48 protein-coding genes (1 of these 48 cut by a window edge) are annotated in these 57671 nt (G+C 75.0%); 32 read left to right on the top strand and 16 right to left on the bottom strand.

The features are described 5' to 3' along the window. Positions 1–14 precede the first annotated feature (14 nt). The 3 genes from ACH436_RS15895 to ACH436_RS15885 all read left to right on the top strand — a co-directional run bounded on the left by ACH436_RS15895 (position 15) and on the right by ACH436_RS15885 (position 3360). Positions 15–959: a GNAT family N-acetyltransferase gene (locus tag ACH436_RS15895; protein WP_430561171.1), complete on the top strand. Its 945-nt coding sequence runs from the start codon at positions 15–17 to the stop codon at positions 957–959. Positions 960–1078: 119 nt separating this feature from the next. Further along, positions 1079–2167, top strand: a complete 1089-nt coding sequence (tdh, locus tag ACH436_RS15890) for an L-threonine 3-dehydrogenase (RefSeq protein ID WP_430561170.1) — start codon at positions 1079–1081, stop codon at positions 2165–2167. A 2-nt stretch (positions 2168–2169) separates the two neighbouring features. Continuing rightward, the gene (locus ACH436_RS15885) at positions 2170–3360 is read left to right on the top strand and encodes a glycine C-acetyltransferase (RefSeq protein ID WP_430561339.1); all 1191 of its coding nucleotides are present in this window, start codon (positions 2170–2172) and stop codon (positions 3358–3360) included. Between the two features lie 8 nt (positions 3361–3368). Here the strand turns inward: ACH436_RS15885 and ACH436_RS15880 are convergent, their stop codons facing one another. Beyond that, positions 3369–4259, bottom strand: coding sequence for an Fpg/Nei family DNA glycosylase (locus ACH436_RS15880; protein WP_430561169.1), 891 nt, complete (start codon positions 4257–4259; stop codon positions 3369–3371). 127 nt (positions 4260–4386) lie between these two features. Between ACH436_RS15880 and ACH436_RS15875 the strand changes: the two genes are divergently transcribed. Then, positions 4387–6219 (top strand): proline--tRNA ligase, encoded by a 1833-nt coding sequence (locus ACH436_RS15875; RefSeq protein ID WP_430561168.1) that lies wholly within the window; start codon positions 4387–4389, stop codon positions 6217–6219. Between the two features lie 11 nt (positions 6220–6230). On the opposite strand, the gene ACH436_RS15870 is transcribed toward ACH436_RS15875, so the two are convergent. After that, positions 6231–7406: a DUF4439 domain-containing protein gene (locus ACH436_RS15870; protein WP_430561167.1), complete on the bottom strand. Its 1176-nt coding sequence runs from the start codon at positions 7404–7406 to the stop codon at positions 6231–6233. Positions 7407–7595: 189 nt separating this feature from the next. Here ACH436_RS15870 and rimP point away from each other — a divergent pair, with 189 nt between their 5' ends. The 13 genes from rimP to ACH436_RS15805 all read left to right on the top strand — a co-directional run bounded on the left by rimP (position 7596) and on the right by ACH436_RS15805 (position 23100). Then, on the top strand, positions 7596–8198 hold the full coding sequence (gene rimP / locus ACH436_RS15865) for a ribosome maturation factor RimP (protein ID WP_430561166.1): 603 nt from the start codon (positions 7596–7598) through the stop codon (positions 8196–8198). A gap of 2 nt (positions 8199–8200) precedes the next feature. After that, positions 8201–9268, top strand: a complete 1068-nt coding sequence (gene nusA / locus ACH436_RS15860; RefSeq protein ID WP_430561165.1) for a transcription termination factor NusA — start codon at positions 8201–8203, stop codon at positions 9266–9268. A gap of 15 nt (positions 9269–9283) precedes the next feature. Further along, complete coding sequence (locus ACH436_RS15855; protein WP_430561164.1) at positions 9284–9628, top strand: YlxR family protein; 345 nt, start codon at positions 9284–9286, stop codon at positions 9626–9628. A 186-nt stretch (positions 9629–9814) separates the two neighbouring features. Continuing rightward, complete coding sequence (infB, locus tag ACH436_RS15850) at positions 9815–12703, top strand: translation initiation factor IF-2 (protein ID WP_430561163.1); 2889 nt, start codon at positions 9815–9817, stop codon at positions 12701–12703. A gap of 93 nt (positions 12704–12796) precedes the next feature. Beyond that, positions 12797–13258, top strand: coding sequence for a 30S ribosome-binding factor RbfA (gene rbfA, locus ACH436_RS15845; RefSeq protein ID WP_430561162.1), 462 nt, complete (start codon positions 12797–12799; stop codon positions 13256–13258). Further along, the gene (gene truB, locus ACH436_RS15840) at positions 13255–14232 is read left to right on the top strand and encodes a tRNA pseudouridine(55) synthase TruB (RefSeq protein ID WP_430561161.1); all 978 of its coding nucleotides are present in this window, start codon (positions 13255–13257) and stop codon (positions 14230–14232) included. The genes rbfA and truB overlap by 4 nt, the downstream gene beginning before the upstream one ends. 115 nt (positions 14233–14347) lie before the next feature. After that, entirely contained in the window at positions 14348–15322 is a 975-nt protein-coding gene (locus ACH436_RS15835; protein WP_430561160.1) for a bifunctional riboflavin kinase/FAD synthetase, read from the top strand. Between the two features lie 288 nt (positions 15323–15610). Continuing rightward, entirely contained in the window at positions 15611–17599 is a 1989-nt protein-coding gene (locus ACH436_RS15830; RefSeq protein WP_430561159.1) for a heme peroxidase family protein, read from the top strand. Positions 17600–17756: 157 nt separating this feature from the next. Then, a complete protein-coding gene (gene rpsO, locus ACH436_RS15825) occupies positions 17757–18026 on the top strand; it encodes a 30S ribosomal protein S15 (protein WP_429728443.1) in 270 nt (89 codons plus the stop codon). A gap of 203 nt (positions 18027–18229) precedes the next feature. Continuing rightward, positions 18230–20464 (top strand): polyribonucleotide nucleotidyltransferase, encoded by a 2235-nt coding sequence (locus ACH436_RS15820; protein ID WP_430561158.1) that lies wholly within the window; start codon positions 18230–18232, stop codon positions 20462–20464. Between the two features lie 7 nt (positions 20465–20471). After that, positions 20472–21800, top strand: coding sequence for a M16 family metallopeptidase (locus ACH436_RS15815; RefSeq protein WP_430561157.1), 1329 nt, complete (start codon positions 20472–20474; stop codon positions 21798–21800). A 47-nt stretch (positions 21801–21847) separates the two neighbouring features. Next, a complete protein-coding gene (gene dapB / locus ACH436_RS15810) occupies positions 21848–22627 on the top strand; it encodes a 4-hydroxy-tetrahydrodipicolinate reductase (protein ID WP_430561156.1) in 780 nt (259 codons plus the stop codon). Continuing rightward, positions 22624–23100: a tetratricopeptide repeat protein gene (locus ACH436_RS15805; RefSeq protein ID WP_430561155.1), complete on the top strand. Its 477-nt coding sequence runs from the start codon at positions 22624–22626 to the stop codon at positions 23098–23100. Before dapB ends, ACH436_RS15805 begins: the two co-directional genes overlap by 4 nt. Here the strand turns inward: ACH436_RS15805 and ACH436_RS15800 are convergent. Next, positions 23078–23599 carry a hypothetical protein gene (locus ACH436_RS15800; protein WP_430561154.1) on the bottom strand — a complete coding sequence of 174 codons (522 nt, stop codon included), beginning with the start codon at positions 23597–23599 and terminating at the stop codon, positions 23078–23080. The genes ACH436_RS15805 and ACH436_RS15800 overlap by 23 nt on opposite strands. Before the next feature lie 167 nt (positions 23600–23766). Next, on the bottom strand, positions 23767–24957 hold the full coding sequence (locus ACH436_RS15795; RefSeq protein WP_430561153.1) for an MFS transporter: 1191 nt from the start codon (positions 24955–24957) through the stop codon (positions 23767–23769). Positions 24958–25016: 59 nt separating this feature from the next. On the opposite strand from ACH436_RS15795, the gene ACH436_RS15790 reads away from it, so the two are divergent. Then, complete coding sequence (locus ACH436_RS15790; RefSeq protein ID WP_430561152.1) at positions 25017–25655, top strand: TetR/AcrR family transcriptional regulator; 639 nt, start codon at positions 25017–25019, stop codon at positions 25653–25655. An 87-nt stretch (positions 25656–25742) separates the two neighbouring features. Here ACH436_RS15790 and ACH436_RS15785 read toward each other — a convergent pair whose 3' ends face one another. From ACH436_RS15785 to ACH436_RS15765, 5 genes are all read right to left on the bottom strand, one after another. Further along, on the bottom strand, positions 25743–28064 hold the full coding sequence (locus ACH436_RS15785) for a glycoside hydrolase family 3 C-terminal domain-containing protein (protein WP_430561151.1): 2322 nt from the start codon (positions 28062–28064) through the stop codon (positions 25743–25745). Positions 28065–28142: 78 nt separating this feature from the next. After that, positions 28143–28652, bottom strand: a complete 510-nt coding sequence (locus ACH436_RS15780) for a GNAT family N-acetyltransferase (protein WP_430561150.1) — start codon at positions 28650–28652, stop codon at positions 28143–28145. A gap of 38 nt (positions 28653–28690) precedes the next feature. Next, complete coding sequence (locus ACH436_RS15775) at positions 28691–29011, bottom strand: AzlD domain-containing protein (RefSeq protein WP_430561149.1); 321 nt, start codon at positions 29009–29011, stop codon at positions 28691–28693. Next, on the bottom strand, positions 29008–29718 hold the full coding sequence (locus ACH436_RS15770) for an AzlC family ABC transporter permease (protein WP_430561148.1): 711 nt from the start codon (positions 29716–29718) through the stop codon (positions 29008–29010). The genes ACH436_RS15775 and ACH436_RS15770 overlap by 4 nt, the downstream gene beginning before the upstream one ends. A gap of 58 nt (positions 29719–29776) precedes the next feature. After that, positions 29777–31243, bottom strand: coding sequence for an NAD-dependent succinate-semialdehyde dehydrogenase (locus ACH436_RS15765; protein WP_430561147.1), 1467 nt, complete (start codon positions 31241–31243; stop codon positions 29777–29779). 95 nt (positions 31244–31338) lie between these two features. On the opposite strand from ACH436_RS15765, the gene ACH436_RS15760 reads away from it, so the two are divergent. From ACH436_RS15760 to ACH436_RS15740, 5 genes are all read left to right on the top strand, one after another. Beyond that, positions 31339–31878 (top strand): AAA family ATPase, encoded by a 540-nt coding sequence (locus ACH436_RS15760; RefSeq protein WP_430561146.1) that lies wholly within the window; start codon positions 31339–31341, stop codon positions 31876–31878. A 43-nt stretch (positions 31879–31921) separates the two neighbouring features. Further along, entirely contained in the window at positions 31922–32860 is a 939-nt protein-coding gene (gene dapA / locus ACH436_RS15755) for a 4-hydroxy-tetrahydrodipicolinate synthase (RefSeq protein ID WP_430561145.1), read from the top strand. 22 nt (positions 32861–32882) lie between these two features. Next, a complete protein-coding gene (locus tag ACH436_RS15750; protein WP_430561144.1) occupies positions 32883–34568 on the top strand; it encodes a ribonuclease J in 1686 nt (561 codons plus the stop codon). Positions 34569–34780: 212 nt separating this feature from the next. Next, entirely contained in the window at positions 34781–35803 is a 1023-nt protein-coding gene (gene add, locus ACH436_RS15745) for an adenosine deaminase (protein WP_430561143.1), read from the top strand. A gap of 149 nt (positions 35804–35952) precedes the next feature. Continuing rightward, a complete protein-coding gene (locus ACH436_RS15740; protein ID WP_430561142.1) occupies positions 35953–38784 on the top strand; it encodes a DNA translocase FtsK 4TM domain-containing protein in 2832 nt (943 codons plus the stop codon). Between the two features lie 10 nt (positions 38785–38794). Here the strand turns inward: ACH436_RS15740 and ACH436_RS15735 are convergent, their stop codons facing one another. Then, positions 38795–40099, bottom strand: a complete 1305-nt coding sequence (locus ACH436_RS15735; RefSeq protein ID WP_430561141.1) for a CapA family protein — start codon at positions 40097–40099, stop codon at positions 38795–38797. Between the two features lie 77 nt (positions 40100–40176). Between ACH436_RS15735 and pgsA the strand changes: the two genes are divergently transcribed. The 3 genes from pgsA to ACH436_RS15720 all read left to right on the top strand — a co-directional run bounded on the left by pgsA (position 40177) and on the right by ACH436_RS15720 (position 41924). Continuing rightward, entirely contained in the window at positions 40177–40779 is a 603-nt protein-coding gene (pgsA, locus tag ACH436_RS15730; protein WP_430561140.1) for a CDP-diacylglycerol--glycerol-3-phosphate 3-phosphatidyltransferase, read from the top strand. After that, the gene (locus tag ACH436_RS15725; protein WP_430561139.1) at positions 40776–41330 is read left to right on the top strand and encodes a CinA family protein; all 555 of its coding nucleotides are present in this window, start codon (positions 40776–40778) and stop codon (positions 41328–41330) included. The genes pgsA and ACH436_RS15725 overlap by 4 nt, the downstream gene beginning before the upstream one ends. A 246-nt stretch (positions 41331–41576) precedes the next feature. Beyond that, positions 41577–41924: a helix-turn-helix domain-containing protein gene (locus ACH436_RS15720; protein ID WP_430552602.1), complete on the top strand. Its 348-nt coding sequence runs from the start codon at positions 41577–41579 to the stop codon at positions 41922–41924. Positions 41925–42035: 111 nt separating this feature from the next. On the opposite strand, the gene ACH436_RS15715 is transcribed toward ACH436_RS15720, so the two are convergent. Together ACH436_RS15715 and ACH436_RS15710 are read right to left on the bottom strand one after the other, a co-directional pair. Next, positions 42036–42839: a DNA-formamidopyrimidine glycosylase family protein gene (locus tag ACH436_RS15715; RefSeq protein WP_430561138.1), complete on the bottom strand. Its 804-nt coding sequence runs from the start codon at positions 42837–42839 to the stop codon at positions 42036–42038. An 8-nt stretch (positions 42840–42847) separates the two neighbouring features. After that, complete coding sequence (locus ACH436_RS15710) at positions 42848–47926, bottom strand: DEAD/DEAH box helicase (protein WP_430561137.1); 5079 nt, start codon at positions 47924–47926, stop codon at positions 42848–42850. A gap of 101 nt (positions 47927–48027) precedes the next feature. Between ACH436_RS15710 and ACH436_RS15705 the strand changes: the two genes are divergently transcribed. The 5 genes from ACH436_RS15705 (at position 48028) to ACH436_RS15685 (ending at position 53492) form a co-directional block, all read left to right on the top strand. Continuing rightward, positions 48028–48261 (top strand): DUF3046 domain-containing protein, encoded by a 234-nt coding sequence (locus ACH436_RS15705; RefSeq protein ID WP_430561136.1) that lies wholly within the window; start codon positions 48028–48030, stop codon positions 48259–48261. Between the two features lie 102 nt (positions 48262–48363). Beyond that, a complete protein-coding gene (locus tag ACH436_RS15700) occupies positions 48364–50445 on the top strand; it encodes an alkaline phosphatase family protein (RefSeq protein ID WP_430561135.1) in 2082 nt (693 codons plus the stop codon). Next, on the top strand, positions 50442–51398 hold the full coding sequence (locus ACH436_RS15695) for an MBL fold metallo-hydrolase (protein WP_430561134.1): 957 nt from the start codon (positions 50442–50444) through the stop codon (positions 51396–51398). Before ACH436_RS15700 ends, ACH436_RS15695 begins: the two co-directional genes overlap by 4 nt. 158 nt (positions 51399–51556) lie before the next feature. Beyond that, entirely contained in the window at positions 51557–52678 is a 1122-nt protein-coding gene (gene recA / locus ACH436_RS15690; RefSeq protein WP_430561133.1) for a recombinase RecA, read from the top strand. Positions 52679–52814: 136 nt separating this feature from the next. After that, on the top strand, positions 52815–53492 hold the full coding sequence (locus ACH436_RS15685) for a regulatory protein RecX (protein ID WP_430561132.1): 678 nt from the start codon (positions 52815–52817) through the stop codon (positions 53490–53492). A gap of 209 nt (positions 53493–53701) precedes the next feature. Here ACH436_RS15685 and ACH436_RS15680 read toward each other — a convergent pair whose 3' ends face one another. The 4 genes from ACH436_RS15680 to ACH436_RS15665 form a co-directional block, all read right to left on the bottom strand. Next, positions 53702–54631: an amino acid ABC transporter permease gene (locus ACH436_RS15680; RefSeq protein WP_430561131.1), complete on the bottom strand. Its 930-nt coding sequence runs from the start codon at positions 54629–54631 to the stop codon at positions 53702–53704. Beyond that, positions 54628–55317: an amino acid ABC transporter permease gene (locus tag ACH436_RS15675; protein ID WP_430561130.1), complete on the bottom strand. Its 690-nt coding sequence runs from the start codon at positions 55315–55317 to the stop codon at positions 54628–54630. The genes ACH436_RS15680 and ACH436_RS15675 overlap by 4 nt, the downstream gene beginning before the upstream one ends. A 117-nt stretch (positions 55318–55434) precedes the next feature. After that, complete coding sequence (locus ACH436_RS15670) at positions 55435–56298, bottom strand: glutamate ABC transporter substrate-binding protein (protein ID WP_430561129.1); 864 nt, start codon at positions 56296–56298, stop codon at positions 55435–55437. Between the two features lie 130 nt (positions 56299–56428). Beyond that, on the bottom strand, positions 56429–57223 hold the full coding sequence (locus tag ACH436_RS15665; protein WP_430561128.1) for an amino acid ABC transporter ATP-binding protein: 795 nt from the start codon (positions 57221–57223) through the stop codon (positions 56429–56431). A gap of 235 nt (positions 57224–57458) precedes the next feature. Between ACH436_RS15665 and miaB the strand changes: the two genes are divergently transcribed. Beyond that, on the top strand, positions 57459–57671 hold the start of the coding sequence (miaB, locus tag ACH436_RS15660) for a tRNA (N6-isopentenyl adenosine(37)-C2)-methylthiotransferase MiaB (RefSeq protein ID WP_430561127.1). The gene runs 1440 nt beyond the window's last position; the window shows 213 of its 1653 coding nt (coding positions 1–213); it begins with the start codon at positions 57459–57461; the stop codon falls past the right edge of the window.

The raw sequence follows: 57671 nt of genomic DNA, 5'->3' as shown, positions 1-57671 counted from the left end.
GCGAAGGGGGCGTGATGGGCGGCTGGCGACCGGCGGTGCGGGCACGCGGCGACGCGCGCGGCCTCGACGCGCGCCGACCCCGGGCGCGCGTGCTCGGTCAGGAGGACCTCGCCGAGGCGCGCGCCCTGTGCGCCCGGGACCCGGTGACCTCGGTGCTCGCGGCGGCGCGGCTCGAGGTCGCGGCCGCGGTGGGCTTCGCCGCCGCCGGCGGGCAGGCCTGGGGGTTCCCCGCGACGGGCCCGCTCGTCGCGGTCTGCTGGTCCGGTGCGAACCTGGTGCCCGTGCTCGCGCCGGACCTCGTGGGCCGGGACGCGGACGACGCGGTCGCCGCGTTCGCCGCGACCGCCCGCGCCCAGGGGCGGCGCTCGTCGTCCATCGTCGGGGAGCGGACGGCGGCGCTCGCGCTGTGGGACCTGCTCGCGCCGCGCTGGCCCCCGGCGCGCGAGGTGCGGGCCGACCAGCCGTCGCTCGCGATCGCGAGAGACCCTGACGTGGAACCGGACCCGCAGGTGCGCCGCTCGAGGCTCGACGAGGTGGACGCCGTGCTTCCCGCGTGCGTGCGCATGTTCGCGGAGGAGGTCGGCTACGCGCCCGCCGCGTCCCCGGGCAGCGCCTACGCGTTGCGCGTGCGCTCGCTCGTGGCCGAGGGGCGGTCCTTCGTCCGCATGGAGCCGCCCGTCCCGGGCCCCGGGACCGGGACAGGGCCGTTGGTCGCCTTCAAGGCCGAGCTCGGGGCGGTGGCCGGCGGCGTCGCCCAGGTGCAGGGCGTCTGGGTCGACCCGTCGCGCCGCGGCCGCGGCCTGGCCGCGCCCGGCATGGCCGCCGTCGTCGACGCGACCCGCCGCGAGGTGGCGCCCGTGGTGTCCCTGTACGTCAACGCGTTCAACGCACCGGCCCTCGCCACGTACCGTCGCGTGGGCTTCGAGCAGGTCGGCACCTTCACGACGGTGCTGTTCTGACGATGCCGGGCCGACGGCGCCGACGGTTACCGGATCTGTCCGGATCGTGAGATGGTACGCGGCGTGACGACGCAAGGGACGCGGGACGCGGGGCTGTCCGGGGCACTGGTGGGTGCCGGATGAGGGCGCTGTACAAGCCGGGGCCCGGCCCCGGCCTGGAGCTGGTGGAGCGGCCCGAGCCGGAGGCCGGCATCGGCGACGTGAAGATCCGCGTGCTGCGCACGGGCATCTGCGGCACCGACCTGCACATCGACCGCTGGGACGACTGGGCCGCCTCCACGGTCGCGGCGCCGTTGGTGCCGGGCCACGAGTTCGTCGGCGAGGTCGTGGAGGTCGGGGGCATGGTGCACGACGTCGCCGTGGGCGACCTCGTGTCCGGCGAGGGGCACATCGTGTGCGGCACGTGCCGCAACTGCCGCGCCGGGCGCCGCCAGATGTGCATCCGGACCCAGGGGCTCGGACTGCACCGCGACGGGGCGTTCGCCGAGTACGTCGTGCTGCCCGCCACCAACGTGTGGGTGCACCACGCCGAGGTCGACCTGGACGTCGCGGCCATCTTCGACCCGCTCGGCAACGCGGTGCACACGGCGCTCGCGTTCCCGGTGATCGGCGAGGACGTGCTCGTGTCGGGCTGCGGGCCCATCGGGCTGATGGCCATCGCGGTGGCCCGGCACGCGGGGGCCCACCTGGTCGTGGGCACGGACGTCAGCCCGGCGCGGCTCGAGATGGCGAGGGCCATGGGTGCGGACGCCGCCGTCGACGTGCGCACGTCGCGGGTCGCCGACGCGCAGCGCGAGCTCGGGCTGCGCGAGGGGTTCGACGTCGGCTTCGAGATGAGCGGCGCCCCGAGCGCGCTGCCCGAGATGATCGCGAACATGAACCACGGCGGGCGGATCGCGATGCTCGGCCTGCCGTCGGGGCCGATCGCCGTCGACTGGGGCACGGTCGTGACCCACATGCTCACGCTCAAGGGCATCTACGGGCGGGAGATGTTCGAGACGTGGCAGGCGATGGACGCGATGCTGCGCACCAGCGCGACGCTGCGCGGGGCGATCGCGTCCGTCGTCACCGACCGGCTCCCCGCGAGCCGGTGGCGCGAGGGGTTCGAGGCCGCGGCCTCGGCGCACGGGGGCAAGGTCGTGCTCGACTGGACGGACTGGTCCGACGACGGGGCCGACGGCAGGGCCGACGAGGACAGGAAGGCGTGACGATGTACGGGACGTTCCGGGACCACCTGGCGGGAGAGCTCGAGGCCATCGAGGCCGCCGGCCTGACCAAGCACGAGCGCGGCATCACCGGGCCGCAGGGGGCGCGCATCCGCGCCGACGGCGCCGAGCTGCTGAACTTCTGCGCCAACAACTACCTCGGGCTGGCCGACGACCCGCGCCTCGTCGCGGCGGCGCGCGACGCCCTCGACACGTGGGGCTACGGGCTGGCCAGCGTGCGGTTCATCTGCGGCACGCAGGACCAGCACCGCACCCTCGAGCAGCGGCTGGCGGGGTTCCTCGGCACGGACGACTCGATCCTGTTCTCGTCGTGCTTCGACGCCAACGGCGGGGTCTTCGAGACGCTGTTCGGCGCGGACGACGCGATCGTCTCGGACGCGCTCAACCACGCCTCGCTCATCGACGGCATCCGGCTGTCGAAGGCCGCACGGTTCCGCTACCGCAACCGCGACATGGCCGACCTGGAGGACCAGCTGCGCGCCGCCCGCGACGGTGGGGCGCGGCACGTCGTGATCGTCACCGACGGCGTGTTCTCGATGGACGGCTACCTCGCGCCGCTGCGCGAGATCTGCGACCTCGCCGACCGGTACTCCGCGCTCGTCCTGGTGGACGACTCGCACGCCGTCGGCTTCATGGGCGACCACGGCCGGGGCACCCCCGAGCTACTGGGGGTCGCGGACCGCGTGGACATCCTCACGGGCACCTTCGGCAAGGCGCTCGGCGGGGCGTCGGGCGGCTACGTCGCGGCGCACCAGGAGATCGTCGACCTGCTGCGGCAGCGGGCCCGCCCGTACCTGTTCTCGAACACGCTGGCTCCGACCATCGTGGCCGGCACCCTCACCGCGCTCGACCTCGTGGAGGGGTCCGGGGACCTGCGCGCCCGGCTGACCGAGAACGCCGCACTGTTCCGCCGTCTCATGACCGAGGCCGGCTTCGACCTGCTGCCGGGCGAGCACCCGATCGTGCCGGTGATGTTCGGCGACGCCGTGCTCGCCGCGAGGGTGGCGGCGGCGATGGGGGAGCGGGGCGTGTACGTCACGGCGTTCAGCTTCCCCGTGGTGCCCCGGGGCGAGGCCCGCATCCGCGTGCAGCTCTCCGCCGCGCACACGCCCGAGCAGGTGCGCGCGTGCGTCGACGCGTTCGTGGCGTCACGGGAGGCGGTCGCCGCGGGCTGACCCCGGGGCTACTTCAGCAGCCTCGACATGCGCCGGTCGGCGAGCACCTGCCCGCCGGTCTGGCAGGTGGCGCAGTACTGCAGCGACCGGTCGGCGAAGCTCACCTCCCGCACGACGTCGCCGCACACGGGGCACGCCTCTCCCGTGCGGCCGTGCACGCGCATGCCGGCGCGCTTGGCGTCCTTGAGCTCCTTGGCGGGCTTGCCCGACGACGCCGCGACGGCGTCGTGCAGGGTCGTGACGACCGCGTCGTGCAGCGCCGCGACCTCGTCCGGCGTGAACGAGCGGGTGAGCTTGAACGGCGAGACCCGCGCGACGTGCAGGATCTCGTCGGAGTAGGCGTTGCCGATCCCGGCGATCGCGCGCTGGTCGCGCAGCAGCCCCTTGACCTGCTGGTTCTTCTCCTGCATCAGCGCGGCGAGCGCCCCGGCCGTGAAGTCGTCCGAGAGCGGGTCCACCCCGAGCGTCGCGACCTGCTCCACCTCCTGCGGGTCGCGCACCACGTGCACCGCGAGACGCTTGCGGGTGCCCGCCTCGGTGAGGTCGAACCCCGCGCCGTCGTCGAGCCGCACGCGCAGCGCCAGCGCCGCCCCGCGCGAGGAGCCGCCCATCCGCGGGCGGACCGGCGTCGTGGGCGCCTGGTCGGACCAGCGCACCCAGCCGCCGCGCGACAGGTGGAACAGCAGGTGGAGCTCCTCGCCGTCCGCGCCGGCCGCGAGATCGAGCCACTTGCCGTGCCGGGTGACGCCGCGGACCTCCTGCCCGACGAGCGCGGTCACGGGCGGGTCGAACGTCTTGAGCGCGGCGATGGCCGCGACGTCGGCGGCGACGACGCGATGGCCGGTCGTACGAGCGTCGAGGAACTCCGCCAGCGCCTGCACCTCGGGAAGCTCGGGCATGGCGCCATGCTGCCAGCCGGGACCGACGCCGACCAGGGGAGTGGCACGTGGCGGCAGGCGGACGGCAGGACCGGGCGCCCGGGGAGGGCGGCGGGGACAGGGGCTCGGCGCCGCTAGGCTTGCCCCCATGTCGATCGTGTCCGCCCGCCAGCCCCAGGGCGACCTGCTCCGCCTGTCCCAGCTCTTCGTCCGCACCCTGCGCGAGGACCCGGCCGACGCCGAGGTCGCGAGCCACCGGCTGCTGGTCCGCGCCGGCTACATCCGGCGCGCGGCCCCCGGCATCTACTCCTGGCTGCCGCTCGGCCTGCGCGTGCTGGCGAAGATCGAGGCCGTGGTGCGCGAGGAGATGGACGCGATCGGCGCGCAGGAGGTGCACTTCCCGGCGCTGCTGCCGCGGGAGCCCTACGAGGCCACCGGCCGCTGGACCGAGTACGGCCCCAACCTCTTCCGGCTGCAGGACCGCAAGGAGGCCGACTACCTCCTCGCGCCCACGCACGAGGAGATGTTCACGCTGCTGGTGAAGGACCTGTACTCGTCGTACAAGGACCTGCCCCTCGCGCTGTACCAGATCCAGACGAAGTACCGCGACGAGGCCCGTCCCCGCGCCGGCCTCATCCGCGGTCGCGAGTTCATCATGAAGGACGCCTACTCCTTCGACGTCGACGACGAGGGCCTCGCCGCGGCCTACGAGCGCCAGCGCGGCGCGTACCAGCGCATCTTCGACCGGCTCGGGCTCGACTACGTCATCGTCTCCGCGACGTCCGGCGCGATGGGCGGCTCGCGGTCCGAGGAGTTCCTGTCCCCGTCGGCCATCGGCGAGGACACCTTCGTGCGCTCGCCGGGCGGCTACGCGGCCAACGTCGAGGCCGTCGTCACGACCGTGCCCGACGCGCTGCCGTACGACGACGCGCCCGCCGCGCACGTCGAGGACACCCCCGACACCCCGACCATCGACACGCTGGTGGCGTGCGCGAACGAGAAGCACCCGCGCCCCGACCGCGCGTGGACCGCCGCCGACACGCTGAAGAACGTCGTGCTGGCCGTCACCCACCCGGACGGCCGGCGCGAGCTGCTCGTCGTCGGGCTGCCCGGAGACCGGGAGGTCGACGTCAAGCGACTCGAGGCGTCGCTCACCCCCGCAGAGGCCGAGCCGGCCACCGAGGCGGACTTCGCCGCGCACCCCGAGCTCGTCAAGGGCTACATCGGCCCCGGCGTGCTGGGCCCGCAGGGCGCCCAGGTCGAGGCCGAGGACGGCTCGACGACGTCGGCGATCCGGTACCTCCTCGACCCGCGCGTGGTGCCCGGCACCCGGTGGATCACGGGGGCCGACGCCCCCGGACGGCACGTCTTCGACCTCGTGGCGGGCCGCGACTTCGTCGCCGACGGCACGATCGAGGCGGCCGAGGTCCGCGCCGGCGACCCGGCGCCCGACGGCTCCGGCCCGCTCGAGCTCGCTCGCGGCATCGAGATCGGCCACATCTTCCAGCTCGGGCGCAAGTACGCCGAGGCGCTCGACCTCAAGGTCCTGGACGTGAACGGCAAGGCCGTCACGGTGACGATGGGCTCCTACGGCATCGGCGTGACCCGCGCCCTCGCCGCGCTGGCCGAGGTCAACCACGACGACAAGGGCCTGGCGTGGCCGGCGCACGTCGCTCCCGCGCACGTGCACGTCGTCGCGACGGGCAAGGGCACGGAGGTGTTCGACGCCGCGGAGAAGCTCGCCACCGAGCTCGTCGACGCGGGCGTCGAGGTGGTCTACGACGACCGCCCCAAGGTGTCGCCCGGCGTCAAGTTCGCCGACGCGGAGCTGTTCGGGGTGCCGCTGATCGTGGTCGTCGGCCGCGGCCTCGCGGACGGCCTGGTGGAGGTGCGCCCGCGGGCCGGCGCGTCGGAGCAGGTCCCGGTGGCGGACGCCGCCCGGGTCGTGAGCGAGCGCGTCGCGGGCCTGCTCGCGCGCTGAGCCCCGCGGGGCTACGCGGCGGGCGCCTCGTCCCCGGCCTGCTCCGGCAGGCCGGGGAACGGCTCGGGCTCGGCGCCCCAGTCGTCCAGGGTGACGGCGGCGTCGACGAGCAGGTCGACGAGCACCGTGCGGGTCCCGGCCGCCGTCGTGCCCACGAGCGTCGCGTAGTCGGTGGCGAGGTCGTCCTCCAGGTCCAGCACCAGCGCCTTGTCGCCCTGGTCCGCGGCCCGCGGCACGGCGTAGGCGGCGCGCCGGGGGTCGTCCGCGGTGGCCTGCACGCCCGCGACGGCGGCCCACGCGTCCGCCCGCTGGCCGTGCACCGCGACCCGCTCGAGCAGCCGCTCGCGGGTCTCGCCCGCACCGATCGCCGCGCGCAGCTGCAGCGCGTACCTCGTCGCGTCCTCCGAGACGACGAGGGTGCTCAGGTCCTGGGGCGTCAGCCCCTCGGGCACCGTCCCGTCGTCCCCGCCCTCCGGTCCCGTGCCGTCGGGGTCGGTGGTCGGCTCCTCGGTCGCCGCGTCCGGCGTGGACGTGTCCGCCTCGGGCCGGCCGTCGCCCGTCGGCGTGGGCACGCGCGGGGTGGCCACGTCCGGCCCGGGGACGTCGGCCAGCGCGGCGAGGCGTTCTCCCGAGACGGTCTGCGCCGCGCCGACCGACGCGAGCAGGCGGGCCAGCGGGCCGTCCGTCGTCGTCCCGGCCGCGGTGCGCGAGCGGGCGGCCGCGTCGTCCAGCGCCTCCACGACGTCCGCCGGGGTGGCGCGGTCCCAGGTCGTCGACGGCGGGTCGGTCGGTGCGTCGGTGGCGAGCCCCGAGTCGTACTCGCCGCCCAGGGCGTCGGCCTGCTCGCGGGAGGCGGCGGCGATCCGCGTGAGCTCGGCGACGACGCGCTCGCGCGCCCGGGGCACCTCCTCGAGCGCGGCCTCGGCTCCGTCGGCCACGCGGAGCGCGTCCGAGACGGCGGTGCGGCGCACCAGCTCGAGGCTGTCGGGCACCGGCTCGCTCTCGGGCGGCGCCTCCAGCCGCACCCCGCACCCGGCCAGCAGGCCGACGGCGAGGAGCGCCCCCGCGGTGGAGGCCAGCCGCCGGCGCCGACCGACGGGCGGGGCGGCGACGATCACGCCGGTCACGCCGGTCACGCCGGCCGAGTCGTCGTCGGCGAGCCGGTCGGGGGCGGGCTGAGGTTCCATCGAGGCCGATGATGCCACGCGCGCGGCCCCGCCCGTGTGACGTTCCTCCACCTGGCGGAGGCGCCGCACGGCGCGGGGCAGCCCCGTCGTTCGTTACGCTGGTCGCTGCACACAACGACACACCGGCCGCGGGACGTCCCGGCGCGGGAGCACACGGCAGTCCACGACGTGACCCACGGGAGGCTAGGGATGGCAGCGCAGCACGGCCGCACGACGGCGGGCGGGGCGAAGGCCGAGGCGGTGCGGCGGGTCGTCACCCCGGCGGTGGACGGCGCGGGCCTGTACCTCGAGGACGTGGTGGTCACGCAGGCCGGCGCGAAGTCGGTCGTGCGCGTCACCGTGGACCTCCCGGAGGACGTGCTGGGCAGCCTCGACTCCGACACCCTCGGCGACGTCTCGCGCGCGATCTCCGCGGCGCTGGACGCCGACGACGTCGTGCCCGGCGCGTACACCCTCGAGATCTCGACGCCCGGCACCTCCCGGCCGCTCACGGAGCTGCGCCACTTCCGGCGCGCCCGCGGACGCCTCGTCGTGCTGCGGCTGCGCGCCGGCGGGACGACGTCGGGCCGGCTGGTGGAGGTCGAGGCCGGGGCGGGCGCGTCGGACGACGACGCGGTGCTGGTGCTGGAGGACGGCACCCGGGTCCCTGTCGCCGACGTGCGCCAGGGCAAGATCGAGGTCGAGCTGAAGCGTCTCGACGAGGCGTCGGGCACGACGGCCGACGAGACCGACACGGACACGGGCGCCGCCCGGGACGACACCACGGGCGCTGCCCGTCACGAGGAGGGCTGACGATGGACATCGACATGAGCACGCTTCGGCTGCTGGAGCGGGAGCGGGACATCAGCCTGGACGTCCTCGTGGCGGCGATCGAGCAGGCGCTGCTGTCGGCCTACCACCGCACGCCCGACGCCTACTCGCACGCGCGCGTCGAGGTGGACCGGAAGTCCGGCCACGTGGCCGTGTGGGCCCGCGAGGAGATCCGCACGCCGGACCCCGAGGACCCGGACGCGCGACCCACGATCGAGCTGGGGCCCGAGTTCGACGACACGCCCGCCGACTTCGGCCGCATCGCCACCGCGACGGCCCGCCAGGTGATCGTGCAGCGACTGCGCGACGCCGAGGACGACCAGGTGCTCGGCATGTTCCGCGGCAAGGAGGGCGAGGTCCTCGCCGGCGTCATCCAGCAGGGCCGCGACCCGCGCGTCGTCCTCGTGGACGTCGGCGGGACGGAGGCCGTCCTGCCGCCGCACGAGCAGGTGCCCACCGAGGAGTACGTGCACGGCGAGCGGCTGCGCGCCTACGTGGTCGAGGTGTCCCGCGGCATGAAGGGCGCCCAGGTGGTGCTGAGCCGCACGCACCCGGGTCTCGTGCGCAAGCTCTTCGAGCTCGAGGTCCCCGAGATCGCCGACGGGGCCGTCGAGATCACGGCGATCGCCCGCGAGGCCGGCCACCGCTCCAAGGTCGCCGTCCGGTCCAAGGTGGCCGGGCTGAACGCCAAGGGCGCCTGCATCGGCCCCATGGGCGCGCGCGTGCGCGCCGTCATGGCGGAGCTGCACGGGGAGAAGATCGACATCGTCGACCACAGCGACGACCCGGCGCGCTTCGTGGCCAACGCGCTCTCGCCCGCCCGTGTGACCTCGGTCACGGTGGTCGACGCCGACGCCAAGGCCGCGCGGGCCGTCGTGCCGGACTACCAGCTGTCCCTCGCGATCGGCAAGGAGGGGCAGAACGCCCGTCTCGCCGCGAAGCTGACGGGGTGGCGGATCGACATCCGCTCGGACGAGGGGGCGTCCGCCGGCGGCGCCGCCGGGGGCGACGACGCAGGTGGCGCCGCGGCGAGCCGCGGGGCCGAGGGCTGAGGTCGGTCACGGCACGTGGGTCGTCGCGCTAGACTGTCGGGGACCGGGCCACGCGCCCAGCTCCCGAACTCTCCTCGTACCCCTCCGGAAAGCTCCGGACCGGTACGGACGTGCGTCGGGTGCAGGGGGCGTGACCAGCGGTCCGCTCTTCTGCGGCTGGTGCTCGAGCCGTCGGGACGCGAGGAAGTCCTCGTGGTCGACGTGCGAGGGTGCCTGCCGGGGCGTGGCGCCTGGATCCATCCGACGTCCGCCTGCCTGGCGCTCGCCGAGCGTCGTCGGGCCGTGCCGCGCGCCCTGCGCGTCACGGGGCCCCTCGACCTCTCCGGCGTCCGGGAACACCTGGAGCGGCGAGACCGTTGAGTCCCTCCGGTCCGCACCGCCAGCCGGCGGCCGGACCATCGCGACCGAGCACGCTCGGCCGCACCCACCGAAGTCGACAAGGAAGCGGGTCAGAAGCCGATGGGCACCCGATGAGTTCCGTGCGATGAGTACTCAGTACTAACGACGGTCCTCCCTGTCTCGCAGGAGGGCCGAGACAGGAGAGTTGTGGCGAAGATCCGCGTTCACGAGCTGGCCAAGCAGCTCGGGGTGGAGAGCAAGACCCTGCTCGCCGACCTGAAGTCGGCGGGCGAGTTCGTCCGTTCGGCGTCCTCGACGCTCGAGGCACCGGTCGAGCGAGCCATGCGCGACAAGTACAAGGGCGCCTCCCCGGCGTCCTCGGGCGCGCCGGCCAAGGCCGCCGAGCCCCGGGCCGCGGCGCCCCGCGCCGAGCAGCCCGCTCCGGCGAAGCCCGCCCCCAAGCCCGCCGCCCAGAAGCCGGCCCCCGCGCCCCAGGCCGAGGCGCCCGCCGCCCCGGCGGCGGCCGCGGCACCCGCCCCGGCAGCGGCCGAGGCAGCGCCGGAGGCCCCGGCCAAGCCCGCCGCCCGCCCCGGTGCGCCGACCCCCGGTCCGCGCCCCGCGGCCCCCAAGCCGGCACCCGCCGCGCGCGAGCCGCGTGACGGTGGCCGCGACGGCGGTCGTGACGGTGGCCGCGACGGTGGCAAGGGCGGTCGCTCCCCGCGTCCGGGGAACAACCCGTTCGCGTCCAGCCAGGGCATGCCGCGCCAGGGCCAGCGCCCCGGCGGTGGCGGCCCGCGTCCGGGGAACAACCCGTTCGCGTCCAGCCAGGGCATGCCGCGCCCCGGCCAGCGCCCGGACCGCGGCGAGGCCGCGCCCGAGCGCTCCGGCGAGCGTCCCGGCGGCCCCCGTCCCGGCGGTCCCCGTCCGGGCGGCCCGCGCCCCGCGGCGCCGCGTCCCGGCGGCCCGCGCCCGAACCCGGGCATGATGCCGGGCCGTACCTCCATGCCGCGACCGGGCGAGCGCCCGGCGCCCTCGGGCGGCGGTCGTGGTGGCCGCGGCGGCGGTGGTGGCGGTGCCGGTGGCGGCGGTGGTTTCCGTCCCGGCGGTGGCGGCGGCTTCGGCGGCCGTCCCGGCGGCCGCGGAGGTGCCGGTCGCGGTTCCACGCAGGGTGCGTTCGGTCGCGCCGGTGGCCGTCCGGTCCGCGGGCGGAAGTCGAAGCGCGCGAAGCGGCAGGAGTTCGAGCAGATGCAGGCGCCGTCGCTCGGCGGCGTGCAGGTGCCCCGCGGCAACGGTTCGACCGTCGTCCGCCTGCGCCACGGCTCGTCGCTGAACGACTTCGCGGACAAGATCGACGCGAACCCCGCCAGCCTGGTCACGGTGCTGTTCCACCTCGGTGAGATGGCGACCGCGACGCAGTCGCTGGACGAGGACACGTTCGGCACGCTGGCCTCCGAGCTGGGCTACGTCATCGAGATGGTGTCGGCCGAGGAGGAGGACCGCGAGCTGCTCGGGGCCTTCGACATCGACCTCGACGCCGAGCTCGAGGGCGAGTCGGACGAGGACCTCATGCCGCGTCCGCCCGTCGTCACCGTCATGGGTCACGTCGACCACGGCAAGACGCGTCTTCTCGACGCGATCCGCCAGACCGACGTCGTCTCCGGCGAGGCCGGCGGCATCACCCAGCACATCGGTGCCTACCAGGTGCGCCGGGAGCACGAGGGCGTCGACCGTCCGATCACCTTCATCGACACCCCGGGTCACGAGGCGTTCACCGCCATGCGTGCCCGTGGTGCCCAGGTGACCGACATCGCGATCCTCGTGGTCGCCGCCGACGACGGCGTCATGCCGCAGACGGTGGAGGCGCTCAACCACGCCCAGGCGGCCAACGTGCCGATCGTGGTCGCGGTGAACAAGGTGGACAAGGAGGGGGCTAACCCCGACAAGATCCGCCAGCAGCTCACCGAGTACAACCTGGTGGCCGAGGAGTACGGCGGCGACACCATGTTCGTCGACGTCTCCGCCAAGCAGAACCAGGGCATCGACCAGCTCCTCGAGGCCGTCCTGCTCACCGCGGACGCCTCGCTGGACCTGCGGGCGAACCCGGACAAGGACGCGCGAGGCGTGGCCATCGAGGCCAACCTCGACAAGGGCCGCGGCGCCGTCGCGACCGTCCTCGTCCAGTCCGGCACGCTGCAGGTGGGCGACGCGATCGTCGCGGGCACGGCCCACGGCCGTGTGCGCGCCATGTTCGACGAGCACGGCGAGTCCGTGACCGAGGCGGGCCCGGCGCGTCCGGTGCTGGTGCTCGGCCTGGCGTCGGTGCCCAGCGCGGGTGACACCTTCCTGGTGGCTCCCGACGAGCGCACCGCCCGTCAGATCGCGGAGAAGCGCGAGGCCGCGGAGCGTGCCGCCACGCTGGCCAAGCGTCGCAAGCGGATCAGCCTCGAGGACTTCACGAAGGCCGTCGAGCAGGGCAAGGTCGAGACCCTCAACCTGGTCCTCAAGGGCGATGTCTCCGGTGCCGTCGAGGCCCTGGAGGACGCGCTGCTCAAGATCGACGTCGGCGAGGAGGTGCAGCTCCGCGTCATCCACCGCGGCGTCGGCGCCATCACGCAGAACGACGTCAACCTGGCCACCGTCGACAACGCGGTGATCATCGGCTTCAACGTGAAGTTCGGTGAGCGGGTCGAGGACCTGGCGGACCGCGAGGGCGTCGAGGTCAAGTTCTACTCGGTCATCTACCAGGCGATCGACGACGTCGAGGCGGCCCTCAAGGGCATGCTCAAGCCGGAGTACGAGGAGGCCCAGCTGGGCACCGCGGAGATCCGCCAGGTCTTCCGCTCCTCGAAGTTCGGCAACATCGCGGGCTCGATCGTCCGGTCGGGCACCATCCGCCGCAACACCAAGGCGCGCGTCCTGCGCAACGGCAAGATCGTCGGGGACGACCTCACGATCGAGTCGCTGCGCCGCGAGAAGGACGACGTCACCGAGGTCCGCGAGGGCTTCGAGTGCGGTATCGGCCTCGGGTCGTTCAACGACATCACCGAGGGTGACATCATCGAGACCTTCGAGATGCGCGAGAAGCCGCGCGCCTGACGGTCGCGCCGCAAGGAACGGACCCGACGGCGTCCCGCCCGCTTCGACAGGAGCAGGGCGGGGCGCCGTCGGCCTTGAGAGAGGAAGACACACATGCCCGGTCCCCAGGGCAACAACCGGCCCGAGAACCCGCGCGCCCGCAAGCTCGCGGACCGCATCAAGGAGATCGTCGCGCAGCTGCTCGACACGCGGATCAAGGATCCGCGCCTCGGCTTCGTCACCGTGACGGACGTGCGCGTCACCGGTGACCTGCAGAACGCCTCGGTGTTCTACACCGTGCTCGGCACGGACGAGGAGCGGGCGGGCACCGCCGCGGCGCTGGAGAGCGCCAAGGGCATGATCCGCTCCGAGGTCGGCAAGCAGACCGGCGTGCGCCTCACCCCGACCATCGAGTTCTTCCTGGACTCGATGCCGGAGAACGCGGCCCACCTGGACGCCGCGCTCATCGAGGCGCAGCGGCGGGACGCCGAGCTCGCCGCGCTGCGCGAGGGCAAGGGCTTCGCCGGCGACGAGGACCCGTACCGCAAGCCGCGCGAGGACGACGAGGTCGAGTGAGCCGCCCGGTGGGGAACGGCTCGGGGGAGCGCCCGCCCCGACGCCCGACCGCCCCGGACGGGTTCCTCGTCGTCGACAAGCCCGCCGGCTGGACCAGCCACGACGTCGTCGGGCGGTGCCGGCGCCTGGCGGGCACGCGCAAGGTGGGGCACGCGGGCACGCTCGACCCCATGGCGACGGGCGTGCTCGTCGTCGGGGTCGGGCGGGCCACCAAGCTCCTCACGTACGTGGTCGGCGCGGACAAGGCCTACGACGCGACGATCCGGCTCGGCGTCGCGACGACCACGGACGACGCCGAGGGCGAGGTCGTCGAGGCGGCCGGCGTCGGCGCGGGCGTCGACGCCGGGGACCTGGCGAGGGAGGTCGCGGCGCTGACGGGGGAGATCCGGCAGGTGCCGACCACGGTGAGCGCGATCAAGGTGGACGGCAAGCGTGCCTACGCCCGCGCCAGGGCGGGGGAGGACGTCGTCCTCGAGGCCAGGCCGGTCACCGTGAGCCGGTTCGAGGTGCTCGCCACGCGCACCGCGGCGACGGACGACGGCGTGGCCGTGCTCGACGTCGACGTCTCGGTGGTCGTGTCCTCGGGCACGTACGTCCGCGCCCTCGCCCGTGACCTGGGTGGCGCGCTCGGGACCGGCGGCCACCTCACCGCGCTGCGCCGCACGCGGGTGGGCGGCTACGAGCTGGCGGGCGCCAGCACCCTGGAGGAGCTCGAGGCCCAGGCCGACGCCGACGGCGTGCTGGCCACGCTGCCCCTCGCCGACGCAGCGCGGGCGACGTTCCCGGTGCGGGAGCTCTCCGCCGACGAGGCGCGCGCGCTCGGGTACGGGCAGTGGGTGGCCGCCAGCGGCGAGCGCGGCACGGTGGCGGCGATCGGTCCCGACGGCGCGCTCGTCGCGCTGCTGGAGGACACGCGCCGCCGGGGCGAGGCCCTGGCGAAGCCGGTGCTCGTCCTCGCCCCGGCCGGGAGCTGACCGGCCCGGCGGTGGGCCCGCGTGACGGAGCGGGCCGCGGCGTCGGTCTATCCTTGACGGTCGGCACCCGGCGCGGGTGCCGACGGCCGGCCATCGACGAGACGGAGCGCGACGCGTGCAGGTGTTCACGGACCTGGACCAGGTCCCCGACGGGTTCGGTCCGTCGGTCGTCACGATCGGCAACTTCGACGGCGTGCACCGCGGCCACCAGGCCGTGCTGGGGCGTCTGGTCGCCCTGGCGCGCGCGGACGACCGCCTCGCGGTGGCGCTGACCTTCGACCCGCACCCCGCGCAGGTGCACCGGCCCGAGACGGCCCCCGAGCTGCTGACCGGGCTGTCCGACCGCCTCGACCTCATGGCGCGCGCCGGCCTGGACGCCGCGCTGGTCGTCCCCTACACGCTCGACCTCGCCGCGCAGACGCCGGAGGAGTTCGTCACCCGCTACCTCGTCGACGGTCTCGGGGCACGCAGCGTCGTCGTCGGGCACGACGTCCGGTTCGGCAAGGGCAACGCCGGCACGCTCGCCACGATGGTCGAGCTCGGCGGCACGCACGGCTTCGAGGTCGTGGCGGTGGACGACGTCGGGGAGTGCGCCCCGGGCAGCGACGGGGCGCGTGAGCGCTGGTCGTCGTCGGCCGCACGCGCGCTCCTGGCCGAGGGCGACGTGGCGCAGGCCGCCGAGGTGCTCGGCCGCCCCCACCGTGTGCGCGGCACCGTGGTGCACGGCGACGCGCGGGGGCGCGAGCTCGGCTTCCCGACGGCGAACCTCGGGCACGCCGAGGGCATGGTCCCCGCCGACGGCGTGTACGCCGGCCGACTGCTGCGGCCCGCGGTCGCGCAGGAGGACCCGGCCGACCCCGACGCGGACCTGCCCGCCGCCATCTCCGTCGGCACGAACCCCACGTTCGACGGGGTGGAGCGCCGCGTGGAGGCCTACGTGCTCGACCGGGACGACCTGGACCTGTACGGGGAGACCGTCGTGCTGGAGCTGGTCGAGCGGCTGCGCCCGACGCTGCGCTTCGACGGTATCGAGCCGCTGGTCGAGCAGATGCACGCCGACGTCGCACGGGCGCGCGACATCCTGCGCTGACGGCGCACCCGGCGCCGGCGCGCCCGCAGCGGGTGAAAGCCCGCGCGGGCTGTCACACGGGGGCGCGGGCCCGCTCCCTCCTGGCGTGACGGACCGGGAACCCGGTCCGTGGGCCGCGGCGAACCGCGGACCCGTCGCGGCGCGCCACCGCCCTCCCTGATCTCGGCGGTGGTCGCGTCGCAGCGCGCCGTCCCGGGCCGCTCACCTCCCTGATCGACGGAGGCGGCCCGGGACCCGCCCCGCGCCGGGCGGCGCCCGGCGCCCGCTTCTCCCGAGAGGGGCAGAGCCATGGCGGCTCAGCAGACCACCGAGCAGGAAGCCCCCGAGCCCGGGCACGACCTCCACGCGGACCCGGTCGGCCGGACGGTGCGCGGCGTGCGTCACGGCGGCCAGGTCCGCCCGCGTCCCCGACCACGCCCACGACCCGACCCTGATCCGGGCTCGTCGCCGGCGCCCCTGCTGCACGAGACGGAGCTCGCCGTCCTGCGGGACATCCTCGAGGACCGCTTCGAGGCGACGACGTCGTTCGACTACCTCTTCCGCGGCCTGCGCGGGCGCTTCCCTGCTGCGCACCTGCCGGTCGGCGACGACGAAGACTCGCCCGAAGGCCCGCCCGACGGGCCGATCGGCGGGCCGACCGTGGACGCGGTCGTCGCGGCGCTGAAGAAGCTCGGCGCCGGGATGATCGAGCCGGCGGGTCCGCCGAACCCCGCGCTGGACTCCACGATCCCCGCGATCTACACCTACTGGGGTCAGTTCATCGACCACGACATCACCCTCAACACCAACGGGCCCGACGGCCCGCCGGCGCCGGGGGAGCGGCCCCGCCCCGGCGACCTCGTGCTCGGTGACATCGTCTCGGACCCGTTCACGGCCTTCCCGCCCGAGGTCGTGGTCCGCAGCCTGCACAACGGCCGGCACCCGTTCCTCAACCTCGACAGCCTGTACGGCAGCGGGCCCCGGTTCCCGGGCGAGCCCGGCCGAAGGACCACCCGCAGCGAGGCCGCCTACGCCACGACCGACCCGACCAAGCTCGCGCTCGGGCGGGTGGCGACGGCGGCGATCCCCGGGTTCGAGCTCGTCCCGCCGGGCGACGACCCGCAGCGCGACCTGCCGCGGTTCTCGTCCGAGGAGATCGCGGACCTCGACGTCCCCGAGGACGACCGGCCTGCCCCCGGGTCGGCGAAGATCCCGGACGGGCGCAACGACGAGAACCTCGTCGTGGCGCAGCTCCACCTGGGGTTCATCCGGTTCCACAACGCCGTCGTCGAGTGGGTCCGCCGCACCGAGCCGTGGCTCACGGTGGACGAGCGGGCGGTCTTCGACCGTGCCCAGCGGCTCACGCAGCACCACTACCAGTGGCTGGTCGTGCACGACTATCTGCGCACGCTGACCAAGCCGGGGGTGCTCGACGAGGTGCTCGTGGAGCCCTCCCTGCTGTTCCGGCCCCGCCGCAAGATCGCGATGCCGCTCGAGTTCGCGGTCGCGGCCTTCCGGTTCGGGCACTCGATGGTGCGGGGCGGCTACGACTTCAACCTCAACTTCGGGAAGGTCACCCCGCCGGCCGCGCCGCCACGGGCCGCGTTCGGGAGCCTGGTGCAGCTGTTCGAGTTCACCGGGGGCGGAGGCCTCGTGCCCACGGGAGCGCCTCCCGGCGAGGTGCTGCCGTCGAACTGGCCGATCGACTGGGCCCGGTTCGTCGACAAGGGCGACCCCGACCGCCGGCGCTCGGCGGCGAAGATCGACCCGTTCCTCGCCAACGGTCTGGCGACGATGCTCAAGGAGGGCAACGACCCGGGCCTGGCCCCGGGGGTGAGCGCCCTGCTCAAGCAGCTCGCGCAGCGGAACCTGATGCGCGGGTACTGGCTGTCCCTGCCCACCGGCGAGGCGGTGGCGCAGGCGCTGCACGTGCCGGTCCTGACCCCCGAGCAGCTCACCCGGGGTGCGTCGCAGGACGTCGTGGACGCCCTGGCGGAGCTCGACGGCACGCCGCTGTGGTACTACGTGCTCAAGGAGGCGGAGATCCAGGGGAACGGCAACTTCCTCGGCGACGTCGGCAGCCGGATCCTGTGCGAGACCTTCGTCTACCTGCTCCGGGCCGACGAGACCTCGATCCTCAACGAGGAGTGGACCCCCGCGCAGGGGGTGCGGGTCGACGGCGGGAAGATGATCACGACGATCGGCGACCTGCTCCGGTTCGCCGGTGTCCTGACGCTCGACGACGGCACGACGTTCCGCCAGGTCGACGGGCGTCCGGCCGGCCAGGACGGGGACTGAGCCGCCCGCCGTTGTGCGGTGGCACACGTCGCGCCGCCCGCCGGGCTCCGGCGGGCGGCGCGCTGGTAGCATGGTGGGGCCGTACGAACGGCCGCGGATCCAGAGCGCCCCGGTGAACGAGTCCCGGAGCACCGCGCAACGACACCGAAGGAGAGCCATGCCGCTCGACGCTGCCACCAAGCAGTCCATCATCACCGAGTACGCCACTCACGAGGGCGACACCGGCTCGCCCGAGGTGCAGATCGCGCTCCTCACGCAGCGCATCAACGACCTGAACGAGCACCTCAAGGAGCACAAGCACGACCACCACTCGCGTCGTGGCCTGCTGCTCCTCGTCGGCCAGCGCCGCCGCCTGCAGGCCTACCTGCAGAAGGTCGACATCGAGCGCTACCGCGCGCTGATCCAGCGCCTCGGCCTGCGCCGCTGACTCTGCCGACCAGCCCGGTCACCCTCGCGGGGGCCGGGCTGGTCTGGTGTGATGTCCCTGTCATAACCACCATCGCGCCGCCGGATCCTCGTCCGGTCCTCGGTAGTGGCCTCCCGAACCGCCCGGCTCCCGGGCAGGCTCCGTGGGCCTCGATCGAAGACCGCCGAGCCGCGGCGGCGCCCTCGAGATCAAGGAGGGCACCCGTGGAGGGTCCCGAGATCCAGTTCGCCGAGGCCGTCATCGACAACGGCCGCTTCGGCACCCGCACCGTCCGCTTCGAGACGGGCCGCCTCGCCCGCCAGGCCGCCGGCTCCGTCGCCGCGTACCTGGACGGCGAGACGATGCTGCTGTCGGCCACGACGGCCGGCAAGCACCCCAAGGACCAGTTCGACTTCTTCCCGCTGACGGTGGACGTCGAGGAGCGGCAGTACGCCGCCGGCAAGATCCCCGGCTCGTTCTTCCGTCGCGAGGGCCGCCCCTCGACGGAGGCGATCCTGGCCTGCCGCCTCATCGACCGCCCGCTGCGCCCGCTGTTCGTCAAGGGCCTGCGCAACGAGGTCCAGGTCGTCATCGACGTCCTGGCCATCCACCCGGACGACGCCTACGACGTGCTGGCGATCAACGCCGCGTCGGCGTCCACGCAGATCTCCGGCCTGCCGTTCTCCGGCCCGGTCGCCGGCGTGCGCGTCGCGCTGATCGACGGCCAGTGGGTCGCGTTCCCGAAGTACTCGGACCTCGAGCGCGCCGTCTTCAACATGGTCGTGGCCGGCCGCATCGTGGGCGACGACGTCGCCATCGCGATGATCGAGGCCGAGGCGACCGACGACGCCTGGAAGCTCATCAAGACCGAGGGCGTCGCCGCTCCCACCGAGGAGGTCGTCGCCCAGGGCATCGAGGCGTCGAAGCCGTTCCTCAAGGCCCTGTGCGAGGCCCAGGCCTCGCTCGCCGCCCAGGCGGCCAAGGAGGTCAAGGACTACCCGGTCTTCCTCGACTACCAGGACGACGCGTTCGCCGCCGTCGAGGACGAGGTCTCCACGACGCTGCGCGACGCGCTCGCGATCGCGGACAAGCAGGACCGCGAGAACCGCCTGGACGAGCTCAAGGAGGGCCTGCTCGGCGCGCTCGGCGAGCGCTTCGAGGGCCGCGAGAAGGAGCTGTCGGCCGCGTACCGCGCGCTGCAGAAGAAGCTCATCCGCCAGCGCGTCCTCACCGAGGGTGTGCGCATCGACGGTCGTGGGCTCGCGGACATCCGCACCCTGTCGGCCGAGGTCGAGGTCATCCCGCGCGTGCACGGCTCCGCCCTGTTCGAGCGCGGCGAGACCCAGATCCTGGGCGTCACCACGCTGAACATGCTGCGCATGGAGCAGCAGATCGACTCCCTCGGGCCGGTCACGCGCAAGCGCTACATGCACAACTACAACTTCCCGCCGTTCTCCACGGGCGAGACGGGCCGCGTCGGCAGCCCGAAGCGCCGCGAGATCGGCCACGGCGCGCTGGCCGAGCGGGCCCTCGTGCCCGTGCTGCCCTCGCGCGAGGAGTTCCCCTACGCGATCCGCCAGGTCTCCGAGGCGCTGGGCTCGAACGGCTCGACCTCGATGGGCTCCGTCTGCGCCTCGACGCTTTCGCTGCTCAACGCGGGCGTCCCGCTGAAGGCGCCGGTCGCGGGCATCGCGATGGGCCTCATCTCCGACACCGTCGACGGTGAGACCCGCTACGCCGCCCTGACCGACATCCTGGGCGCGGAGGACGCGTTCGGTGACATGGACTTCAAGGTCGCCGGCACCAGCGAGTTCGTCACGGCCATCCAGCTCGACACCAAGCTCGACGGCATCCCGGCGTCGGTCCTGGCCGGCGCGCTGACCCAGGCCCGCGACGCGCGCCTGACCATCCTCGAGGTGCTCGCCGAGGCGATCGACGTGCCCGACGAGATGTCCCCGAACGCCCCGCGCGTCATCTCCGTGAAGGTGCCGGTCGACAAGATCGGCGAGGTCATCGGGCCCAAGGGCAAGATGATCAACCAGATCCAGGAGGAGACGGGCGCGGACATCTCCATCGAGGACGACGGCACCGTCTACATCGGCGCCACCGACGGCCCCTCGGCCGAGGCCGCCCGCGCGGCGATCAACGCGATCGCCAACCCGCACGTCCCCGAGGTGGGCGAGCGCTTCGTCGGCACCGTCGTCAAGACGACGTCGTTCGGCGCGTTCATCTCCCTCTCGCCGGGCAAGGACGGTCTGCTGCACATCAGCCAGATCCGCAAGCTCGTGGGCGGCAAGCGCGTCGAGAACGTCGACGACGTGCTGTCCGTGGGCCAGAAGGTCCAGGTCGAGATCGGTGAGATCGACCCGCGCGGCAAGCTCTCGCTCGTCGCGGTGACCGAGGACGAGAAGGCGGACGAGTCCGCCGAGGCCAGCGCCGACGCACCCGCGGAGGCCTGACGCTCTGATGTCCTGGCACCTCCCGCTCGTCCCCGCGGGCGAGCCCGGTGCCGACCTGACCGCCGGGCAGGACGGTGCGACGATCCGTCGCACCGTCCTGCCCGGCGGTGTTCGTGTGCTCACCGAGACGATGCCGGGCCTGCGCTCGGCCACGGTGGGCGCCTGGGTCGGCGTGGGCTCGCGCGACGAGACCGACGGGCACTTCGGCTCCACGCACTTCCTCGAGCACCTGCTGTTCAAGGGCACGCCCCGCCGCTCGGCGATGGACATCGCCGAGGCGTTCGACGCGGTCGGGGGCGAGGCCAACGCCGCCACGGGCAAGGAGCACACCTGCTACTACGCACGGGTGCTCGACGCCGACCTGCCGATGGCGGTCGACGTCATCGCCGACATGGTCACCTCGGCGCGCCTCGACGAGGGCGAGCTCGAGACCGAGCGCGGCGTCATCCTCGAAGAGCTCGCGATGAACGACGACGACCCCGGCGACGTCGTGCACGAGGAGTTCTCCGCCGCGGTGCTCGGCACGCACCCGCTGGGCCGGCCGATCGGCGGCACGCCGGACACGATCCGCGCCGTGCCCCGCGACGCCGTGTGGGAGCACTACCGGTGGCACTACCGGCCCGAGACCCTCGTGGTCTCCGCCGCGGGCGGCGTCGACCACGACGCGCTCGTCGCGCAGGTCGCCGACGCGCTGACGACCGGCGGCTGGGACCTGCCCGCCGCGGCCGCACCGCGCGACCGGCGGCCGACCGCCGCGGACCCGGTCGGCGTGCCCACCGAGGGTGTCGAGCTCACCGTGCGGCGCCAGGTGGAGCAGGCGAACGTCATCGTGGGGTCCACGGGCCTCGCGGCCACCGACGACCGCCGCTTCACGCTGTCCGTGCTCAACGCCGTCCTCGGCGGCGGCATGTCCTCGCGCCTCTTCCAGGAGGTGCGCGAACGGCGCGGCCTGGCGTACACCACGTACTCCTTCGCCTCCGGGCACGGCGGGCTCGGCACCTTCGGCCTGTACGCGGGCTGCTCGCCCGCCAAGGTCGACCAGGTCACCGAGCTGCTCGTCGCCGAGCTGGAGCGGATGGCGAGCGAGCCCATCACGGCGGCCGAGCTGGAGCGCAGCATCGGGCAGCTCTCGGGCGGGCTGGTGCTGGGGCTCGAGGACTCCGGGTCGCGGATGAGCCGCCTCGGCAAGGCCGAGCTGGTGTACGGCGAGCTGCTGACGCTGGAGGAGTCGCTGGAGCGGGTCCGCGCCGTGACCGCCGACGACGTGCGCGAGCTCGCCGCCGACCTGGCCGCGCGGCCGCGGTCGGTGGTCCGCGTCGGACCGTTCGGCGACTGAGGGCCGCGCGTCGGCCCACGACCTACGAGATCGGAGACCAGATCCCTATGAGCAAGACCCTCAGGGTGGCCGTGCTCGGCGCGGCGGGGCGCATGGGCGCCACCGTGTGCCGGGCCGTCGAGGAGGCCGACGGCCTCGAGCTCGTCGCCCGCCTCGACGCCGGCGACGCGGTGGACGCCGACAGCCTGGCCGGCGCCGACGTCGCGGTGGACTTCACCGTGCCGTCCGCCACGGAGGCGAACGTGCACGCGGTGCTCGACGCCGGCGCGCACGCCGTGGTCGGGACCACCGGCTGGGACGACGCGTCGCGCGGGCGCGTGACGGAGCACCTGGAGCGCGTGAACGCCGCTCGGGCGACGGCCGGCCGGGACGGGCTCGGCGTCCTCATCGCCCCGAACTTCGGCCTCTCGGCCGTGCTGGCGATGACCTTCGCCGCCAAGGCGGCGCGGTACTTCGAGTCCGCCGAGGTGGTCGAGCTGCACCACCCCGACAAGGTGGACGCCCCGTCGGGCACGGCGCGGCACACGGCCGCGGCGATCGCCCGGGCGCGCGGGGAGGCGGGCCTGCCCGCGGTGCCCGACGCGACCGAGTCGGGCGAGGAGGCGCGCGGCGCCGACATCGACGGCGTGCGCGTGCACGCCGTGCGGCTGCGCGGCCTCGTGGCGCACGAGGAGATCCTCTTCGGCAACGTCGGCGAGCAGCTGACCATCCGCCAGGACTCGTTCGACCGGGTCTCCTTCATGCCTGGCGTGCTGCTCGCGGTGCGCGAGGTCGTCTCCCGGCCGGGGCTGACGGTGGGCCTCGAGAACGTGCTGGACCTGTCGTGAGCGACGCGCCGCGCCGGCGGCTGCCGCGGGGGCTCGCGGGGGCGGTCGCCGTCACCGCGCTGCTCGCGCTGTACATCTGGCAGATCGCCGGTCGCGGCGTGTCGATGATCGGCACGGGCGAGCCGGTGCTGGTCGCCATCGGCCTGGCCGTGCTGGTCATCCCGCTGCTCGTCATCGTGCTCATCGCCCGCGAGTACCGCCTCGCGACGCGGGTGCAGCACATGGCCGACACGCTCGCGGCCGCGGGCGAGCTCCCGGTGGACGACCTGCCGCGCTCGCCCGGCGGCCGCGTGGACCGCGCCGCGGCCGACGCCGCGTTCGAGGAGCGCCGCGAGGCCGCGGAGCGCGACCCGGACGACTGGAAGGTCTGGTACCACCTGGCGTTCGCCTACGACGCCGCGGGCGACCGCCGCCGGGCCCGCGAGATGCTGCGCAGGGCGGCGTCGATGTTCAGGCCGGGCGCGACGTCCTGAGCCGGCCGCCGGTGGCGCTCGCGAGCCCCGCCGGCGGTTCCAGCGGCGAGAGCCGCGCCCAGCAGTACAGCCCGTGGCGCACCTGGCGCGCACGGTCGGCCAGCCCGCCCAGCGCGACCAGCGCGGGGGCGAACCGGTCGGGCGCGGGAGGGGACGCTCCGGTGGCCGTCCGCCACGAGCGCGCGACGGCGACCAGCCGGTCCGGGGCCGCCGCGGCCAGCGCCTCCGCGAGCTCGTCCGAGACGGCCACGACCCACGGCCCCTCGTCGGCGCCGTCCACCAGCGCGCCGTGCCGCGGGTGGGCGGTGACCTCCGCGTACGGCCGCGCGCACAGGGCTTCCGCGACCCGCCCCAGCATCACGAACGGTTCCACGGCCGGCAGGCGCACCGTGTCGAAGAGCGGCCGGCCCGAGCCGCGTGCCAGCACCGACGGCCCGGCGTCCTGGTGGACCACCGTCGCGGCCACGGCGTCGGTCGGCGCGGCGAAGTAGTCGGTCACGAGCGGCGTAGCACTCCCCGCGCTGCCAGACCGGTGTCCGTGCGACGTCCCCGGCAGGTTCATGGGACCACCGTCGCACCCCGGTGCTACGGGCGCGTCACGGCGTCGTGACGGCCCGGGAACGGCTCGTCCGGCTCGAGGGAGCCGTCACCGCCGTGGGTGCCGGCCTACGACGACGCGTGGGGCGGGAACGCCTGGCGGGCGACGAGCACCGCGACCAGCGCGACGGCGACGATCGCGGCCCCGGTCAGCGCCAGCGAGCGGGCACCGGGGCCGGCGACCACCGCCGCGCCCACGGCCGCGCCGAGCCCGATGCCGAAGTTCGAGGTCGCGTTGACGAACGCCCCCGCGACGTCGGGCGTGGCCCCCTGGGTGCGCAGCGCCGCGGCCTGGAACGTGGCGGGGATGGCGCCGAACGCCGCCAGCCACACGCCCGCGGCCACGAGCACCCCGACGGTGCCGGGCAGCGAGACGGCGAGCGCGACCAGGGAGAGGGCGATCGCCCCCATCGCGACGATCGTGAGGGCGCGCGGGCTGCGGTCGAGGTAGCGGGCCGCGCCCCACAGCCCGACGAGCCCGAGCGCCCCGAACACCAGCAGCGCGGGCCCGACGGCGGACTCCGACAGCCCGGCCGCCAGGAGCAGCACCGAGATGTACGTGTACACCGTGTACTGGCCGCCGAACAGCACCGTGTTGGTGCCCACCACCAGCCCGAGGCGGGCGCGGCCGCGGCGGGCGGCCGCGGCGTCGCGCGGTGCCGCGGGCTCGACGGCGACGGACGGCAGCAGCCGTGCCACGAGCAGGGCGGTCACCGCGCAGACGGCGGCGAGCACGCCGAACGACCAGCGCCATCCCACGGCCGCGCCGAGCGACGTCGAGAGCGGGACGCCGAGCACGAAGCCGAGGGTGCCGCCGGCGGTCACGAGGGTGAGCGCCCGTCCGGTGTACAGGGGGCTGACCAGGCGGGCGGCGTAGGCGATGGACACGGAGAAGAACACCGCGTGGCCCAGGCCGCCCAGCACCCGTGCTCCGGCGACCACGGCGTACGACGGCGCGACGGCCACCAGCAGGTTGCTGGCCGCGTACGTGGCGAGGGTGACGAGCAGGAGGGGCTTGCGCGCGAGCGACCGTGTGGCCACGGTCAGGGGGACCGCGCAGGCGGCGACGACGAAGGCGTAGACCGTGACGAGCAGTCCGGCCGTCGACTCGCTCACGCCGACGCCGCGAGCGACCTGCGGCAGCAGCCCCACCGGCAGCACCTCGGTGGTGATGGCCACGAAGTTGGCGACGCCGAGGACGGCGATCCCGGCCGCGGCGTCCCGGACGGTGCGGGCGGGGGCCGGGGAGGGGGTCGTCACGGTCTCATCCTCCCATCGGCGGCCCCCGGGGGCGGGCCGACGAGGGGAGAATGGTCGACGTGAGCGACACGACGATCGAGGACGAGGCGGCGCCCCGGCGCGGGTATGCCAAGGGTCGGGCCAAGCGCGAGGAGATCCTGCAGGCGGCGATCGTCGCGTTCGGCGAGGTCGGCTACCACGGGGCGTCGCTGCGGGAGATCGCCGCCCGCGTCGGCATCTCGCACCCGGGCCTGCTCCACCACTTCCCGACCAAGGCGGCGCTGCTCGAGGCGGTGCTGGAGCACCGCGACGCCGTCGACTTCGCCGACATCGACACCGACCTCGCGCAGGGGCGCTCGCTGTTCGAGGCGATCGTGCGGCTCGTGGAGCGCAACGCGCTGCGGCGGCCCGTGGTGGAGGTGTTCGCCGGTCTCGCGGCCGAGGCGACGTCGGTCGACCACCCGGCGCACGAGTACTTCGCGGTGCGCTACCGCGACGCCGTGTCCCGCATGCGCGGCGAGCTGGAGCGGCTCGGCGACGTGGGACGGCTCCGCGACGGCGTGGACCCGGCCGTCGCCGCGCGCACGGTCGTGGCACTCATGGACGGGCTGCAGATCCAGTGGCTGTACTCGCTGGAGCGCCCGCGCGCCGAGCGGGTCGACATGGCCGCCGACCTGCGGGCGTACCTCGACCTGATCCTCGTCGACGCGGCCGGCTGACGCCCCGGCGCCCTTCGCGCAAGCGATCCGTCGCGCCGTCGCAGGGCGTGGCGCGACGGATCGCCTGCTCGAAGGCGGGTCGTGCGGTCAGGCGTTCGCGGCCTCGATGAGCTGCGCGAGCGTCGTGCGGTCGAACCCGGCCATGCCGAAGTCGGCGATCACCGCGAGCGGCATGTCCGTGGCCATGGCCAGCATCGACGGGTCGATCGGCGTCGCCTCGAGCGCGGAGCGGATCGTCGCGCCCGCGACCGGGTGCGCGAGCGCCTCGCCCAGCGTGGACAGCTCGTGCAGGGGGAGGGTGACGTCCTCGCCGACGACGTCGACCACGAGCTCGGCGCGCAGGTCGCGGGACGACGCGCCCACGCTGACACGGAACTCGCCGCCCTCCAGGACCCAGCGGCGCAGCACGGGGTGCCAGTAGGACAGGTCGCGGGCGTCCAGGTCGACCGTCACGACCTGCGACGCCCCGGGCTCGAGGTGCACCTTGGCGAACGCCTTGAGCTCGCGCTCGGGCCGCTGCACCTGGGCCTGCGGGTCGCCGACGTACACCTGGACGACCTCCGCGCCCGCCACGGCACCGGTGTTCGTCACGCGCACGGTGACGCGCACCCGGGCGTCGGGGCCGGCCCCGGTCGCCTCGGCGGCCGCGTCGTCGTAGGCGAACGTCGTGTACGACAGGCCGTGCCCGAACGGGTAGGCGACGTCGACCTGGCGGGCGTCGTACCAGCGGTAGCCCACCAGGACGCCCTCGCCGTAGCGCACGTGCCCGAGCTCGCCGGGGAAGTTGCCGAAGGCCGGGGTGTCCTCCAGCCGCAGGGGCAGCGTCTCGGTGAGCTTGCCGGAGGGCGTCACCGCGCCGGAGAGGACGTCGGCGATGCCGGAGCCGCCGGCCTGGCCGCCCAGCCAGCCCGTGAGCAGCGCGGGAGCGGCGTCCTGCCACGGCGCCACGGAGATCGCGGAGCCCCCGGCGAGCACGACGACGACGCGCGGGTTCGCCGCGGCGACGGCGCGCAGCAGCGCGACCTGGTCGGCGGGGAGGTCGAGGTGGTCGCGGTCGTAGCCCTCCGACTCGTACGCGGCGGGCAGCCCGAGGAAGACGAGCACGGCGCCCGCTCCGCGCGCGGTCTCGACCGCCTCGGCGACCAGGGCGTCGGGGGAGCGGTCGTCGGCCGGGCCCTCGGCCAGCGTGTAGCCCGGGGCGAACGGCAGGTCGGCGCCGGCCGCCTCGCGCAGGGCGGAGAGCGCGTCGTCGAGCCGGGTCGGGGTGACCTGCGACGACCCGGCGCCCTGGTAGCGCGGGGTGCGGGCGAGCTCGCCGACGACGGCCGCACCGGCGAGGGCGCCGGGGGAGAGCGGCAGGAGGGGCGCGCCCTCGACGGGCTCGTTCTTCAGCAGGACGGTGCCCGCCGCGGCGGCCTCGCGGGCGAGCGCGTGGTGGGCGTCGGCGTCGAACGACCCCGGCGCGCCGAGCGCCGGGAGGGAGCGGGCGACGAGGTGGAGCACGCGGCGCGCGGCGGCGTCCACGAGGGACTCGTCGAGCGCGCCGGAGCGGACGGCGGCGACGACCTCTGCGTCGGTGCGGCCGCCGGAGGACGGCATCTCCAGGTCCAGCCCGGCGGCGACCCCGGCGACGCGGTCGCGCACCGCGCCCCAGTCGGACACGACGAGGCCCTCGAAGCCCCACTCGTCGCGCAGCACGGTGGTCAGCAGCCAGTCGTGCTGCGAGGCGTAGACGCCGTTCACCTTGTTGTACGCGCACATGACGGTCCAGGGCTGCGCCTTCGTGACGACGCGCTCGAAGGCCGGCAGGTAGATCTCGCGCAGCGTGCGCTCGTCGACGTCGGCCGACACGCGCATGCGGTCGGCCTCCTGGTTGTTGGCGGCGAAGTGCTTGAGCGACGTGCCGACACCGAGGGACTGGATGCCCTCGACGAGGGCCGTCGCGAGCTCGCCGGCCACCACCGGGTCCTCGGAGAAGTACTCGAAGTTGCGCCCGCACAGCGGCGACCGCTTGATGTTCACGCCCGGGCCGAGGAGGACGGCGACGTCGTTCGCGCGGGTCTCGCGGCCGAGCGCCTCGCCGACCCGGCGCAGCAGGTCGGCGTCCCAGCTGGACCCGAGCGCGGCGGCGGTGGGGAAGCACGTGGCGGGCACGCTGTGGCCGAGCCCGAGGTGGTCGGCGGACTCGTCCTGCTTGCGCAGGCCGTGCGGCCCGTCGGTGACCATGACCGACGGGACGAGGGTCTCGCCGTCGCGCTCGACCGGCTGGGTGTGCCAGAAGTCGAGGCCGGAGAGCAGGGAGGCCTTCTCCTCGAGCGTGAGCGAGGCGAGCGCGCGCTCGACGTCGAACGGCTGGTCGAGGGTGCCTTCCGCCGCGGTGGTGGCGGGCACGGTCTGGTCGAGGGTCACGGGGCGCTCCAGGGGTCGGCGAGGGTTCGACCCGAGCAGCGTAACAAGAAACCTACCGAATGGTAGGAATGATTCTCGTCAGATGGCGGCAGACCAACGCCGCTCGACGACGTCCCGCACCCCGGTGGCCAGCGTGCGGGACGTGCCGTCCGGGCCCAGGCCCGCCGAGGAGAGGAAGCGCTCGCGCGCGGAGTCGTCGTCGAGCACCCAGGTGACGACCTGCACGGCGCCGTCCGTGCGGAGGCGGTCGACCGCGGCCGACAGCAGCCGCGAGCCGTGGCCGCCCCGCTGGTGGCGTGGTTCCACCTCGAGGGCCACGAGCTGACCGGGCCCGACCGCCGCGAAGCCGACGATCTCGGGCCCGTCGAGGGCGACGAGCACGGCGAAGCCCGGCCCGGGCGGTGCGGTGATCGCCCGCGCCCATCGGTCACGCATGGTGTCGGTGTCGAGGGCGTCGACGACGCCGTCGCCCAGCGCCACCTCGTGCGTCGCGCGCCACGCGGACACCTGGACGCGGGTGACGGCGTCCTCGTCGCCGGGGACGGCCGGGCGGACCGAGACGTCGGCCGTCTCGCGGAAGAGTGCCATCCGGCCACCCTAGTGACCGGCGCCACCCCGCGGGGCCGTCAGCCCCAGCCGAGCGCCCGCAGGCCCGCCGCCGTCGCGGCGGCGAGCAGGACCACGAGGATGAACGGCGCCCGGAGCGCGAGGGCGATCGCGGCGACCGCCAGGGCCGGCACGCGGGCGTCGACGACGAGGGCCTGGCCGTCGGCGAAGGTCTGCACCACGACGAGCGCCACCAGCAGCGCGACCGTGACGAGCGTGGACGTGCGCTGCACGCGCTCGGTCGCGAGCCAGTGCTCCGGGATGAGGTGGCCGGCCAGCTTGAGCCCGAAGCTGAGCAGGGAGGCGGCCAGGACGGTCACCCACAGCACGGTGGTGGTCATGCCGCCTCCTTCCGGCCGTCCGGGGCGCCCGGCGTCGCGACCACGCCCACGGCGATGGCCACGGCCGCGGCGGCCAGGACGGGCACGCCCGCGGGGACGACGGGGATGAGCGCCGCGGTGACGACGACGGCGAGCGCAGCGACGACCTGGGCGCGCCGCGCGGCGAGGCGCGGCCACACGAGCGCGAGGAACGCCGCCCCGGCCGCGGCGTCCAGCCCCCACGCGCGCGGGTCGCCGAGCGCGTCGCCCGCGAGGGCGCCCAGCAGCGTGAAGGCGTTCCACAGCACGAAGACGCCGACGCCGGTGACCCAGAAGCCGGCCCGCGTCGCCGCACGCTCGCGCTGGCCGACGGCCACCGCCGTCGACTCGTCGATCGTGAGCTGTGCCGCGGCTAGTCGCCGCCAGCCGCGCACCTCCAGAAGTGGCGCGACGACGGCGCCGTACAGCGTGTTGCGCACGCCCAGCAGGGTCGACGTGGCGATCGCGGCGACGGGGGAGCCGCCCGCGGCGACGACCCCGATGAGGGCGAACTGCGAACCGCCCGAGAAGAGCAGCAGGCTCAGCGCCATCGTCTGGGGCACGCTGACGCCCGCCACGACCGACAGCGCCCCGAACGAGATGCCGTACAGGCCGGTGGCCACCGCCACGCTCGTCCCCTGGCGGACGGCCGACCGCACCGCCGGGTCGCGTCCCTCTCCACGTGTCACGCCCGGTAGGTAATCACGACGCCACCGGGAGCGGGAAACGCCCGCCGCCCGCCGGGGATCACAGCGCGACGTAGACCGTCTCGAGGAACTCCTCGAGGCCCGCCTCGCCGCCCTCGCGGCCCAGGCCGGACTGCTTCATGCCGCCGAACGGGGCGCTCGCGTCGGAGACCATGCCGCGGTTGATGCCGATCATCCCGGCGTCGATCTCCGCCCCGGCGCGCAGCGCCCGCTCCAGGGAGGTGGTGTACGCGTACGCGGCGAGCCCGTACTCGGTGTCGTTCGCGAGCGCGAACGCCTCGTCGTCGTCCCCGAACGCGACGACCGGCGCCACGGGCCCGAAGATCTCCTCGCGCACCACCCGCGCGTCCCGGTCGACGCCGGCGAGCACGGTCGGCTCGAAGAACGTGCCGGGGCCGTCGGGCCGCCCGCCGCCCGTGAGCACCTGCGCGCCGCGGTCCGTGGCGTCGCCGACCAGCTCGGCCACCTTCGCGACCGCCCGGGCGTCGATGAGGGGCCCGACGTCGACGCCCTCGGTGTCCCCGCGCCCGACGCGCAGGCCCGCGAACCGGTCGGCGAGGCGTTGCGCGAATTCGCGGGCCACCGAGTCGTGGACGAGGAAGCGGTTGGCCGCGACGCACGACTGGCCGGCGTTGCGCAGCTTGGCGACCGTCGCCCCCTCGACGGCGGCGTCGAGGTCGGCGTCGGCGAAGACGACGAACGGCGCGTTGCCGCCCAGCTCCATCGACGTGCGCAGCACCTGGTCGGCGGACTGCTTCAGCAGCGTGCGCCCGACGGCCGTGGAGCCCGTGAACGACAGCTTGCGCAGCCGGTCGTCCGCGAGCAGGGGTGCGACGAGGTCGCCGGAGCTCGCCGTGGGCACGACGTTCACGATGCCGCGCGGCAGCCCCCGCTCGGCCGCCTCGGACCGGATGACCTCGGCGACCAGCATCGTGGTGAGCGGGGTCTGGTGGGCGGGCTTGATCACGACGGGGCAGCCCGCCGCGAGCGCGGGGCCGATCTTGCGCGTCGCCATCGCGATGGGGAAGTTCCACGGCGTGATGAGCAGCGCGGGGCCGACGGGCCGGCGGTGCACGAGCTGACGGTTCGCGCCGGCGGGCGCGGTGCGCACCAAGCCCTCGGCCCGGACCGCCTGCTCGCCGTACCAGCGAAGGAAGTCGGCGCCGTACGCGACCTCCGCCCGCGCCTCGGCCAGGGGCTTGCCGCACTCGGCGGTGATGAGGGAGGCGACCGCGTCGCTGCGTGCGACGAGGCGCTCGTAGACGGCGCGCAGCAGCTCGGACCGTTCCCGCGGCGCGACGGCGCGCCACGCGGGCGCGGCGTCGGCGGCCGAGGCCAGCGCTCGCCGCCCGTCCTCGGGGGAGGCATCCGCGACGTCGAACAGCACCTCGCCCGTGGCGGGGTCGGCGACCTCGAACGTGCGTCCGCCCGAGGCCGCGGTCCACTGGCCGTCGGCGAGCATGCCGGTCGGCAGGTGGGCGACGAGCGCGGGGGACAGCGAGCTCATGCCCCGAGTATGCACAGGGGCCGGTCCGCTCGACACGGGGAACGGCGGTCCTCGCCCGGCGGCCGGTTCCCCGTGACGTTCCCTACGATCGACGGATGGGCGACGGGCGGGGCGAGGGCGTGGTGACGCTGCTGCTGCTCAACGGGCTGCCGGGCGCCGGCAAGTCGACCGTCGCCGGGGCGCTCGCGGCCGGGCGGCCCGGCACGCTGGTCCTCGACGTGGACGTGGTGCGCACGCTGATCTCCGGCGACCCCGCCCGGGCGGCGGAGCCCGCCCGTCGCCTCGCCCTCGACATGGCGCGCTCGCACCTGCGGGCCGGAGCCCACGTCGTCGTCCCGCAGCTCGTGGCGCGCCCCGACCAGGTCGCACGGTTCGCGCGCGCCGCCGCGGACGGCGGCGCGCGGTTCGTCCACGTGATCCTGCGGGTCTCGCCGGCGACGCTCGCGCGTCGCGTGGCGGCCGACCGTGCTGCCGGTCGGGCGGCGCACCGCGCCGACCTCGACGACGCCGCCCGGGACGCCTACGCGGCGGGCCTGCGGGAGGTGGCCCGCACGGCGGCCACGATCGAGGCCGACGCCGACGCGGCGGACGCCCCCGGCCTGGCGGCGCGGCTGGGGCGGCTGCTCGACGGGTGAGTCCGGTCCGTCGTGCGCGGTCGCGCCCGGTACGGTTGACCTCATGACGCTCGCCCCTGCCGCCGCGCGCCCTTTCGGCGCCGTTCTCACCGCGATGGTGACCCCCATGACGCCCTCGGGCGACCTGGACCTGGATGCGGCGGTCAAGGTGGCGAAGCGCCTGGTGGACGACGGCAACGACGGGCTCGTGCTGTCGGGGACGACCGGCGAGTCGCCGACGACGCACACCCCGGAGAAGGCGGACCTCGTGCGCGCCGTCGTGGACGCGGTCGGCGACCGGGCGTACGTCCTGGCGGGCGCCGGGTCCAACGACACCGTGCACGCCGTGCGGATGGCCGAGCAGGCGGCCGAGGCGGGCGCCCACGGGCTGCTCGTCGTCTCGCCCTACTACTCGCGCCCCTCGCAGGAGGGCCTGTACCGGCACTTCGTGACCGTCGCCGACGCCACCGAGCTGCCCGTGATGCTGTACGACGTCCCGGGGCGCACGTGCGTGCGGATCGCGGCGTCGACGTACGAGCGCATCGCCCGGCACCCCCAGGTCGTCGCGACGAAGGACGCGACCGGTGACGTGTCCTCGATCGCGCCCCTGGCGGCCGCGACGGGTCTCGCCTGGTACTCGGGCGACGACAGCCTGCTGCTGCCGTCCCTGTCCATGGGCGGCGCGGGCATCGTCTCGGTGTCCGCGCACGTCGTGGCCGGCGCGTTCGCCGAGGTCGTGCGCCGCTGGGACGCCGGGGACACCGCAGGCGCCCTGCGGGCCTACCTGCCCACCGTGCCCGTCATCGAGGCGCTCAACGGCGCCGGCGCGCAGGCCGTGATGGCCAAGGCCGCGCTCGAGGCGCTCGGCGTGCTCGACAACCGCGAGCTGCGCCTCCCCAACGTGGCCGCCTCCGAGGACGAGGTCGCGCAGCTGCGCGACGCCCTCGCGACGGCGGGCTACCTGAACGACGGCGTCCGCGCGGGCGCCACCACACTTCCGTAAGACCTACCGGCCTGGAGGCCCCGTGAGCCACCCTCACCCCGAACTTCCCCTGCCCCCCGCCCTGCCGTCGAAGGGGCTGCGCATCGTGGCCCTCGGCGGCCTGGGCGAGGTGGGCCGCAACATGGCCGTCCTCGAGTACGAGGGGCGCCTGCTGATCATCGACTGCGGCGTCCTCTTCCCCGAGGACCACCAGCCCGGCGTGGACCTGATCCTGCCGGACTTCGACTACATCAAGGATCGTCTCGACGACATCGAGGCGATCGTCCTCACGCACGGCCACGAGGACCACATCGGTGCCGTGCCGTACCTGCTGCGGCTGCGTCGGGACATCCCCCTGGTGGGCTCGCGCCTCACCCTCGCCTTCGTGGACGCCAAGCTCAAGGAGCACCGCATCAAGCCGGTGCTGCGCGTCGTGGCGGAGGACCAGACCGCCCGGTTCGGCCCGTTCGACTGCGAGTTCGTCGCCGTCAACCACTCCATCCCGGACGCGCTCGCCGTCGCCGTCACGACCGGCGCCGGCACCGTGCTGCACACCGGCGACTTCAAGATGGACCAGCTGCCGCTGGACGGCCGCATCACCGACCTGCGGGCGTTCGCCCGGCTGGGCGAGAAGGGCGTCGACCTGTTCATGGTCGACTCCACCAACGCCGAGGTGCCCGGGTTCGTCACCAACGAGGTCGAGATCGGCCCGGCGCTGGACGCCGCCTTCGCCCAGGCGGAGCGGCGGATCGTCGTCGCGTCGTTCTCCTCGCACGTGCACCGCGTGCAGCAGGTGCTCAACGCCGCCCACGCGCACGGCCGCAAGGTCGCGCTCGTCGGCCGCTCGATGGTGCGCAACATGGGCATCGCCGCCGAGCTCGGCTACCTCGACGTCCCCCCGGGCGTCCTCGTCGAGCTCAAGCAGGCCGCGAGCCTGCCCGACGACCGCATCGTCTACATGTCCACCGGGTCGCAGGGCGAGCCGATGGCCGCCCTGAGCCGCATGGCCAACGGCGACCACAAGGTCCAGGTCGGGCACGGCGACACGGTGATCCTCGCGTCGTCGCTCATCCCGGGCAACGAGAACTCGGTGTTCCGGGTCATCAACGGGCTCACCCGCCTCGGCGCCCGCGTCGTGCACTCCGGCAACGCCAAGGTGCACGTCTCCGGCCACGCCAGCGCGGGCGAGCTCCTGTACTGCTACAACGTGCTCAAGCCGAAGAACGTCATGCCGGTGCACGGCGAGGTGCGCCACCTCGTCGCCAACGGGGCGCTCGCGGTCCGCACGGGCGTGCCCGCCGACCGCGTGGTGCTCGCCGAGGACGGCGTCGTCGTCGACCTCGTGGACGGCAAGGCGTCCGTCGTGGGCGCGGTGCCGTGCGGCTACGTCTTCGTCGACGGCTCGACGGTCGGCGCGGTGACCGAGAACGAGCTCAAGGACCGCCGGACGCTGTCCGAGGAGGGCTTCGTCTCCGTCTTCGCCGTCGTCGACACCGCGACCGGCAAGGTGCTCGCCGGCCCGCAGATCCTCGCCCGCGGCATGGCGGAGGGCAACGCGGTCTTCGAGGAGATCCAGCCCGACGTCGTCGCGGCCCTCGAGGACGCGATCGCCGGCGGTGCGACCGACACCTACCAGCTGCAGCAGGTGATGCGCCGCGTCATCGGGCAGTGGGTCAACCGCCGCCTGCGCCGGCGCCCGATGATCGTGCCGGTGGTCGTCGAGGCCTGACGGCCGGCGACCGCCCCGGTCGGGGCACGACGAGCGGCGGGGCCGCGCCACGACGACGGCGCGGCCCCGCCGCTCGTCTCGGGCGGTCGTCCCGCTCGGCACGGCCGCGGCTCCGCCCCGGGCAGACCGGGTGCGCGAGATCACAGGGCGGCGAGGCCTCGGCCCGCCCCCGTCGCCCGACCGGGCGTGGCGCGCCCCGTACGCTGCCGGGCATGGCTCCCTCGTCGACTCCCTCGTCCGCCTCGCAGCGTCCTCCCCGTGCCGAGCTCCACCTGCACCTGGAGGGCACCCTGGAGCCCGACCTGGCGTTCGCGCTCGCGGAGCGCAACCGGGTCTCGCTGCCGTTCGCGGACCCGGACGCGTTGCGGGCCGCGTACGACTTCGTCGACCTGCAGTCCTTCCTCGACCTGTACCACGCGACGTCGCAGGTGCTGCGCACCGCCGAGGACTTCGCGGACCTCACGCGCGCCTACCTGCGCCGCGCGGCGGCGGGCGGGGTGCGGCACGCCGAGCTCATGGTCGACCTGCAGACGCACGTCGCGCGCGGTGTGCCCCTCGCGGAGGTCGTGGCGGGCGTGACGCAGGGCCTCGCCGACGGGGAGGCGGAGCTCGGCGTCTCCGGCCTGCTGATCGCGGCGTTCCTGCGGCACCGGCCCGGGGCGGAGGCGGAGGAGCTGCTGGACGACCTGCTGACGCTCGACGCACCCGTCGCCGGCGTGGGGCTCGCGTCCACGGAGGTGGGTTTCTCGGCCGCCCCGTTCGCCCCCGCGTTCGCCAAGGCCGCCGCGCACGGGCTGCGGCGCACGGCGCACGCCGCCGAGGAGGGCCCGGCCTGGCACGTCACCGAGGTGCTCGACGTGCTCGGCGCGGAGCGGGTCGACCACGGCATCCGCGCCCTGGAGGACCCGGACGTCGTCGCGCGGCTCGTGCGCGACCAGGTCCCGCTCACCGTGTGCCCCCTGTCCAACGTGCGGCTGCGCGCCGTGCCCTCGCTGGCGGAGCACCCGCTGCCCGCGATGCTCGCGGCCGGGCTGAACGTGTCGCTGAACTCCGACGACCCGTCGTACTTCGGCGGCTACGTGGACGAGGTCGACGACGCCGTGACCGCGCAGTTCCACCTCACGCGCGACCAGCGTGCCGACCTCGCCGCCGCGTCCTTCCGCGGGTCCTTCCTGCCGGCCGGGCGGGTGGCGGAGCACGTGGCCGACGTCGAGGCGTGGCGCGCAGGCGCCTGACTGCGGAGGTCGCGCCCGGCCCGGCGGGGGGTGCCGCCGCCGGTGCGTGGGCCTGCTCACAGCGGCCCGGGCGCGGCCCGGGGCGGCGGGCAACACGCGCCCGGGACCTGCGGCGTCGTGGCCCGCGTCGCGGGTACCGTGGGGGCATCATGGCGACCCGGACACCCGCCCGCAGAGTTACCGGGACCCCGATCACCGGGACCTCGCGGGGGACCTCACGAACGGGGCGGACCGCATCCGTGGCCGCCCCGGCCCGGCGCGCGCCCGCCCGCTCGTCGTCCACCCGTGCGGGAAAGGGCTCCGGCAAGGGTTCGGGCAAGGGCTCCGGTCGTGGTTCCGGCACGCGCAGGCCGCCGGCGCGACCGGCGCGGTCCGGTCCGTCCTGGCCCGTCCGGGCCGTCCGTGGCCTGTACCTGGGCGTCGCGCACGGGCTCGGCGGCCTGACCCGCAGCATCACCAAGGGAGCAAGAGACCTGGAACCCGAGCACCGCCGAGACGGCGTCGCCTTCTTCCTCATCGCCCTCGCGCTGGTCGTGGCCGCGCGCGAGTGGTGGGGCATCTCCGGCACCTTCGGCACCGTCGTGCACGCCGTCGTCGCCGGCACCGTGGGGCTGGCCGGCGTGGCCGTGCCCGTGCTGCTCCTGTGGCTGGGCTTCCGCGTCATGCGGCACCCGGAGCGCGGTCAGGCCAACTCCCGTGTCGCCATCGGCCTCATCTTCGTGGTGGTCTCGGTGTGCGCGCTCGTCGCGATCGCCGAGGGCACCCCCGCACCGGCCGACGGGTTCGCGGCCCTGCAGGACGCCGGCGGGATCATCGGCTACCTCTCCGCGACCCCGGTCGTGACCGGGGTGACCCAGTGGGTCGCCGTGCCGCTGTTCCTGCTCCTGGGCTTCTTCGGGATCCTCGTGGTCACCGCGACGCCGGTGCACCGCATCCCCGAGCGGCTGCGCGGCCTGTACGACCGCCTCACCGGCAACCACCGCGAGGACGCCGTCGACGACGACGGGCTCGCTCTCGCGGAGGGCGTCTCGCGCCACGACGGCACCGACCCGGCGCCCCGCAAGAAGCGGACCCGCAAGACGAAGGCGCAGCGCGCCGCGGAGGCCGCGGCCGCCGACGGGCTCGACGAGTACGTCGGCGACGAGGCGTTCGAGAAGGCGGCCACGCTCGAGAAGGACGCCGCGGCGGCGAAGGCGGCCGCCAAGGGCGGCCGGGGAGCGGCCACGCAGCGCGTCGGCGCGGCCGCGACCGCGCCCGTCGAGGCGGTCACGGCCGCCGCGACGGAGGACCCTGCGCCGGCGCCCGCGAGCGACCTGCCCCCCATGGGCCGCGCCGAGCAGCCCATGCTCGACGGCGACACGGTGTACCTGCTGCCCAACGAGGACTCCCTCGGCAAGGGCGCGCCGCACAAGACGCGCTCGGCCGCGAACGACCGGGTCGTCGAGTCGCTCACCAAGGTCTTCGACGACTTCGGCGTCGACGCGCAGGTCACCGGGTTCACCCGCGGCCCCACCGTCACGCGCTACGAGGTCGAGGTCGGGGCCAAGACGAAGGTCGAGCGCATCACGTCGCTCTCCAACAACATCGCCTACGCGGTCGCGAGCGCGGACGTGCGGATCCTGTCGCCGATCCCCGGCAAGTCCGCGATCGGTATCGAGATCCCCAACTCCGACCGGGAGACCGTCGTCCTCGGCGACGTCCTGCGTTCGTCGGCGGCACGCCGTACCGAGCACCCCATGGTCATGGGCGTGGGCAAGGACGTCGAGGGCGGCTACGTCGTCGCGAACCTCGCCAAGATGCCGCACATCCTCGTCGCGGGCGCCACCGGCGCCGGCAAGTCGAGCTTCATCAACTCGATGATCACGTCCATCCTCATGCGTGCCACGCCCGAGCAGGTGCGCCTGATCCTCGTGGACCCGAAGCGTGTCGAGCTCACGATCTACGAGGGCATCCCGCACCTCATCACGCCGATCATCACCAGCCCCAAGAAGGCCGCCGAGGCCCTGGACTGGGTGGTGCGCGAGATGGACGCGCGCTACGACGACCTGGCGACGTTCGGCTACAAGCACGTCGACGACTTCAACACCGCCGTCCGCGCCGGCAAGGTGAAGCCGCTCCCGGGCTCCGAGCGCAAGATCGCGCCCTACCCCTACCTGCTGGTCGTGGTGGACGAGCTCGCGGACCTCATGATGGTCGCCCCGCGGGACGTCGAGGCCTCGATCCAGCGGATCACTCAGCTCGCCCGCGCCGCGGGCATCCACCTCGTGCTCGCCACGCAGCGCCCGTCGGTGGACGTGGTCACGGGGCTCATCAAGGCGAACGTCCCCTCGCGCCTCGCGTTCGCCACGTCGTCGCTGGCCGACTCCCGCGTCGTGCTCGACCAGCCGGGCGCCGAGAAGCTCATCGGCCAGGGTGACGCCCTCTTCCTGCCCATGGGCGCGGCCAAGCCCATGCGCGTGCAGGGGGCGTGGGTCACCGAGTCCGAGGTGCACAGCGTCGTCGAGCACGTGAAGGAGCAGCTCAAGCCCGTCTACCGCGAGGACGTCACGGCGCCCGCGGCAGCCAAGAAGCAGGTCGACGAGGACATCGGCGACGACCTCGACCTGCTGCTGCAGGCCGCGGAGCTGGTGGTCACCACCCAGTTCGGCTCCACGTCGATGCTCCAGCGCAAGCTGCGCGTCGGCTTCGCCAAGGCGGGCCGGCTCATGGACCTGCTCGAGTCCCGCGAGATCGTCGGCCCGTCCGAGGGCTCGAAGGCTCGCGAGGTGCTGGTGACGCCGGACGACCTGCCGTCCGCCCTCGCGCTCATCCGCGGCGAGACGCCCCAGGCCTACGACCAGGACGCCGAGCCCGGGTCGGACGGCGGGTCGGCCGGCGCCCCGTCGGACCCGTACGCGGACGGCACCGACGGGCACGCGCCGCCCGTGGCGAAGGACTACCACGACGGCGCCGACACCGACCCGGAGAACGGCTGGCGCTGAGGCGGCCCGGTCAGCCGTCGCGGGGGAGCACCCGGGGCGGGGGACCGGTGGCGTCGGACGGCTCCTGCCGCTGCGGGGCGACGTCGCCCACCGCGTCCCGGACCCGGTCCTCGCGGGCCTCGAGGTCCGCGGCGGAGAGGGTGGTCGCGCCAGGGTCGTGGAGGGCGTCGGGGAGCGCGAGCACGTCGTGCCCGCCGCCGATGTCGACCGTGGTTCCCGTCCAGGTCACGTCGGTCAGGCGCACGGCGTCCTCGGGCGCGTCCTGGACGAAGACGGCCGAGAGCAGGACCCCGTTGCTCGTGCGCGCGTCGCAGCAGGCCGCGCTCTGGTTCGACAGCAGGTTGCCGAGGCCGTAGGCGACCCACATGCCGTCGCCGCCGGGCCCCCGGCCCACGCGGTCGATCTGCTGCGGCACGTGCGCGTGGTGCCCGATCACCAGGTCGACCTGGCGCGACCGGGCGAGCCGGCGCACGACCTCCACCTGCTGCTCGGTCAGGTCCTCGGTGTACTCGACCCCGGCGTGCAGGCTCACGACGACGACGTCGGCGCCGTCCTCCCGGGCCTCGCGGGCCTGTCGCACGAGACGGTCGGCGTCGATGAGGTCGACCGCCCACGGGGCGTCCGCGGGCATCGGGAGGCCGTTGAGGCCGTAGGCCGCGGCCAGGTGCGCGACCGTGATCTCCCTGCCCTCGCGGGCCAGGACGTACCGTTGCGGCTCCTCCTGCTGCGCGGCGCTGCGGGCGGTGCCCGCGAAGCCCATGCCGGCCGCGGCCAGCCGCCGGATCGTGGCCGTGACGCCGTCGTAGCCGCGGTCGACGGAGTGGTTCGACGCCGTGGAGCACCCGTCCCAGCCCTGCTCGGCGAGGTCGCGCACCAGCCCCGGGGGCGCCCCGAACAGCGGGTAGCCGCTGGGTTCGGTGCCCTTCGGCGCCACGGGCACCTCGAGGTGGCACAGAGCCAGGTCGGCGCCCTGCACCCAGGGGTCCAGCCCGGCGAGCAGGGGGGTGAAGTCGGCCTCGTGCGGGCCGCCCGCGGACCTGACCACCGGCGCGTGCGTGAGGAGGTCGCCGGCGGCGACCAGGGTGAAGGTGGCGGGCTCGGGCGTCGGTTCCGGCGCAGGCTGCGTCGTCGTCGCCGGCGGGACGGGGCCGGACGTGGACGCCGGGGCGGGGCCGGCATCGGGGGACACGGTCGCCCCGGGCGACGAGCCTCCGAGCGCGAGGGCACCCGCGACGCCCAGGGCCGTGCCGGCCAGGGCTGCGAGGACGTACAGCCCTCGCGCGGGGCGCCCCTCGTCGGACGCGTGGCGTGCCACGGAGGGAGCGTACTGCCACCGCGGCGCGGGCGAGGACGGCGGGGCGAGGAGGCCGTCGGCGCCGCTAGGGTGGTCCGGTGGTCACCGAAGCGCCCTCGCCCTGGAACGTCGCCAACGCGGTGACCCTCGTGCGCATCGCGCTCGTGCCCGTGTTCGCCTGGGCGCTGCTCATGGACGGCGGGGACTCGGTCACCTGGCGTCTCGTCGCGACCGGCGTCTTCGTGGTCGCCGCGGTGAGCGACCGGGTCGACGGCTACCTCGCCCGGTCGCGCAACCTGGTGACCGACCTCGGCAAGCTCCTCGACCCGATCGCCGACAAGGCCCTGGTGGGTGCTGCCCTCATCCTGCTGTGCTGGCCGCTGGGCGAGCTCCCGTGGTGGGTGCCGACGATCATCCTCGTGCGCGAGCTGGGAGTCACCGTGCTGCGCATGGTGGTGCTGCGGTACGCCGTCATGCCGGCGTCGCGGGGCGGCAAGCTGAAGACGGTGCTGCAGGCCGTCGCGATCACGCTCTTCCTGCTGCCGCTGGCCGCGCTGCCGGGCTTCGTGCACGTCGTCGCGTGGGTCGTCCTGTGGGCCGCGATCGCGGTGACCGTCGTGACCGGCGTCGACTACTTCGTCCAGGGCGCGCGCCTCCTCGCCACCGGGCGGCGCGAGGCCGGGCCCCGGCCGGCGGCGTGACCCCGGCAGGCGCGGGCGGACGGCAGGGGGCGGGAGCGCCGACCGCGGCGCTCGCACGAGCGGTCCTCGACGGCGCGCTCGCCCGGGGCTGGACCCTGGCCGCGGGCGAGTCGCTCACCGGCGGACTGGTGGTGGCCTCGCTCGTCGACGTCCCCGGAGCGTCGGCCGTCGTGCGCGGCGGGGTCGTCGCGTACGCGACCGAGCTCAAGGCCGCGGTCCTCGGGGTGGACCCCGACCTCCTGGCGCGGCGGGGGCCCGTCGACCCCGAGGTCGCCGCCCAGATGGCGGCCGGCGCGCGCCGCGTGCTGGGCGCCGACGTCGGTCTGGCCACGACCGGTGTCGCGGGGCCCGACCCGCAGGACGGGCACCCGCCGGGGGAGGCGTACGCCGCGGTGAGCGCCCCGGCGGGCGACCGGGTCGTCCGGCTCGCTGTACCGGGCGGCCGCGACGAGGTGCGCGCCGGGGTGGTGCGGGCGGTGCTGGCGCTGGCGCTCGAGACGTGGGGCGACGCGGCGCCCGGCGGCGACACCGCGGGCCACGACGCCCTGTGAAGGGTGCGTGACGAGCCTGTCGCAGGTCGTGACGGCGGGAACAAGGCCCCGGGCGCCCGCGTTGCGATGGGTGTGATGACCGACAGGGCACGAACCCGTCTCGATCCCGGCCATGCCAGGCCGGGCATGCCGCGCGCGCGGTACGGTAGTGCCACCCCTGGAGCCAGGGGAACGACAGGACGGACGAAGAGCCCGGTCACGACCGGTCCGGTGCCGGGACGATCGGCCACGGAGAGGGGGCGCGAGATGGTCGTACTGCGACGTGAGATCGGCGACGTGCTGCGCGACGCGCGGCAGCGCCAGGGGCGCACCCTGCGTGAGGTGTCGTCTGCTGCGAGGGTCTCGCTCGGCTATCTGAGCGAGGTGGAGCGCGGCCAGAAGGAGGCGTCCTCAGAGCTGCTCGCATCGATCTGCGAGGCTCTCGACGTGCCGATGTCCCTCGTGCTGCGTGAGGTCAGTGACCGGATCGCGGTCGCCGAGGGCCTGCACATCCCCGACACGATCCCGGCGGACGTCTACGCCGGGCTGCTCAGCCGCGCGGGCGAGCCGCGCGACGCCGAGTCGATGCGAGGGGACCTCGCACCGGTCGGCTGACCGAGCACCACAGATTCTCGGATCGAAGGCTCCGGCCCCGCGGGTACCACCCGCGGGGCCGGAGCCTTCTGTGCGTCCGGTTGTCGGTGCGTCCTGGGCCGGCGTGCGGGGTCAGGGCGCGGCCTGGCAGGTCGGGCACCAGTAGATCGCCCGCTCGCCGCCCTCGGGCCGCCGGCCCGGCCCGGCGGTGCTGCCCAGGGCGACGGGTGTCCCGCAGCGACGGCAGGGCTTGTGGTGCCGGCCGTGCACGGCGAGCTCCACGCCCCCGAGCCCCGAGCGCCGGCCCACGGCGACGCTGCGCCCCATGAGCCGGCGAGCCGTCACCAGCAGGGCGCGTCGCTCCTCGTTATCCAGCGCGCCGACCGGGGTCCACGGCCATCGCCGGGTGGCGAACAGCGACTCCGCCGTCCAGATGGTGCCGAGACCGGCCACGCCGCGCTGGTCGAGGAGGGCGGCGCAGACGGGGCGCGCGCCGTCCTCGGCGAGACGGCGCGCGCCCTCGTCGAGACGCCCCGGGAAGTCGTCGCCGAGGACGTCGGGGCCGAGATGGGCCAGCAGCCGCGGCTCGTCCCGGGTGCGCAGCACGTCGAGCATCCCGAGGTGTCGGCCCACGCAGGCCCACGAGGCGGTGGCCAGGACGGCGCGGACCGCCGGCCCGCGCCCGGCGGCCTCCCGCGTGCCGGTGCGGTACACCCGCCAGGTCCCGTCCATCCGCAGGTGGGTGTGCAGGGTACGTCCGTCGTCGAACCGGGTGAGCAGGTGCTTGCCGTACGCGACGGACTCGCGGGCCGTGGCGCCGACCAGGTCCACGCCCGCCGCCGACGGCCAGCGCAGCTCCGCCCGCACCAGGGGCGAGCCGCGCAGCGCGGCGCCCAGACGTTCGGCGGTGAGGCGCAGCACGTCTCCCTCGGGCACGGCCGGACCTAGGCCGGGCGCAGGCCGCGCGGCGTCACGCCGAAGCCTGCGTCGAGCAGGGCCGCCGCGGCCGGGATCCGGTCGCGGGCGGCGGTGAGCGCGGGGACGCCGTCGACACGCTGCACCGTGACGCGCCCCAGCCGGTCGGCGCGCGTGGCGGTCACCAGCAGCCGGGCCGCCGCCGCGAGGCGGGGAGCGTCGCCCGCGTCGCCGCGACCGAACGACAGCACCGTGCGGCCCCCGCGCTCGACGAACAGGGTCAGCTCGCCGTCGACGAGCACGACGACGGCCCCGGCCTTGCGCCCCGGGCGGTGCGACCCCGCGGCGTCGTCCGCGGCACCGGACGCGGGTACGCGCGGCCAGGCGACGGCGGCCCCGTAGGGGTTGGCGGGGTCGGTCGCCGCGAGGAGGACGGCGCCCGGCTCGACCCGGCCGGGCCCGCCGGCGCCCGTGGCACCCCCCTCGACGAGCGCGTCCCGGGCACGGGCGCGGTCGGCCGCGTCGGTGCGCAGCTGGTCCACGGCGCCGGGCAGCGCGAACTGGGAGCCGCCCAGCCCTTCGACGAAGTACCCGCGTCGTGCCGCGCCGCGCTCCTCGAGCACGCGGAGCACCCGGTAGACGTCGCGGAAGCGGGAGGTCACGCCCTCCGCGGGCGCCGCCGCGCGCGTCAGGACGCCGTGCCGCTCCAGCAGCACCTGGGTGAGCGCGTGCGCGCGGACGGTCGGGTCCTGCTCCACGGCGGGCAGCGCGGACCAGCGGCCGCCGCCCGTCCGGGGTGCCGCGGTCGACGCGGCAGGTCGCACGAGCCCGAAACGGGACGGGCGCACCGGACGGGCCCGTGCCGGCGCCGCGGGGGCACGGTGCGCGCCGCCGCCGTGAGCGGACCCGCGCCGCGCCGACCCACCGAGGGACTCGCGCAGCGGGCCCAGCCGGTCGTTCGTCACCCAGCCCGCCCAGACCAGGTCCCACAGCGCGTCGAGGGTGGCGGCCTGGCCCGCGTCCGCGAGCTCCGCGAGCCGGGGCAGGAAGTACCCGCCCGAGCCGGTGAGCAGGTCGAGCACCGCCCGGTGGAGGTCCGTGTCCAGGGGCCCGCCCTCGTCCACCGGGTCCGGGTCGCGCAGCGTGAGCGGCGCGCCGTCTGCGAGGTGCAGGCTCACCATGCCGTCCCCGCCGCCGGAGCCGGGGAGCCGGCCGTGGCCGCACCACAGCACCTCGCCGGCGGTGGTGAGCTCGTCGAGCACGGCGGGGGAGTAGTCGGACACGCGGGCGGGCAGCACCAGCGTCTCGAGCGCCGACGCCGGTACCGCCGCCCCCGAGAGCTGCTCCACCGCGCGCAGCACCCCGTCCGCGCCCCGCAGCGACCCTCCGCCGGAGCCAGCGCCGCCGACCCGCACCCCGATCCCGTGCCAGCGCGGGAGGAACACCCCGAGCGACTCCGGCTCCACGGGCTCCACCTCGGCGCGCAGCGCGGCGAGCGACCGGCGCCGCAGGGTGCGCAGCACCTCCGGGTCGCACCACTCGTCGCCCGTGCCGCCCAACGACGACGGGCGCAGCGCCCCGCGCGCCACCGCGCCGGCCCCCTCCAGCCGCGACAGCACCTGCGTCGCCACAGCGATGCCCAGACCGAACCGGCGGGCCACGTCCGCGGCCGGGAACGGCCCGTGCGTGCGGGCGTGCCGGCGCACCAGGTCGCCCAGGGGGTCGGGCACCGGCTCGGTGAACGTCTCCGGGACCCCGACGGGCAGCGCGACGCCGAGGGCGTCGCGCAGCCGGCCGGCGTCCTCGACCACGGCCCACTGCTCGACGTCCTCCCCGGCGCCGCCCCCGCCCAGGCGGACCCGGATGACCCGACGGGCGCCCTCCAGGCCGGTCAGCCAGCCGTCGACCAGGTCGCGGGACTCCGCGCGGGTGCGGGCGCGCAGCGCGGCGAGCGGGTGCGGCCCGGTGCGGCGCAGCACGTCCCACAGCGCCTCGGCGTCGCGGGCCTGCCGGTCGGGCGCGAGGGCCTGCAGCTCGGCCTCGGTCCGCTCCACCGCGCCGGGGTCCAGGAGGTCGGCGAGCGGGGTGGCGCCCTGCTCGCCGAGCAGCTCCGTGAGCAGGTCCGGGTCGAGCGACAGCGCGGCCGCGCGGCGCTCCGCGAGCGGCGCGTCGCCGTCGTACAGGAACTGCGCGGTGTAGCCGAACAGCAGCGCCTGCGCGAAGGGGGACGGCGTGGACGTGGTGACCTCGACCAGCCGCACCCGCCCGCCCTGCAGGTCGCGCATGAGGTCGGTGAGCGCGGCGACGTCGAAGTCGTCGCGCAGGCACTCGCGGGCCGCCTCGAGCATGATCGGGAAGTCCGGGAACTGCGACGCGACCTGGAGCAGCTGCGACGCCCGCTGCCGCTGCTGCCACAGGGGCTGGCGGCGGTCCGGGCGACGGCGGGGCAGGAGCAGCGCCCGCGCCGCGGCCTCGCGGAAGCGGGCGGCGAACATCACCGAGCCGCCGAGCTCGTCGCGCACGGCGTCGAGCACCTCGTCCGGGTCGACGAGGAGGTCCTCGACCGTGACCGCCGGCGCGTCGCCGTGGCCGGCGGCGCCGTCTGCGCCCCACCCGGGTCCGCCGAGGTCCCAGCCGGAGTCGCCGGCGTCGGGCAGCCGCAGCACGATCCCGTCGTCGGCGTGCATGGCGGCGACGTCGGTGCCGTACCGGGCTCGCAGGCGCGCGGCGACGACCAGCGCCCACGGCGCGTGCACCGGCGCCCCGAACGGCGAGTGGATCACCACGCGCCAGTCGCCCAGCTCGTCGCGGAACCGTTCGACGACGACGGTGCGGTCGTCCGGCAGCCGCCCGGTCGCCCGGCGCTGCTCGCCCAGGTAGGCGGCGAGGTTGTCCGCCGCCCACGTGTCGAGCCCGGCGTCGCGCAGCACGTCCCGGCCGCGCGCGGTGCCGCGTTCCTCGTCGTCGGCCAGCAGGGCGTCCGTCTCCCGGACGAACGCGCCGACGGCGCGGCCCAGCTCGGCGGGCCGGCCGGGGGAGTCGCCCTTCCAGAACGGGAGGCGTCCCGGGAGCCCGGGCGCGGGCGTGACCAGCACGCGGTCGGGCGTGATCTCCTCGATGCGCCAGGTCGACGAGCCGAGGGTGAAGGTGTCGCCGACGCGCGACTCGTAGACCATCTCCTCGTCCAGCTCGCCGACGCGCTTGCCGCCGCGGGGCCGGTCGCCCGTGCCGCCGATCGTGCCGCCGCCGTCCGCCGGCGCCCCCGAGGTCGGTGCCTCCGCGGCGAGGTAGACGCCGTACAGCCCGCGGTCGGGGATGGTGCCCCCGCTCGTCGCCGCGAGCCGGAGGGCGCCGGGCCGCCCCGAGAGGCGGCCGGTGGCGCGGTCCCAGACGATCCTTGCGCGCAGCTCGGCGAACTCCTCGCTGGGGTAGCGGCCGGCGAGCATGTCGAGCACCGCCCGCCAGGTCGCGTCGCCGAGGGAGCGGAAGGGGTGCGCCCGGCGGAACGCGGCGAGGAGGTCGTCGGCCTGCCAGTCGTCCGTCGCGAGCGCCGCGACGACCTGCTGGGCGAGCACGTCGAGCGGGTTGGCCGGCACGTGCAGGTGCTCGATCTCGCCCGCGCGCATCCGTTGCGCCACCACGGTGGCCGGGACCAGGTCGCCGCGGAAGGTCGGGAAGACCACGCCGTGCGAGACGGCGCCCACCTGGTGGCCGGCCCGCCCGATGCGCTGCAGGCCGCTCGCGACGGACGGCGGCGCCCCGACCTGCACCACGAGGTCGACGGCGCCCATGTCGATGCCCAGCTCGAGGGACGACGTGGCGACCACGGCCGGCAGGCGGCCCGCCTTGAGGTCCGACTCGGTGCGGGTGCGCTCGACGCGGCTCATCGACCCGTGGTGGGCGCGGGCGAGCACGGGCGCGCCGTCGCCGTCCGGGAGGCCCACCGAGGCGCCCGACTGGCCCTGGGTCTGCGCCGGCCACTGCGTGCCCGCCGCCGGGAGGTCGACCCCCGAGCGCTCGGTCCAGATCTCGTTCATCCGGGCGGTGAGCCGCTCGGCGCCCCGCCGGGAGTTGGTGAAGACGAGCGTCGAGCGATGGTCGGCGACCAGGTCCACGACCCGTTCCTCCACGTGGGGCCACACGGAGGCGCGCCGCAGCGGCGAGGTCGCGCCGCCGGTGAGGTCCAGCTCCTCGTCGCCGAGCCCGGCGCCCGGTCCGTCGCCGGGCTTGTCGCCGAGCGGCGCGGGCGCGGTCGGGGGCGGCCCCTGTTCCGGGGCGCCGGGGTCGGGGACCCCGGCGGAGTCCAGGTCCGCGAGGTCGGGCACGGGGACGACGACGTCGATCGCCCACTGCTTGGTGGCCTGCGGCTGCACGACGACGACCTCGCGCCCGCCGTCCTCCGGGGTGCGGTGCCCCGCGAGGAACTCGGCCACCGTCTCCACGGGGCGCACCGTGGCGGACAGGCCGATCCGCTGCGCCGGCCGGTCGAGCAGCCTGTCGAGGCGCTCGAGGCTCAGCGCCAGGTGGGCGCCGCGCTTGGTGCCCGCGACCGCGTGGATCTCGTCCAGGACGACGGTCTGGACGCCCGCCAGCCCCGCGCGCGCCTGCGAGGTGAGGACCAGGAACAGCGACTCCGGGGTGGTGACCAGCACGTCCGGCGGGCGGGTCGCGAACGCGCGGCGCTCGGAGGCGGGGGTGTCACCCGTGCGGGCGCCGACCGTGACGTCCTCGACGGTCAGCCCGTCGCGGGCGGCGGCCTGGCGGATGCCGGCGAGGGGCGAGCGCAGGTTGCGCTGCACGTCCGCGGCGAGCGCCTTGAGCGGGGACACGTACAGCACCCGGCAGCGGCGCGCGCGCTCCGGCGGCGGCTCGGTCGCGAGCCGGTCGATCGCCCAGAGGAACGCCGCGAGCGTCTTGCCGGAACCGGTCGGCGCGACGACGAGCGCGTGCCGGTCGGAGCTGATCGCGTCCCACGCCCCGGTCTGGGCCGCCGTCGGCGCGGCGAACGCCCCGGCGAACCACGCGCGCGTGGCAGGACCGAAGCGCGCGAGCACGTCGTCGTGCCCGACGGCGGGGGCGGCAGGAGTGCCGGACGGGGGGACGACCACCTCGTCATCCTGGCAGGCGGCACCGACAGCCCGCAGGGCGAGGCGGACCTCCGCGCCGGCCGGCGCGCCGACCATCCGCCGGGCCGTGCGAGGCTGGGGGCGTGCGCTATCGCGAGTTCGCCGAGCTGGTCGACGAGGTCTTCGGGCCCGCCTACGGGCGTGCCCTCGTGCGCGAGCAGGTGCTGCCGCGCCTCGACGGCCGCACGCCCGCGGAGGCGCTCGAGGCCGGTCTCGACCCGCGGGACGTGTGGCACGCGCTGTGCGACGCGCTCGACGTCCCCGAGCCGCAGCGGTGGGGCCGCGACGACCGACGCCAGGCGCCGCCCGCGCGCTGACGCACGGTCTCCTCCTGCGGCGGCCGCGACCGCGCCACCGACGGCGGCACCACGGGCGACGCCGCCCGCGCCGTCGTCGGGTTCGCGCGGCATCATGGCGCCATGCGCCGCCACCGACCTCCGCTCGTCACGGTGGCCGACGCCCGGGCGGCGCTCTGGTCCCTGACCGCCACGGCGGCGGGGCTCGGGGTCGCGATCGTCCTGGTCTCCGGTGTGCGCGTGGCGTCCCCGTGGGACGTGCTGCTCGTGGCACTCGTGGTCGGGCTCGGTGACGCCCTCCTGCGGGCCCCGCTGCGTCGCCTCGCGCGGGCCGGGGGAGCGGTGGTGGCGCTCGTGCTCGGGCTCGCCGCGCAGGTGCTGGTCGTCGGGGCCGCGCTGACGTTCCTCCCGGGGGTGACGAGCGGCTCGTGGGCGGACGTGCTCGCGGTGCTGCTCGTCGCCGGGGTGGTGATGGCGTGCGGGCACTGGGTGGTCGGTGCGCGCGACAACGCGTACGTCGTGGGGGACCTGCTGCGCCGGGCCCGCCGTCGTGCGGGACTGCCGCGCCGTGCGGCCGTCGGCGAGGCCGGCACCGACGACGCTGGCGCCGACGGTAGCGCCGACGGTGGCTCCGACGACCGGCCCCCGGGCGTGCTCGTCGTCCTGCTCGACGGCGTGGCACGGCCCACGCTCGAGCATGCGCTGGAGGCGGGGCTCGTGCCCACGATGGAGCGCTGGCTGGGCTCGGGCAGCCACCGGCTGGAGTCGTGGTGGGCGCGCGTGCCGTGCACCACCCCGGCGAGCACCCTCGGCCTCCTGCACGGCACGACCGACGCCGTGCCGGCGTTCCGGTGGTGGTCGCGTCGGCTCGGGCGCCTCGTGGTGACGAACCGTCCCGCGGACGCCGCGGAGGTGGAGCGGTCGGCCTCCGACGGCCGGGGCCTGCTCGCCGACGGCGGCGTGGCGGTGTCGACGATGTTCTCCGGCGACGCGCCGACCAGCCTGCTCGTGATGAGCCGCGCCACCGAGGGGCTGGGGCCGGGCCAGCTGTTCGTCCGCTTCTTCGCCAGCCCGTTCGTGCTCGTGCGGGCCCTGGTCGGGACGGTCGGCGAGGCGCTCAAGGAGGTGTACCAGGGCTGGCAGCAGGTGGTGCGCGGGGTCCGCCCCCGGGTGCCCCGGCGCGGCTGGTACCCGGTGCTGCGGGCGGTGACGAACGTCCTGCTGCGCGACCTCAACACCTCGCTCGTGGCGGAGCAGCTCGTGCGCGGCGCTCCCGTGGTGTGCGTGGACCTCGTCGACTACGACGAGATCGCGCACCACGCCGGCCCGCTGCGCCCGGAGTCGCTGCGCGCGCTGGAGGGCCTCGACCGCGTCGTCGGGCTGTGGGAGGAGATCGCGCGCGGCGCGCCGCGCCGCTACCGCACCGTCGTCGTCTCGGACCACGGACAGTCCCTCGGCGCGACCTTCGAGCAGGTCGTCGGACGGTCGCTCTCCGACGAGGTGCACCGGCTCATGGCGCTGCCCGCGCCGGCGCGCGGGGAGCACCCGGACGGCGAGGCGTGGGGGCCCGCGAACACGGCGCTGCACGCGTTGCGCAAGGACGGGGACGGCGCGGGACGGCTCCTGGTCGGTCCGGATCGCGACACCCGGCGGTCGTCCCTGCCCGAGGTCGAGGTGATCGGTTCGGGCAACCTGGGGATGGTCTGGTTCTGCCGCGAGCCGCGCCGCCTGTCCGCCGCGGACGTCGCGGTGCGGTGGCCCGCCCTCGTGCCGGGGCTGCTGGAGTCGCCCGCCGTGGGGTGCGTCGTCGTGCACGGCGCGCAGGGTCCCGTGGCGCGGGGACGGCTGGGGTCGCACGACCTGGCGACCGGGCGGGTCACCGGCCGGGACCCGCTGGCGGCCTACGGGTCGCGGGCCAGGGCCGACCTGCTGCGCGTCGCCGGGCTGGAGGACGCGGGCGACCTCGTCGTCGTGTCCGCCGTCGGCCCGATGGGCCGCGTGCACGCGTTCGAGGGGCTGGTGGGCTCGCACGGCGGGCTCGGCGGCGCGCAGAGCGAGGCGCTGCTGCTGCACCCGGCCGACCTCGTGGTGCCCGACGACGAGCGCGAGGACGTGGACGGCGCGCGCGTGCTGGTGGGCGCCGAGGCCGTGCACCGGCGGCTCGTGGCCTGGCTCGCCGGCCTGGGCCTGCGGGAGCGGACGTGACGGGGACGACCGGGGGCGCCCCCGCCGAGGGGTCGGGGCTGCGGGTGACCTGGCTCGGGCACTCGACCGTCGTGCTCGACGTCCCGCGCGCCGACGGGGGGACGGCCCGGCTCGTCACCGACCCGCTGCTGCGGCGGCACGCCGGTCTCCTGCGACGCCGCGGCGCCCGCCCGCCCGCCGAGGCCTGGCAGGGGGCGGACGCCGCCCTGCTCTCGCACCTGCACCACGACCACGCCGAGCTGGGCTCGCTGCGGCTGCTCGGTGACGTGCCGGTGCTGACCGCCCGCGCCAACGCGCGGTGGCTGCGCGGCAAGGGGCTGCGCGGCGTCGGGCTCGACCCGCCGCCGGCTGGCCACCACCCGGCCGACCACCACCCGGCCGACCACCACCCGGCTAGCCATGACGCGGCCCGCCACGCGGTACCGCACGACGGCGGGGACGACGGCTGGCACGACGTGGCGGGCGTGCAGGTGCGACTGACGACCGCGGTGCACGGCGACCGGCCGATGCCGCACCGCCCGAACGCCGCGAGCGGGCACCTCGTGCGCGGGCGCGGCGCCACGGTGTGGGCGGTGGGCGACACCGAGCACCACCCGGGCCTGGCGCGGGTGCGGGAGCTGGCCGGCGGGCGGGTGGACGTGGCGCTGGTGCCCGTGTCCGGCTGGGGGCCACGGCTCTCGGGCGGCCATCTCGGTCCGCGCGGCGCCGCCGAGGTGTGCGCGCAGGTGCGGCCGCGGGTGGCGGTCCCGGTGCACTGGGGCACGCTGCACGTCCCGGGCGGGGAGCACGTCCCGCGCGGGTGGATGGACCACGCCGGCGACGCCTTCGCGGCGGCCTGCCGACGGGTGGCCCCCGACGTGCGCGTGGTGGTCCTGCGGCCGGGCGGGACATGGCGCGACACGCCCGGCGACACTCCCGGGGATGAGGACGGCCTCGAACACGTGTTCGGGTAGAGTCTGTCCCCAGGAGGGTCCTCGGACGTCGTCCTCCACAGCCGCGACGGGCCGCGCCGACCGTGTCGGTGGCGGCACGTACGGTCGACGACAACATGAGCACGCAGCCACGAACGCAGGCGCGCAGCCGCCGCGCCCAGAACGCAAAGGTGACCGACATGCCCGCAACGGCAGACCGCGAGAAGGCACTCGAGGCCGCGCTCGCCCAGATCGACCGCAGCTTCGGCAAGGGCTCGGTCATGCGCCTCGGCGACGAGGGTCGTGCGCCCGTCGAGGTCATCCCCACCGGCTCGATCGCGCTCGACGTGGCCCTCGGCATCGGCGGGCTCCCGCGGGGCCGGGTCGTCGAGATCTACGGCCCCGAGTCCTCCGGCAAGACCACGGTCGCGCTGCACGCCGTGGCCAGCGCCCAGCGGGCCGGCGGCATCGCGGCGTTCGTCGACGCCGAGCACGCCCTGGACCCGGAGTACGCCAAGAAGCTCGGCGTCGACACCGACGCGCTGCTGGTCTCGCAGCCGGACACCGGTGAGCAGGCCCTGGAGATCACGGACATGCTGATCCGCTCCGGCGCCCTGGACATCATCGTCATCGACTCGGTCGCGGCGCTGGTGCCGAAGGCCGAGATCGAGGGCGAGATGGGCGACAGCCACGTCGGCCTCCAGGCCCGCCTGATGTCGCAGGCGCTGCGCAAGATCACCGGTGCGCTGAGCGCGTCGGGCACCACGGCGATCTTCATCAACCAGCTCCGCGAGAAGATCGGTGTCTTCTTCGGCTCGCCCGAGACCACCACCGGTGGCAAGGCCCTGAAGTTCTACGCCTCGGTGCGCATGGACATCCGCCGCATCGAGACCCTCAAGGAGGGCACGGAGCCGGTCGGTAACCGCACTCGCGTCAAGGTCGTCAAGAACAAGATGGCTCCGCCGTTCAAGCAGGCGGAGTTCGACATCCTCTACGGCGTGGGCATCTCCCGCGAGGGCGGGCTCATCGACATGGGCGTCGAGCACGGGTTCGTGCGCAAGTCGGGCTCGTGGTTCACCTACGAGGGCGACCAGCTCGGGCAGGGCAAGGAGAACGCCCGTGCCTTCCTGCGCGACAACCCCGACCTGGCGAACGAGATCGAGAAGCGGATCAAGGAGAAGCTGGGGGTCGGGGCCAAGCTCGACGCCCCGGCGGCGGAGGCCCCCGCTGCGGATGCCGCGGGCTCCGCCACCGGCCTGACGGTCGACCCGGCGCCGGCCGCTGCCAAGGCGGGTGCCAAGGGCAAGAAGGCGCCGTTCTGACGGGCGTCGCCCTGAGGGGCGCGGACGGGTCCGGCGTCACCTCGGCGGGTCCTCACCCGCCGGCCGGCGCCCTGCCCGGAGTCGCCAGGGGAGGGATCGAGTGACGACGGGGGATACTGCCTCGGGCGGTCGCGGCGTGGGGAAGCGTCGCGGCCGCCGTCCGGGCTCCTCAAGGGCTGCCACCGGGCCGGAGGGAGGCCCGCGGGACGGGGCCGAGGACGGCGGGACGCCGCGTGCGCGACAGCCGCGCCGCACCGTCGCGGAGCGGCTCGAGGCCGGGGAGCTGTCCGTCGAGGACGCGACGGAGAAGGCGCGCGAGACGTTGCTGCGGATCCTCACGGCCGCGCCGAAGAGCCGAGCAGAGCTCGAGCAGTCGCTCGCTCGCAAGGGCTATCCCGAGGTCGTCGTGGGTCCCGTGCTGGACCGGTTCGACGAGGTGGGTCTGGTCGACGACGCCGCGTACGCGGACATGCTCGTGCGCACGCGGCACGCCGAGCGCGGGCTGTCGCGCCGCGCGCTGGCGATGGAGCTGCGCCGCCGCGGCATCGCCGAGGACACCGCCGCGGACGCGCTGGAGCAGGTGGACCCCGAGGACGAGCGATCCGCCGCCATGGCGCTCGCGCGCAAGCACGTGGCCCGCACGCGGGGGCTGGACCGCGACGTCCGCGTCCGCCGCGCCGTCGGAGCGCTCGGGCGCAAGGGCTACGCGCCGGGCGTCTCCCTCGGCGCCGTCCGCGACGCCCTGGCGGAGGAGGGCGAGAGCGACCTCGACGACGACTTCGCCGTCGACGACGAACCCGGCGTGCTCGACTGACCTCCGCGCAGGGGGTCACGGCCCGACGGTCCGGTATGCCGCTCGGCACGCACGGCTCGACGCGGACGGCTCGGCGCGGACCAGTGCCTGGCACGCCTGACGACCCATGCCTGACGACCCATGCCTGAGGACCCCTTGAGAGCTCGCGGGACGCACGAAGGGCTCCGGACGACGACGTCGTCCGGAGCCCTCCGTCACGACCGTGCGGGTCAGGTAGCGATACCGCCTGCTCCGCCGGGATCGCCGGCGGTGACCGGCGGCGCGCCGGGGCCCTTCCCCGCGATCGCGACGGGGTTGCCGATGCCCGGACCGGCCGCCGTCTGACCGGAGGTCCGGCCGCTGAGGTACCGGGACAGCCAGCGGGCCACGGCGGTCAGCGCCCAGTTGATGACGATGAAGACCACGGCCGCGACGGTCAGCGTCTGCAGGTTGTTGCTGTTGCCGTTGCCGAAGATCTGCGCGGCACGCAGCAGCTCGTTGTACGTGATGATCTGGCCCAGGGCGGTGTCCTTGAGGACCACCACCAGCTGGGACACGAGGGCCGGCAGCATGGCGATGAGGGCCTGCGGCAGCTGGATCGAGCGCAGCACCTGCGCGCCGGTGAGCCCCACGGCGAGGCCGGCCTCCGACTGTCCCTTCGGCAGGTTGCCCACGCCGGCGCGCACCAGCTCGGCGATGACCGAGCCGTTGTAGAGGACGAGAGCCACCACCACGGCGAGGAACGCCGGCTCGCTGCCGATCTGGTTGAACCCGAAGAGCAGCCAGAAGAAGATCATCATGAGCAGCACGGGGACGGCGCGGAAGAACTCCACGACCACGCCGCTGATCCACCGGACGGTCCGCGACCTGGCCAGACGCCCGGAACCGAGGACGAGACCGAAGATCACGGCCCCGACGATGGCGAACGCCGCGGCCCGCAGGGTGTTCTGCAGGCCCGGGATGAAGTAGTTCTGCCAGGCGCTCGACGTGAACACCGGCTCCCACAGGGCGGCGGCGAACTGGCCCTTGCGGGCGAGCTCGGCCACCACCAGAGCGGCGACGCCGAGCACCACCAGCGCACCCACGACGTTGCCGAGGACGATCCACCGCCGGGCCCGCGGCCCGGGGGCGTCGAAGAGGACGGACTGCTGAGAGCTCATCGGCGCACCGCCAGTCGGTTCGAGAGATAGGTGGTGAGCAGGCCGATGGGGATCACGAGGACCGCGAAGCCGATCGCGAAGATCATGAAGATCGCGTAGATGAAGTTCGCGTTGCTCTCGATCATCTCCCGCATCAGCGTCGAGGTCTCCGTCGAGACGCTCACCGCGACCGCGACCGTGGAGTTCTTCAGCAGGGCGATGAGCGTGTTGCCCAGCGGCGCGACGGCGCCGCGGAACGCCTGCGGCAGGATGATCAGGCGCGCCGCGGGCAGGAAGGACAGCCCGATCGCGCGGGCCGCCTCCGCCTGGCCCAGGGGCACGGTGTTCACACCGGAGCGGATCGCCTCGCACACGAACGCCGCGTGGTAGACCGACAGGCCGATCACGCCGAAGCGGAAGAAGTTCTGCGTGAAGTCGTCGGACAGCGTGATCTGCAGCTGCGTCCAGACCGCCAGGAACAGGAACGTCATGATGACGGTCAGCGGCGTGTTGCGCAGGATGTTCACGTAGGCCGCGCCGGCCCACTGCAGGCTCGCGATGGGCGAGATCCGCATGAGCGCGAGCACGGTGCCGAGGATCAGCGAGAAGATCGCGGCCCAGAACGTCAGCTGGATGTTGACCCAGAACGCGCTCGCGACGGGGTACTCGGCGAACAGCGCGCCGAACTGGGACAGGAAGTCACCCACGGTGTGTCAGCCTCCCGGGGGATGCGGCAGGAGCCGCGGTGGACGGGCGAGTGGTGGACGAACGAGGGGAGCGGTGCGGAAGCACCGCTCCCCACGATCTGCCCGGACGGTCGGACGTCAGGCGCACGCGTCCGGCGTCGGCGGGTTGAGGTCCGCGTTCGGCGTGTAGCCGGTGCCCTCGGTGTTCGAGGTCACGGCCTCCTCCCACGACCCGTCGTCGATCATCTCCGTGATGGCCGCGTTGATGTCCTCGCAGGTCTCGTTGTCCTGCGGGAGGCCGACGCCGTAGTTCTCCTCGGAGAACGGGGCGCCGACGACCTTCACCTTGCCCTTGTTGGCGGGCTGCGCGGCGAGGCCGGCGAGGATGATGTCGTCCGTCGTCACGGCGTCGACCTGGCCGGCCGTGAGCGCGGTGACGCACTCGGCGTAGCCGGGGCGCTCGACCAGCTGGACGCCCTCGGCGTACTCGTCCTTGATGCGCTGCGCCGACGTGGAGCCGGTCACCGAGCAGAGGTTCTTGCCCTCGAGGTCCTGGGGGCCGGTGATGTCGGTGTTGTCCTGCGCGACGAGGAGGTCCTGCCCGGCGATGAAGTACGGGCCGGCGAACGCGACCTGCTCCTTGCGCTCGTCGGTGATGGAGTAGGTCGCGAAGATCATGTCGACCTGGCCGGTCTGCAGCATGGTCTCGCGGTTGGCGGACGGGGCCTCGACCCACTCGATCTGGTCCTCGGAGTAGCCGAGCTTGTCCGCCACGTAGCGGGCGACGTCGGTGTCGAACCCGGTGTACTCGCTGCCGTCCTGGTAGCCCAGGCCCGGCTGGTCGAACTTGATGCCGATCTTGATGGAGTCGCCGCCCCCGGCGCCGCCGGTCTCCTCACCGCCGCCACCACCGCCCCCGCCGACCTCGCTGCTGCCGCAGGCGGCGAGCGTGAGAGCGGTCAGTGCGGCGAGCGCGGCGGCCCCTGCGTGTCGTGTGCGCATCGTTCTTACCCTTCGTTGTGGTCGCCCGGGCGGGCCGGGGACGCCGATGTCAGGTCCCGGTCCGCGCGGCCGGCGGGGGTTCCCGCCCTGTGCGTGGGGTGGTCGTGGGTGGGGTCGGTCGGAGGTGCGGTCAGTGGGAGAGGATCTTGGACAGGAAGTCCTTGGCCCGGTCGCTCTTCGGCGCGGTGAAGAACTCCTCGGGGGTGGCCTCCTCGACGATCTGGCCGTCCGCCATGAAGACGACGCGGTTCGCGGCCTTGCGGGCGAAGCCCATCTCGTGGGTGACGACGATCATCGTCATGCCCTCCTTGGCGAGGGCGACCATGACGTCCAGGACCTCGTTGATCATCTCCGGGTCGAGCGCCGAGGTGGGCTCGTCGAAGAGCATCACCTTGGGCTTCATCGCGAGCGCCCGGGCGATCGCGACGCGCTGCTGCTGCCCGCCGGAGAGCTGGGCGGGCATCTTCTGGGCCTGGTTCTTCACGCCGACCCGGTCGAGCAGCTGGAGGGCGCGCTCCTTGGCGGCGCTCGAGCGCTCCCGCCGGACCTTGACCGGCCCGAGCGTGACGTTCTCCAGGATCGTCTTGTGCGCGAAGAGGTTGAACGCCTGGAACACCATGCCCACGTCCGCCCGCAGCTTCGCGAGGGCCTTGCCCTCCTCGGGCAGGGGCTGGCCGTCGATGAGGATCTCGCCGGAGTCGATGGTCTCGAGCCGGTTGATCGCCCGGCACAGGGTCGACTTGCCGGACCCCGACGGTCCGATGACGACGAGCACCTCGCCCTTGCGGACGGTGAGGTCGATGTCCTGCAGCACGTGCAGGTCGCCGAAGTGCTTGTTGACGTTCTTCAGCTCGACGAGCGGGGCCCCGAGGGAGGACGACGCCTCGGCAGGGTCGGTCGTCGTGGTCGCTTCGCCGTGATCCATCTCTCGAACCTATCCACTCGGTGTTTCCGCGACCAGCACCGGGTTCTCCGGTTCCGCAACGGTTCAGTAACAGTGCACACGCCGTGCGCGTGGTCCGAGTCCCGGCGGCGGCGACCGCGCGTCTCGCGCGTCGTGCCTCGGACGTCGCAGGGTGACGTCGTCAGCGGTGCTGTCGAGCGATGGGGTGGGGTCGCCTCGTCGGGGCCCGGCCGTCCGGCACCGTACCCTAGATGCGATGTCCAGTACCACGCAGAGCCCCGTCGTGACGGCCCGTCCCACGGAGGAGCCGTCCAGCCAGCGCACCTATCTCGTGCGCACCCTGGGCTGCCAGATGAACGTGCACGACTCGGAGCACATGGCCGGCATGCTCGAGCAGGCCGGCTACACGCGCGCACCCGCCGAGGACGAGGCGGCGAGCCGCGCCGACGTCGTCGTGATCAACACGTGC

Origin of the sequence: Isoptericola sp. NPDC019693, from assembly GCF_044389085.1 — a bacterium.
GTDB lineage: Bacteria > Actinomycetota > Actinomycetes > Actinomycetales > Cellulomonadaceae > Isoptericola.
The sequence above is the reverse complement of the archived record's forward strand: the minus strand, read 5'-3'. Positions and strand labels throughout refer to the sequence as shown.

What these genes read in the sequence shown, in the direction of transcription:
- ACH436_RS15815 (WP_430561157.1), top strand. Translation starts at nt 20,472, where the DNA reads ATGTCCTGGCACCTCCCGCTCGTCCCCGCGGGCGAGCCCGGTGCCGAC.
- ACH436_RS15670 (WP_430561129.1), bottom strand. Translation starts at nt 56,298, where the DNA reads ATGCGCACACGACACGCAGGGGCCGCCGCGCTCGCCGCACTGACCGCT.
- ACH436_RS15665 (WP_430561128.1), bottom strand. Translation starts at nt 57,223, where the DNA reads ATGGATCACGGCGAAGCGACCACGACGACCGACCCTGCCGAGGCGTCG.
- ACH436_RS15880 (WP_430561169.1), bottom strand. Translation starts at nt 4,259, where the DNA reads ATGCCCGAGCTTCCCGAGGTGCAGGCGCTGGCGGAGTTCCTCGACGCT.
- ACH436_RS15780 (WP_430561150.1), bottom strand. Translation starts at nt 28,652, where the DNA reads ATGGCACTCTTCCGCGAGACGGCCGACGTCTCGGTCCGCCCGGCCGTC.
- ACH436_RS15830 (WP_430561159.1), top strand. Translation starts at nt 15,611, where the DNA reads ATGGCGGCTCAGCAGACCACCGAGCAGGAAGCCCCCGAGCCCGGGCAC.
- rpsO (WP_429728443.1), top strand. Translation starts at nt 17,757, where the DNA reads ATGCCGCTCGACGCTGCCACCAAGCAGTCCATCATCACCGAGTACGCC.
- ACH436_RS15700 (WP_430561135.1), top strand. Translation starts at nt 48,364, where the DNA reads ATGCGCCGCCACCGACCTCCGCTCGTCACGGTGGCCGACGCCCGGGCG.
- ACH436_RS15870 (WP_430561167.1), bottom strand. Translation starts at nt 7,406, where the DNA reads ATGGAACCTCAGCCCGCCCCCGACCGGCTCGCCGACGACGACTCGGCC.
- dapB (WP_430561156.1), top strand. Translation starts at nt 21,848, where the DNA reads ATGAGCAAGACCCTCAGGGTGGCCGTGCTCGGCGCGGCGGGGCGCATG.
- ACH436_RS15775 (WP_430561149.1), bottom strand. Translation starts at nt 29,011, where the DNA reads ATGACCACCACCGTGCTGTGGGTGACCGTCCTGGCCGCCTCCCTGCTC.
- ACH436_RS15875 (WP_430561168.1), top strand. Translation starts at nt 4,387, where the DNA reads ATGTCGATCGTGTCCGCCCGCCAGCCCCAGGGCGACCTGCTCCGCCTG.
- add (WP_430561143.1), top strand. Translation starts at nt 34,781, where the DNA reads ATGGCTCCCTCGTCGACTCCCTCGTCCGCCTCGCAGCGTCCTCCCCGT.
- ACH436_RS15885 (WP_430561339.1), top strand. Translation starts at nt 2,170, where the DNA reads ATGTACGGGACGTTCCGGGACCACCTGGCGGGAGAGCTCGAGGCCATC.
- dapA (WP_430561145.1), top strand. Translation starts at nt 31,922, where the DNA reads ATGACGCTCGCCCCTGCCGCCGCGCGCCCTTTCGGCGCCGTTCTCACC.
- ACH436_RS15720 (WP_430552602.1), top strand. Translation starts at nt 41,577, where the DNA reads ATGGTCGTACTGCGACGTGAGATCGGCGACGTGCTGCGCGACGCGCGG.
- ACH436_RS15895 (WP_430561171.1), top strand. Translation starts at nt 15, where the DNA reads ATGGGCGGCTGGCGACCGGCGGTGCGGGCACGCGGCGACGCGCGCGGC.
- tdh (WP_430561170.1), top strand. Translation starts at nt 1,079, where the DNA reads ATGAGGGCGCTGTACAAGCCGGGGCCCGGCCCCGGCCTGGAGCTGGTG.
- ACH436_RS15765 (WP_430561147.1), bottom strand. Translation starts at nt 31,243, where the DNA reads ATGAGCTCGCTGTCCCCCGCGCTCGTCGCCCACCTGCCGACCGGCATG.
- nusA (WP_430561165.1), top strand. Translation starts at nt 8,201, where the DNA reads ATGGACATCGACATGAGCACGCTTCGGCTGCTGGAGCGGGAGCGGGAC.
- recA (WP_430561133.1), top strand. Translation starts at nt 51,557, where the DNA reads ATGCCCGCAACGGCAGACCGCGAGAAGGCACTCGAGGCCGCGCTCGCC.
- ACH436_RS15760 (WP_430561146.1), top strand. Translation starts at nt 31,339, where the DNA reads ATGGGCGACGGGCGGGGCGAGGGCGTGGTGACGCTGCTGCTGCTCAAC.
- rimP (WP_430561166.1), top strand. Translation starts at nt 7,596, where the DNA reads ATGGCAGCGCAGCACGGCCGCACGACGGCGGGCGGGGCGAAGGCCGAG.
- rbfA (WP_430561162.1), top strand. Translation starts at nt 12,797, where the DNA reads ATGCCCGGTCCCCAGGGCAACAACCGGCCCGAGAACCCGCGCGCCCGC.
- ACH436_RS15680 (WP_430561131.1), bottom strand. Translation starts at nt 54,631, where the DNA reads ATGAGCTCTCAGCAGTCCGTCCTCTTCGACGCCCCCGGGCCGCGGGCC.
- ACH436_RS15740 (WP_430561142.1), top strand. Translation starts at nt 35,953, where the DNA reads ATGGCGACCCGGACACCCGCCCGCAGAGTTACCGGGACCCCGATCACC.